This window comes from Helcococcus sp. KG196, assembly GCF_046035495.1.
GTDB lineage: Bacteria > Bacillota > Clostridia > Tissierellales > Peptoniphilaceae > Helcococcus > Helcococcus ovis.
Map to the genome: position 1 here is coordinate 1 of NZ_JBFNFI010000015.1, position 50,986 is coordinate 50,986.

Annotated in this window: 46 protein-coding genes, 1 tRNA gene and 1 other RNA gene; 13 read left to right on the plus strand and 35 right to left on the minus strand. The window is 27.7% G+C overall.

Translation table 11 applies throughout. The features are described from left to right. From whiA to ABGF45_RS06580, 8 genes are all read right to left on the minus strand, one after another. Window positions 1–936: a DNA-binding protein WhiA gene (gene whiA, locus ABGF45_RS06545; RefSeq protein ID WP_134744106.1), complete on the minus strand. Its 936-nt coding sequence runs from the start codon at window positions 934–936 to the stop codon at window positions 1–3. Continuing rightward, window positions 936–1,349: an NUDIX hydrolase gene (locus ABGF45_RS06550; RefSeq protein WP_134711211.1), complete on the minus strand. Its 414-nt coding sequence runs from the start codon at window positions 1,347–1,349 to the stop codon at window positions 936–938. The genes whiA and ABGF45_RS06550 overlap by 1 nt, the downstream gene beginning before the upstream one ends. A gap of 15 nt (window positions 1,350–1,364) precedes the next feature. After that, entirely contained in the window at window positions 1,365–2,207 is an 843-nt protein-coding gene (gene rapZ, locus ABGF45_RS06555; RefSeq protein WP_134711213.1) for an RNase adapter RapZ, read from the minus strand. A 15-nt stretch (window positions 2,208–2,222) separates the two neighbouring features. Next, window positions 2,223–3,131 (minus strand): UDP-N-acetylmuramate dehydrogenase, encoded by a 909-nt coding sequence (murB, locus tag ABGF45_RS06560; RefSeq protein ID WP_134711215.1) that lies wholly within the window; start codon window positions 3,129–3,131, stop codon window positions 2,223–2,225. A 14-nt stretch (window positions 3,132–3,145) separates the two neighbouring features. Continuing rightward, entirely contained in the window at window positions 3,146–4,045 is a 900-nt protein-coding gene (locus ABGF45_RS06565; protein ID WP_134711217.1) for a D-alanyl-D-alanine carboxypeptidase family protein, read from the minus strand. Window positions 4,046–4,144: 99 nt separating this feature from the next. Beyond that, window positions 4,145–4,942, minus strand: coding sequence for a glutamate racemase (gene murI, locus ABGF45_RS06570; RefSeq protein WP_134744107.1), 798 nt, complete (start codon window positions 4,940–4,942; stop codon window positions 4,145–4,147). 62 nt (window positions 4,943–5,004) lie between these two features. After that, on the minus strand, window positions 5,005–5,247 hold the full coding sequence (locus ABGF45_RS06575; RefSeq protein ID WP_134711221.1) for a Veg family protein: 243 nt from the start codon (window positions 5,245–5,247) through the stop codon (window positions 5,005–5,007). A gap of 118 nt (window positions 5,248–5,365) precedes the next feature. Further along, window positions 5,366–6,967, minus strand: a complete 1,602-nt coding sequence (locus tag ABGF45_RS06580; RefSeq protein WP_408112662.1) for an alpha-amylase family glycosyl hydrolase — start codon at window positions 6,965–6,967, stop codon at window positions 5,366–5,368. A gap of 104 nt (window positions 6,968–7,071) precedes the next feature. Here ABGF45_RS06580 and ABGF45_RS06585 point away from each other — a divergent pair, with 104 nt between their 5' ends. Beyond that, the gene (locus tag ABGF45_RS06585) at window positions 7,072–7,275 is read left to right on the plus strand and encodes a DUF1858 domain-containing protein (protein WP_134711225.1); all 204 of its coding nucleotides are present in this window, start codon (window positions 7,072–7,074) and stop codon (window positions 7,273–7,275) included. 523 nt (window positions 7,276–7,798) lie between these two features. After that, window positions 7,799–7,969 carry a hypothetical protein gene (locus ABGF45_RS06590; protein ID WP_167554106.1) on the plus strand — a complete coding sequence of 57 codons (171 nt, stop codon included), beginning with the start codon at window positions 7,799–7,801 and terminating at the stop codon, window positions 7,967–7,969. A gap of 567 nt (window positions 7,970–8,536) precedes the next feature. Here ABGF45_RS06590 and ABGF45_RS06595 read toward each other — a convergent pair. The 7 genes from ABGF45_RS06595 to metG all read right to left on the minus strand — a co-directional run bounded on the left by ABGF45_RS06595 (window position 8,537) and on the right by metG (window position 14,321). After that, window positions 8,537–9,541 carry a PTS transporter subunit IIC gene (locus ABGF45_RS06595; RefSeq protein ID WP_134711227.1) on the minus strand — a complete coding sequence of 335 codons (1,005 nt, stop codon included), beginning with the start codon at window positions 9,539–9,541 and terminating at the stop codon, window positions 8,537–8,539. Between the two features lie 33 nt (window positions 9,542–9,574). Then, a complete protein-coding gene (locus tag ABGF45_RS06600) occupies window positions 9,575–9,706 on the minus strand; it encodes a PH domain-containing protein (RefSeq protein WP_134711229.1) in 132 nt (43 codons plus the stop codon). A gap of 139 nt (window positions 9,707–9,845) precedes the next feature. Beyond that, complete coding sequence (locus ABGF45_RS06605; RefSeq protein ID WP_134711231.1) at window positions 9,846–10,076, minus strand: glutaredoxin domain-containing protein; 231 nt, start codon at window positions 10,074–10,076, stop codon at window positions 9,846–9,848. A gap of 90 nt (window positions 10,077–10,166) precedes the next feature. After that, the gene (gene rsmA, locus ABGF45_RS06610; protein WP_134744108.1) at window positions 10,167–11,030 is read right to left on the minus strand and encodes a 16S rRNA (adenine(1518)-N(6)/adenine(1519)-N(6))-dimethyltransferase RsmA; all 864 of its coding nucleotides are present in this window, start codon (window positions 11,028–11,030) and stop codon (window positions 10,167–10,169) included. Continuing rightward, window positions 11,031–11,579 carry a ribonuclease M5 gene (gene rnmV / locus ABGF45_RS06615; protein WP_134711235.1) on the minus strand — a complete coding sequence of 183 codons (549 nt, stop codon included), beginning with the start codon at window positions 11,577–11,579 and terminating at the stop codon, window positions 11,031–11,033. Beyond that, entirely contained in the window at window positions 11,566–12,369 is an 804-nt protein-coding gene (locus tag ABGF45_RS06620; protein ID WP_134711237.1) for a TatD family hydrolase, read from the minus strand. The genes rnmV and ABGF45_RS06620 overlap by 14 nt, the downstream gene beginning before the upstream one ends. After that, window positions 12,369–14,321: a methionine--tRNA ligase gene (gene metG, locus ABGF45_RS06625; RefSeq protein WP_134744109.1), complete on the minus strand. Its 1,953-nt coding sequence runs from the start codon at window positions 14,319–14,321 to the stop codon at window positions 12,369–12,371. Before metG ends, ABGF45_RS06620 begins: the two co-directional genes overlap by 1 nt. A gap of 277 nt (window positions 14,322–14,598) precedes the next feature. On the opposite strand from metG, the gene ABGF45_RS06630 reads away from it, so the two are divergent. Beyond that, the gene (locus ABGF45_RS06630) at window positions 14,599–14,823 is read left to right on the plus strand and encodes a hypothetical protein (protein ID WP_134711241.1); all 225 of its coding nucleotides are present in this window, start codon (window positions 14,599–14,601) and stop codon (window positions 14,821–14,823) included. Window positions 14,824–15,064: 241 nt separating this feature from the next. Here the strand turns inward: ABGF45_RS06630 and ABGF45_RS06635 are convergent, their stop codons facing one another. Further along, window positions 15,065–16,060: an LEM-3-like GIY-YIG domain-containing protein gene (locus ABGF45_RS06635; RefSeq protein WP_408112663.1), complete on the minus strand. Its 996-nt coding sequence runs from the start codon at window positions 16,058–16,060 to the stop codon at window positions 15,065–15,067. 146 nt (window positions 16,061–16,206) lie between these two features. On the opposite strand from ABGF45_RS06635, the gene tyrS reads away from it, so the two are divergent. Then, window positions 16,207–17,448, plus strand: a complete 1,242-nt coding sequence (gene tyrS, locus ABGF45_RS06640; protein WP_134744110.1) for a tyrosine--tRNA ligase — start codon at window positions 16,207–16,209, stop codon at window positions 17,446–17,448. Window positions 17,449–17,458: 10 nt separating this feature from the next. Beyond that, complete coding sequence (locus tag ABGF45_RS06645; RefSeq protein WP_134744111.1) at window positions 17,459–18,682, plus strand: AI-2E family transporter; 1,224 nt, start codon at window positions 17,459–17,461, stop codon at window positions 18,680–18,682. A 107-nt stretch (window positions 18,683–18,789) separates the two neighbouring features. Here the strand turns inward: ABGF45_RS06645 and ABGF45_RS06650 are convergent, their stop codons facing one another. Together ABGF45_RS06650 and ABGF45_RS06655 are read right to left on the minus strand one after the other, a co-directional pair. Further along, complete coding sequence (locus ABGF45_RS06650; RefSeq protein WP_134744112.1) at window positions 18,790–19,395, minus strand: superoxide dismutase; 606 nt, start codon at window positions 19,393–19,395, stop codon at window positions 18,790–18,792. 99 nt (window positions 19,396–19,494) lie between these two features. Beyond that, complete coding sequence (locus ABGF45_RS06655) at window positions 19,495–24,066, minus strand: S8 family serine peptidase (protein WP_134744113.1); 4,572 nt, start codon at window positions 24,064–24,066, stop codon at window positions 19,495–19,497. Between the two features lie 231 nt (window positions 24,067–24,297). Here ABGF45_RS06655 and ABGF45_RS06660 point away from each other — a divergent pair. Continuing rightward, window positions 24,298–24,390, plus strand: a tRNA-Ser gene (locus tag ABGF45_RS06660). After that, window positions 24,389–24,656: signal recognition particle sRNA large type (gene ffs, locus ABGF45_RS06665), an RNA gene on the plus strand. The genes ABGF45_RS06660 and ffs overlap by 2 nt, the downstream gene beginning before the upstream one ends. A 512-nt stretch (window positions 24,657–25,168) precedes the next feature. Here ffs and ABGF45_RS06670 read toward each other — a convergent pair. After that, window positions 25,169–26,095 (minus strand): DNA methyltransferase, encoded by a 927-nt coding sequence (locus tag ABGF45_RS06670; protein ID WP_134744114.1) that lies wholly within the window; start codon window positions 26,093–26,095, stop codon window positions 25,169–25,171. A 200-nt stretch (window positions 26,096–26,295) separates the two neighbouring features. Here ABGF45_RS06670 and ABGF45_RS06675 point away from each other — a divergent pair, with 200 nt between their 5' ends. Genes ABGF45_RS06675 through phnE (ABGF45_RS06690) form a run of 4 tightly spaced genes read left to right on the plus strand, consistent with a single transcriptional unit; the run spans window position 26,296 to window position 29,807 of the window. Continuing rightward, window positions 26,296–27,345: a phosphate/phosphite/phosphonate ABC transporter substrate-binding protein gene (locus ABGF45_RS06675; RefSeq protein ID WP_134711253.1), complete on the plus strand. Its 1,050-nt coding sequence runs from the start codon at window positions 26,296–26,298 to the stop codon at window positions 27,343–27,345. A 55-nt stretch (window positions 27,346–27,400) separates the two neighbouring features. Further along, on the plus strand, window positions 27,401–28,168 hold the full coding sequence (phnC, locus tag ABGF45_RS06680; protein WP_134711255.1) for a phosphonate ABC transporter ATP-binding protein: 768 nt from the start codon (window positions 27,401–27,403) through the stop codon (window positions 28,166–28,168). Next, window positions 28,168–28,989 (plus strand): phosphonate ABC transporter, permease protein PhnE, encoded by an 822-nt coding sequence (phnE, locus tag ABGF45_RS06685; protein WP_134711257.1) that lies wholly within the window; start codon window positions 28,168–28,170, stop codon window positions 28,987–28,989. Before phnC ends, phnE (ABGF45_RS06685) begins: the two co-directional genes overlap by 1 nt. An 8-nt stretch (window positions 28,990–28,997) precedes the next feature. Continuing rightward, window positions 28,998–29,807 carry a phosphonate ABC transporter, permease protein PhnE gene (gene phnE, locus ABGF45_RS06690; protein ID WP_134711259.1) on the plus strand — a complete coding sequence of 270 codons (810 nt, stop codon included), beginning with the start codon at window positions 28,998–29,000 and terminating at the stop codon, window positions 29,805–29,807. A 293-nt stretch (window positions 29,808–30,100) separates the two neighbouring features. Here the strand turns inward: phnE (ABGF45_RS06690) and ABGF45_RS06695 are convergent, their stop codons facing one another. From ABGF45_RS06695 to ABGF45_RS06705, 3 genes are all read right to left on the minus strand, one after another. Continuing rightward, the gene (locus ABGF45_RS06695) at window positions 30,101–30,853 is read right to left on the minus strand and encodes a copper homeostasis protein CutC (RefSeq protein WP_134744115.1); all 753 of its coding nucleotides are present in this window, start codon (window positions 30,851–30,853) and stop codon (window positions 30,101–30,103) included. Window positions 30,854–31,150: 297 nt separating this feature from the next. Then, entirely contained in the window at window positions 31,151–33,715 is a 2,565-nt protein-coding gene (gene clpB / locus ABGF45_RS06700; protein WP_134711261.1) for an ATP-dependent chaperone ClpB, read from the minus strand. A 1-nt stretch (window position 33,716) separates the two neighbouring features. Then, on the minus strand, window positions 33,717–34,604 hold the full coding sequence (locus ABGF45_RS06705; protein ID WP_134744116.1) for a DnaJ C-terminal domain-containing protein: 888 nt from the start codon (window positions 34,602–34,604) through the stop codon (window positions 33,717–33,719). A 175-nt stretch (window positions 34,605–34,779) separates the two neighbouring features. Here ABGF45_RS06705 and ABGF45_RS06710 point away from each other — a divergent pair, with 175 nt between their 5' ends. Both ABGF45_RS06710 and ABGF45_RS06715 read left to right on the plus strand, forming a co-directional pair. After that, window positions 34,780–36,336: a glucosyltransferase domain-containing protein gene (locus tag ABGF45_RS06710; RefSeq protein WP_134711263.1), complete on the plus strand. Its 1,557-nt coding sequence runs from the start codon at window positions 34,780–34,782 to the stop codon at window positions 36,334–36,336. A gap of 8 nt (window positions 36,337–36,344) precedes the next feature. Continuing rightward, window positions 36,345–37,274 carry a glycosyltransferase family 2 protein gene (locus ABGF45_RS06715; protein ID WP_134711264.1) on the plus strand — a complete coding sequence of 310 codons (930 nt, stop codon included), beginning with the start codon at window positions 36,345–36,347 and terminating at the stop codon, window positions 37,272–37,274. A 211-nt stretch (window positions 37,275–37,485) separates the two neighbouring features. Here ABGF45_RS06715 and ABGF45_RS06720 read toward each other — a convergent pair whose 3' ends face one another. The 13 genes from ABGF45_RS06720 to ABGF45_RS06780 all read right to left on the minus strand — a co-directional run bounded on the left by ABGF45_RS06720 (window position 37,486) and on the right by ABGF45_RS06780 (window position 50,653). Then, the gene (locus ABGF45_RS06720) at window positions 37,486–37,911 is read right to left on the minus strand and encodes a GtrA family protein (RefSeq protein ID WP_134711265.1); all 426 of its coding nucleotides are present in this window, start codon (window positions 37,909–37,911) and stop codon (window positions 37,486–37,488) included. Further along, the gene (locus ABGF45_RS06725; RefSeq protein ID WP_280633465.1) at window positions 37,901–38,086 is read right to left on the minus strand and encodes a helix-turn-helix transcriptional regulator; all 186 of its coding nucleotides are present in this window, start codon (window positions 38,084–38,086) and stop codon (window positions 37,901–37,903) included. Before ABGF45_RS06725 ends, ABGF45_RS06720 begins: the two co-directional genes overlap by 11 nt. A 20-nt stretch (window positions 38,087–38,106) precedes the next feature. Beyond that, entirely contained in the window at window positions 38,107–38,616 is a 510-nt protein-coding gene (locus tag ABGF45_RS06730; protein WP_134711267.1) for a DUF2975 domain-containing protein, read from the minus strand. A gap of 55 nt (window positions 38,617–38,671) precedes the next feature. Then, window positions 38,672–40,219 (minus strand): glucosyltransferase domain-containing protein, encoded by a 1,548-nt coding sequence (locus ABGF45_RS06735; protein ID WP_134744117.1) that lies wholly within the window; start codon window positions 40,217–40,219, stop codon window positions 38,672–38,674. A 256-nt stretch (window positions 40,220–40,475) separates the two neighbouring features. Then, complete coding sequence (locus tag ABGF45_RS06740; protein ID WP_134744118.1) at window positions 40,476–41,798, minus strand: pyrimidine-nucleoside phosphorylase; 1,323 nt, start codon at window positions 41,796–41,798, stop codon at window positions 40,476–40,478. Window positions 41,799–41,802: 4 nt separating this feature from the next. Then, entirely contained in the window at window positions 41,803–42,213 is a 411-nt protein-coding gene (locus ABGF45_RS06745) for a cytidine deaminase (RefSeq protein ID WP_134711270.1), read from the minus strand. Then, complete coding sequence (gene deoC / locus ABGF45_RS06750) at window positions 42,213–42,878, minus strand: deoxyribose-phosphate aldolase (protein ID WP_134744119.1); 666 nt, start codon at window positions 42,876–42,878, stop codon at window positions 42,213–42,215. Before deoC ends, ABGF45_RS06745 begins: the two co-directional genes overlap by 1 nt. Continuing rightward, window positions 42,878–43,750, minus strand: coding sequence for an ABC transporter permease (locus ABGF45_RS06755; protein ID WP_134744120.1), 873 nt, complete (start codon window positions 43,748–43,750; stop codon window positions 42,878–42,880). Before ABGF45_RS06755 ends, deoC begins: the two co-directional genes overlap by 1 nt. An 11-nt stretch (window positions 43,751–43,761) precedes the next feature. Further along, the gene (locus tag ABGF45_RS06760) at window positions 43,762–44,907 is read right to left on the minus strand and encodes an ABC transporter permease (protein WP_134711273.1); all 1,146 of its coding nucleotides are present in this window, start codon (window positions 44,905–44,907) and stop codon (window positions 43,762–43,764) included. After that, window positions 44,894–46,426: an ABC transporter ATP-binding protein gene (locus ABGF45_RS06765; protein WP_134711274.1), complete on the minus strand. Its 1,533-nt coding sequence runs from the start codon at window positions 46,424–46,426 to the stop codon at window positions 44,894–44,896. Before ABGF45_RS06765 ends, ABGF45_RS06760 begins: the two co-directional genes overlap by 14 nt. Window positions 46,427–46,473: 47 nt before the next feature. After that, window positions 46,474–47,574 carry a BMP family ABC transporter substrate-binding protein gene (locus ABGF45_RS06770; RefSeq protein ID WP_134711275.1) on the minus strand — a complete coding sequence of 367 codons (1,101 nt, stop codon included), beginning with the start codon at window positions 47,572–47,574 and terminating at the stop codon, window positions 46,474–46,476. Between the two features lie 135 nt (window positions 47,575–47,709). Continuing rightward, window positions 47,710–48,723, minus strand: coding sequence for a BMP family protein (locus tag ABGF45_RS06775; protein WP_134711276.1), 1,014 nt, complete (start codon window positions 48,721–48,723; stop codon window positions 47,710–47,712). A 1-nt stretch (window position 48,724) separates the two neighbouring features. Continuing rightward, on the minus strand, window positions 48,725–50,653 hold the full coding sequence (locus ABGF45_RS06780; protein ID WP_134744121.1) for an ABC-F family ATP-binding cassette domain-containing protein: 1,929 nt from the start codon (window positions 50,651–50,653) through the stop codon (window positions 48,725–48,727). Window positions 50,654–50,986 lie beyond the last annotated feature (333 nt).

Here is a 50,986-nt window from a genome sequence, read left to right on the forward strand (position 1 = left end):
TTATTTTTTTTCTTCTTTTTCAGCTAATGATTTCAACATATTCATTTTATATGATACGCTCGATTTTGATATTGGTGGATCAAATTTTTCAGCAAGTTGTTTTAAGGAATCCGCAGGATATTTTTTTCTTAATTTTACTAACTCTTTTAGATTTTCCGGTACTTTATTTTTCATTTCCAAAATTTCTATATATTTTAATTGTTTTTGCGCTGTATTAACTGTTTTATTTATATTAGCCATATCAAAATTTATCCTTCTATTAGTATCATTTCTTATTTCTTTTTCTATTTTAATATTTTCAAGCTCCAATAAAGCTCTATTGGCTTTTATAATATTTAAAAAATTAGAAATAATTTCTGAATTTTTTATATAAATTAAATATTTTCCTTTTCTTTCACCTTTTAATACATCTATTTTAGCATACTCTAGCACTTTACAAGCTAGGTCCAAATCATCTTTAGTAGTAAAGATAACTTCTAAATGATAATTCTTATTTGGATCAACCATACTGCCTGAGCCTATAAATAATCCTCTCAAATATGATGATATTCCCTTTGCTTCTAAACTTTTTATTCTTGAAAATATTACTTCTATTTTAGTAGTATAGTTTCCATAAAAATCAAATCCTGAATCTGATAAAATTTTATTTACTATGTTTTCATCTTCAACAGATATATTATATATACCTTTCTTCATAATTGAATTATTTTCAAATCTACTTATTACAGATTCATAATCATATATATAATCAATAAGTTTATATATTCTTTTTACAACGTACTCACTTTCCGTAGAAAAGTTTATATTAATAAAAGCATTTCTTATTGAAATGCTTGCATTTGATTTTAATATAGAAGACAATTCTATTAAGGCTTCCAGTTTGCTATTAATTTTTACTATGGATAATTCTTTTTTTATTTTATTTGAGAAAGACATTATTTTCCCCTAAAACTTTCATATATTTTTATCGCATTTTTTACCATTCTTTTTTCAGAATCATGTTTTAGTAATTCCACAGCCATTTTATAATCAACAAAGTCAGCAAAAGAAAAACCTTCTTCTTTTTGAGGAATTAGATCACCGCCAATTTGTTTCATTATATAGTAATCAACTCTTTTAGAAACATCTTTATCTTCTTGATTTAAATAATGATATCTTGCATATCCTATTTTTTTTATTATTTCAGCTTTTATACCGGTTTCTTCTTCAACTTCCCTAACAGCTGTAATGTCCGTGGTTTCATTATTTTCCATTTTACCTTTAGGTAGTACCCAATCCCCATAATATTTCTTCAATATTAAAACTTTACCATTATTAATGACTACGCCGCCGGCGCTATGTTCCTTCACAAAACCACCTCCCTTTCACCATTTATTTTGTTCTCTATGATATACATTAACGTCATATTTTTCTCTTAAAATATCATTTAATTTTTCAGAAATAACTACTGACCTATGTTTGCCTCCTGTACATCCAATACCTATAACTAAATTGCTTTTTGATTGCTTAAGAAAATTAGGTACTAAAAAATCTACAAGATCTTCTATCTTATTTATAAATTCTTTTGACGCTTCAAAGCCTAAAACAAAATTTCTAACCTCTTCTTCTTTACCACTTTTTTCCTTTAAAGTTTGAATATAAAAAGGATTTGTTATAAACCTTACGTCAAACAATAAATCAGCTTCTTTTAATATTCCATATTTAAAACCAAAACTTATTATATGAATTGTAGCTTTTTCTTTAACTTCTAAAATTTCTAATAATTTATTTTTTAATGAAGAACTATTAAATCCTGTAGTGTTTAAATAATAATCAGATAACTCTCTGATTTTCAACATTTCTTCTCTTTCTTTTTTTATCGCATTTCCAAGACTTAAATTCTTATATGGATGCGGTCTTCTCTTCTCTTGATATCTTCTAATTAATTCGTCATCATCAGCATCCAAATAAATGATTTTTACATCATGTCCTTGTTTTCTTAATTTTATTATTTCATTTTCAAAATCATTTAAGAAATGTCCAGATCTTATATCTATAACAAAAACAAATTTATTATACTCCATATTTTCACTATCAATTAATTGGAAGTATTCAGAAATTAACTTAGGAGGAATATTATCTATCCCATAGTAATCATTATCTTGACATATATTTAATACTGAAGTTTTACCGGCTCCGCTCATTCCAGTTATTATTACTACTTCCATAGAATTCTCCTAATTTTATTCTTCACCTATAAGCTTTACTTCTCTTTCAAGTCTTACATTATATTTTTCATAAACTTTTTCTTGTACTTGACGAATAAGTTCCAACATATTTTCACAAGATGAATTTTCAATATTAATTAAAAACCCACAATGTTTTTCTGAAACCTGAGCTTCGCCTACAGTAAATCCTCTTAACCCTGTATCATCTATCAATTTAGAAGCGAAATGTCCTTGAGGTCTCTTAAATGTTGAACCGGCTGAATTTTTTTCCAAAGGTTGTTTAGAACTTCTTTTATAATCATATTCCTTAAATTTTTGTTGAATTTCATCATGTTCGCCTTTTTCTAATTTAAATGTGGCGGATATAACTAACAAGCCTTTTTCAGATGCTAAAGAATGTCTATAAGAAAAATCCATTTCTTCATTTGTATATTCTCTTATTTCTCCATTTTGTTCCATACATCTTACTGATTTAACAATATTTGACATTTCAGTTCCATAAGCTCCGGCATTCATAATAATAGCTCCGCCGACACTTCCGGGAATACCGCTTACAGGTTCCAATCCTGTTAAATCCTTAGAAAATGATACTATCGCTACATCTCTCAATAAAGCTCCTGCTTGAGCAGTAACTTGTAACCCATCAATTTTTATTTCATTAAAGTTATCTCTTAAAACTATAACTACCCCTCTTACGCCTTTATCTCTTATAAGCAGATTAGATCCTTTACCTATTATAGTTAAAGGTATATCATTTAACTTACAAAATTTTACCAATTCTGAAAGTTGATACTCTGAATTAGGTTTAACAAGTATATCAGCCGGTCCACCTATTTTAAATGTTGTATACTCTCTTAATATTTCATTTTCTTTAGAGTCGCCAAATTTTCCTGATAGCAGTTCATTTTTTATATTTTCTAACATTTATCCCTCCTAATCTATTTAAAATACTCTTCGATAGTTAAATCGGAATCATGCATTTCTTTAGCAACTTCCGACCCTACATATCTATAAATATATTGATTAGAAATAAATCCCGTTATGTCTTGTTTATTAGCAGGATATCTTAATATAAATCCAAATTTATAAGCATTTTCAGCTAACCATTTACCTTCTTTAGTTTCAGAAAAATCAACTCTAGTTGCACCATTTGGAATATTAACTTCTATAGCTTTTCCCGTTCGTAATTCATTTTGTTCAATTAATGGAAGAACGTATTTTTGTTTTTCAACTTTTGGTGTTTCTTCATCTGAACTTATATATTTTTTAGAAACTCCTAATTCTAAACCTTCTCTTTTCATAGCTTCAAACATTACAAGCATTGCATTTTCAGTTTCAACATCAAATGTAGTTTCAAAATCATTTGGAATTACATAATCCTTTGTTACTATAAGCTGACCTTTAATAATTTTAAGTTCATTATCTTTAGTTGAATTTAGATTCGAATTTTCAACATATCCAACTTGACCTTTATGTTTTATTTTACTCCAACCTTTTTCAGAACCTAAAAATTCAACATATTCACCTTCATTTAAGGTTAATAAATTTTTAGGATTATCCTCTGTAGAACTAAATACAAATGCAGTTTTATTAACTTTTTTATAACCTATAGGTATATCCGAAAATGCATTTTCCTTACTTTCATTAATATCACTTGATATTTTGGCTGTATTAGCATTTACATTATGATTTTTAGATAATGAAAAATAAGCAATTGATACACTTATAGATACTACCAAAACTGTTCCTATCAATAAATTTCTCATTTGCTTTCTTTTTTTATCTTTTTTAATTCTTCTATTTTCTTGTCTATTTTTCAATCTATCATCTAATCTCATTTTTCATCCCTAAACCTTATATAAAACTCTTTATCTGTCTTTTTAATTATACAATATATAGTCATTTAATTAAAGATTAATTTTGAGATTTTTTTAAAATTATAATTCAATTTTTTCAACTTTTTCAATAAATTTTTCCCCAATAAATTTTTTTGATTTTTCAAAAAATATATCTTTGTTTTTAGTTACACAAAACTTAATTTTTGAATTTTCATCATTATTTAACATTCTATTTATATTCAAATAATTATATACATCTAGTGCTAATTTATGTGCAGGATCAAATATTTCTACATCCTTATTTACTGAATTTTCAAAATATTTTTTCCAAATAGGATAGTGTGTGCATCCCAAAATCAATTTATCAATTTTTTCTTTAGAATATTTTTTTATATACTTATCAACTATTACTTGAATTTCATCATCAACCAAATTTTTATTTTCAATTGATGGTACTATGTCTATACAAGCCTCTTTATATAAGTTTACAATTTCAAAATTTATTTTTAAAAGTTTATCAAAATAACCAGAATTACAAGTAGCTTTGGTTGCAGCCAATAAAATATTCTTATCCTCTTTATTTATACCGCTTATGGCAGACTCTAAAACTGTTATTATAGGAACATTATAAATTTCTCTAATTTTTTCAATATTGTATGATGAGGCAGTATTACATGCTACAACTACAAGTTTTACACCATTTTTCAGAAAAAATTCTATATTTTTTTTAGTAAAAGATGTTATCTCATCACCACTTTTGTCTCCATATGGACTATTTTTCAAATCTCCTAAATAAATATAATTTTCATTTGGTAAAATTTTCTTTAATTCTTTTAAAACAGTTAATCCCCCAAGTCCTGAATCAAAAACTCCTATCGGTCTATTACTAATATTCATAATTTCCTCTTTAATTTCATTTTTTCAATAAAAAAAGCACCGATTAAACGATGCTTGTAAAATTAACTCACAACTTTAATTTTAACCGTTGATGTTAATACGTCTGAATAAGTGTATGAAAGCGTAACACTTTCATCAAAATCATTATTTACTTTTACCGTGAATAAATTAGGAAATGCATTCTCAATATATCCAACTCTGGTGACAATTTTCTTTCTACCTCTATCAGCCTTAAGTTGTACCTTTTTGCCGATGTTCTCTTCTACTTCACTTCTAATAGCTGCTAATGCTTCTGATCTTTTCATTCGATATCACATCCTTTTCTGTTTTTGGATAGTAATATATTAACACAACCAATAACAATTGTCAAATTAATTAAATATTATATCTAAAAAATATTTGATTGTCAATAAAATTTTACAATCAATTTTTATTCTTTTTTTTAATAATTAAAAATATTATGAAAGAAATTAATAAAATATTAAAAACAAAAAATATATATATAATAGAACTATAATGTTTTTTTACTTTAAAATCTTTAGGAACATAATTCTTGTCAATTAAAACTACAGTTCCTCCAGCTTCATTCTTAGGGACGTTCACTTTGATTGTTTTTCCAGCTTTTATTTCTTCACGTGAATATAAATTCACCAAATTCATAGAATTAAATTTATTATCTATTTCAATATTTTGGTTTTCATTACTTTTATTTAAAAATGTAATTATAGATTTATCTCCAAATTTTCTTTCAAATACATATACATTTTTATCAGAATAAACCATTTCTCTACCACCCTTAGAAAATACATCTTTTTGCATTTTTCTAATTTCAATCATTTTCTTATAGTGATCAGTAAGTTTATTATCCTTAACCTTATCCCATTTAAAAGATTCCCTATTTTCACTGTAAACACCATTTGTAAAGTCATCTTTTTTTCCGGACATTCCTATTTCTTCCCCATAATAAATAACAGGTTGTCCTTTAGTTGTTAATTGTAAAGAAACAACAGGCTTAAACAGGTTGACATCATTATTTAATTTCATTTTTAAAAATCCGTTTTCATCATGGGATGATAAAAATTGCCCCATAGTAATATTCTCATTTATTTTAGAGTTTCTAAATTTTAATTTCCTATTTACATCCTCAAAATTACCTTTAGAAAAAGAATATGCAACATTTTTAAAATCAAAATCTAAAAGAGAATCCATCATGGAATCGTCTAAATATCCCCCAGTCTTTGTTATATTTGCATCAAAAACTTCTCCTATCATCTTGAAGTTCGGATTTAATTCTATTATTTTTGATTTAAAATCTTTCCATGTATCTTTATCTACATGTTTTACGGTATCTACTCTGAAATACGCAATTTTATTTCCTTTCGGGGAGATTTTGTTAGCCCAATAAGATTGCCATTTAATAAGTTTATCTCTAACTTCCCTTTCTTCAGTCTTAAAATCCGGTAATCCCGCTAATTCTCCTTTAACTTCACTTTTATCCGGATTTTTTCTAAACATATCATTAAATTGTTTCTCATTATTCATACCATATCCAGCATGATTTAAAACAACATCTACCATTAGTTTTATTCCATTATCAGCTAAAACATCTACCAATTCCATTAATTTTTCTTCGTTTCCAAGATGAGGATCAATTTTAGTAAAATCTTCAGCCCAATATCCGTGATATCCGTATTGCTTGTCATTTATATCTTTTCTCATATTAGTTTCAATATTTTTAACTACAGGAGTAATCCAAAGTGTTGTAATTCCTAATTCTCTTAAATAAGAAACCTTGTCAATTATTCCCTGAAAATCTCCACCATGATATGCTTCTAAATGATTTAAATCATATGAATCTTTTCCATATAGTTCATTATTAGACTTATCTCCGTCAAAAAATCTATCTGTAAGTATGAAATAAATTATTTCTTCATCCCATTTAATTTTAGATTCGGCAAAAGAAATATTTGTAAATATTAAAACAAATACAAAAGTTATAGCTATATTTTTTTTTATTCTATTCATTATTCCTCCAAATATATTATTTAATATAATTATATTATAAATTTTGGTAAATATTTTAAATGTATTGATATTTATAATATAATATTTTCAAATAGGAGGAAATTATGACAGATAAAAATGAAATAGTTATAACCGGTGATATGATATTGGGTGATGTTATTAAACTGAAACCTAAAACTTTAAGCATTCTTATGATGTATGGTTTAGGTTGTATCGGATGTCCTATAAGCCAATTAGAAACAGTAGAAGAAGCTGCCATGGTTCATGGTATTGAACCAGATTTATTGATAGAGGAATTAAATAAATAGTAAAGTCATCATTTGATTACTTTTTTTATAGGTAGAAGAATCTGGTTACGAAAATGCATATGTTGAAAAATCGAATTTAACTAATTCTGGTGATTTATCAGAAAACTATTCTATTAATAATAAAATCACAGCCATTTCTCAAGAATATAGAGGTGAAAATGCAGAAGAAGAATCTGATTATTTAGGATCTTATATATATTTAGGATTTTATATAAGTATAGATAATAATCTAGGAAGAATTATAGATAACTTAGATAAAATATGAGAATTAGATAACACTGTTATAATATTCATTTCAGATCATTGATCACATTTTTACACAAACAATCACATCAATAACAGGGAATAATGCTGATGAATTAATAGTAGAAGGCTTATCTATTTTCAGAAAAGAATATGAATAAAAAATTAAAAGCGATAATACCACATTAATTCAAATAAGCGAAGGCAAAGAGGATAGAGCTATAAAAACACCTAAATTTTTATATTAAATAAAATCTCTAACACAAATTTTCAAGATAATATGGATAGTGATATTTATGTAGATGATTTTTTACATGATTTGAGATTAGGTACTTTTGAATTAAATAACATCGTTTTTGAGCCTAAATATGAAAAGTATAAATTAAATTTAAGAAAAATAATTACTAAAGAAATAGAAAACGTCGAAAACAACACGCCTAAAATATATTAAATTAGATAAAATAATAAACAAATTTTATATTATAAAATTTTAAAAATAGATAAGCCCTAAATTTCAATATCCAGGGCTTATTTATAGAATAACATTAATATCCAACAAAATGTATATCTTATTTAACTCTTAATCCATATATACTATATTATCTCAATTTTTAACATATATATTTTGCGGGTATTGTTTTTCACTAAAAAATATCGCAATTTTTATGATTTAAATTTTGTGGGTACTTTTTCAGCACTGATTTTTATCGCATTTTCAATGTTTTTTAATTTGTGGGTATTTTTCATTAATGAATTTTGATTTTTTCGACTCATTTTATTATCGCAATTTTTATAATCTAATTTTTGCGATACTTTTGATGCCAATTTTCATTATCTCATTTTGCCAAATCTAATTTTTGCGATACTTTTGATGCCAATTTTCATTATCTCATTTTGCCAAATCTAATTTTTGCGATGATATAATACCTTTGATTGAAATAATTTAAAATTAATGTTTTATCTAAATTTACTAATATCATTAAAAATTTTATTTTTCAATAAAACACCTTTTAATTTTCTATTTACCATTACTCAATTTCATATCACCCATTTTTATATATCCTTTTTTATACATAAACGAAGAAACAAGGTACGAAATTATTCCGGGTAGTATGAAATGTAATAGCAACACTCCTAAAAAAGCATTTTTACCCATAGCTGAATATGTGGAAAATTGTCCAACTAATCCACTTGTTCCCATTCCTGAACCTGCTGGAGTTGCTTGCATCTTAAAAATTACAGTTGAAATTGGTCCTAAAATTATTGAGCTGATTATTGCAGGTAACATAATAATTGGTTTTTTTACTATATTTCCTATTTGTAACATTGAAGTACCTAACCCTTGCGATATTAATCCACCAAATCCATTCTCTCTATATGAAGCAATTGCAAATCCAACCATATGAGATGCTCCACCAACAATCGCAGCTCCAGCTGCCAATCCGTTTAATCCTAAACTTATTCCTATAGCAGCAGAACTTATTGGTAAAGTTAAAATTATTCCCATAATTAAAGAAATTAATAAACCCATTAAAAATGGTTGTTGATGGGTTGCGAAATTGATAATTTCTCCTATGTAATTCATTCCCTTTGAAATATATGGACTTAAATAAAATCCTACTAAACCTCCAATTATTATTACACTAGCTGGCACTAATATAATATCAACCTTAGTTTTACCATAAATTCTTTTTCCAAATTCGGATGCTACCAACGAAGAAATAAATGCACCTACAGGTTCTCCTATACTTATTAATGTTTTACCGTCAACAGTATTAACAGAACCTCCACCAATTGCACCTGCAATCATAGCAGAAAATATAACCAATCCGGGAGCATTAATTGCATACGCAACACCCGCCCCTATAGCAGGTGCCATTAATTTTTGAGCCATATCTCCAAATTGAATTAGCAAGTCAAATTTAACAAGCATGCCTACTTGCTTAAGTATCAAACCTATTAAAAGTGAAGAGAATAAGCCTAAAGCCATACCATTCAGTACTTTTATAAAATAATTTTTCATAATTACCTCCAATCACTTTTAATATAACATAAATTAAATAAAATTTTTCATTTTTTCTAAAATTCCAATATTTACATTAAGCTTTTCAATTTCTCTATATTCAATGATTTGAACATCAGTTCCTATAATTCCCAAAATCAAGTAAACTCTTTTATTTGTAACCATATATCCCACTTTTTTTAAAGCTACATATCTATATAAAGGTAAAATTATTAAAATAAATATTGAAGCTAAAAGAAATAGTTTAGGTATTAATTTAAAAAATAAAAACCAGTACACATTAAATGCACTGGCTCTACTCGAATTATAATCCTAATAAACTTGATAATCTGTTTTTATCAAATCCTACAATTTCTTCTTCACCTACTACTATAACAGGAACTCCTCTATAACCCTTTTCGATTAATTCATTTCTTGCTGTTTCGTCCGATGTTACATTTTTTTCTGTATATTCTACATTATTTTCTTTTAAGAATTCCTTTGCTGCTACACAGTAAGGGCATGTTTCTGATGTGTATACTACAACTTTTTGCATATTATTTCTCCTTAATTTTTATTGTTATTTTAATTATATAACAAAGTCATATAATTTCAACTATATTAGTCGCAACTTGTTTATACCCTGTTACATTTTTTCTAAACACTTTGTAATATTTAAATAATCTTCAAGTGATAAATCTTCTGCTCTATAGTTTTCAGGAATATTTAATTTCGCTAATATTTCCTTCATCTTAGCTCTATCAACACCTAAAGATAAATCTGTAGTCAATGAATTTAATATGTTTTTTCTTCTTTTTGTAAATCCACCTCTCATAAGCTTAAAAAATATTTTTTTATTTACATTCGGTAATTTATCTTTCAATCTCAAATTTATAACTACACTATCAACTTTTGGTTGCGGCATAAATACTGTTTTCGGAACTTTTACAACCATTGATGCTTCTGCATAAAAACTTGTAAATACAGTCAATGAACCATACACCTTATTTCCCGGTTTAGCTAAAATCCTATCTCCCACTTCTTTTTGAACCATAAATGTAAGTGATTTTACATTTAGATTACTTTCTAAAAATAATTCGATTATTGGGGTAGTAATGTAATAAGGCAAATTTGCAACCACTTTAAATGGCTCATCTCCAAATTGATCTGAAACTAATTTATTCAAATCAGCTTTAAGAATATCAGCATTCACAAGGACAAAATTATCAAACTCTCCTAATGTCTGCATTAAAACAGGATTTAATCTCTCATCCAATTCCACAGATACTACCTTCTTAGCATTAATCAAAAGTTCTTCTGTTAAAGTTCCAAATCCTGGTCCTACTTCTAAAACATTATCATCTTTTGTGATTTTTGCCCCCTCGGATATTGCTCTAACAACATTTCCATCCGTAAGAAAATTTTGTCCCAATCCTTTTGAAAAATTAAATCCAAAAAAATTTTTAATTTCTTTTATAACTTTTGGTGAGTATAGTCTATCTCTTCCCATTTAATCTCCTAATTGTTTAACTGCTTTTTCAAATTCTTCTCTAGTAATTCCAAAAGCATTTAATCTTGTTAATAATTGTTTTGCGTTACAATAAGTTATTCCTACTATTTTACAGAACTTAATTCTTCGTTCTTTTGAATTTTGTAATCCTGAAAATCCATTATCTATAATATCTTCCATAGAAAATATTTCTTTTGATTCTTCGTAAATTGGTCTAGCCTTATCTATAGCTTTGATAATTGCTTCATCAGAAGCATTTTCAACTCCTATATTATCCCCCTTTGTAGCATCATTTCTAGATATGCTTGCGAATTTTGCATTTGGAACATATTCTCTAATCATGTTAGATATTCTTTTTCCTGCATAATCGGGGTCTGTTAAAACTATTATACCTTTAGTTTCATTTAATTTTGCTAATTCTTCTAAAAGGTTTTTCTTTATTCCAAGGCCATGAGTTGCCACAACATCAATATTTCCTTTAAATGCCCTTTTAACCGCAATAATATCGTCTTTTCCTTCAACTACAATAATTTCTTTAATTTTTTCCATCTGTATTTAACCCATGATTAATTAAATCAAAAAATTCTATACTATTTTGATTTGTTTTTTCTTTTATATATGAAACATCTTCAACCCTCATCTCTGCAATTCTATTAGCAACAACATGAGTATAAAGTGGTTCATTTCTTTTTCCTCTATGTGGAACCGGTGTTAAATAAGGAGAATCAGTTTCTAAAAGTAATCTATCTATCGGCATGTTTTCAACAACTTTTATTAAATTTTTAGAATTCTTAAATGTAAGCATTCCGCCTAAAGAAATATAAAATCCTAAATCAAGATATTTTTCACAATCATCCCAAGTTTCATTGAATGAATGTAATAAAACCTTCATACCTACAGCATACTTTTTGAGAATGTTGTAAGTATCATCAAAAGCTTCTCTTGAATGAATAATAATAGGCAAATCCAGTTCTTTCGCCAATTTTATCTGATCTATAAAAACTTCCTTTTGTTTTTCGATAGGACTAAATTCATAATGATAGTCCAAACCAATCTCTCCAATCCCTACAACTTTATCATTATTTACAGCTAATTTTCTATATTTTTCTCTTAAATTATCATCATAAAATTTCGCCTCGTGAGGATGAGTACCCACTAAAGCAAATACTCTTTTATGTTTATTCGCCAGTTCAACAGCTTGAATACTCGATTCTTCATCTACACCGGGATTTATCATAGCCAAAACTTTTTCTTTTTCAAAGTTTTCAATAATTAAATCTCTATCTTCAAATTTTTCATCTGTCAAATGTGCATGAGAATCAATAATATATTCACTCATTAAGCAACTCCTGATCCATCTTCAACATCGTTTAGCACTGAAAGTAATGAAAGTTCGCCGTCTTTTTCAGCTGATAAAAGCATACCTTGTGATTCAATACCTCTGATTTTTCTAGGTTTTAAATTCATCAAAACTACAACTTTTTTACCTATAAGTTGTTCCGGTTCATACCATTTTTTGATACCTGAAACTATTTGTCTGGTTTCATCTCCAATTTTCACCTTAAAAACAAGTAATTTATCAGCATCTGGATGTTTTTCACACTCTAAAATCTTTCCAACTTTCATGTCGATTTTTTCAAAATCTTCAAATTCAATTGCCGGCTTTATCCCCTCTTTCGATTCTTCTTTTTTTACAGATCCAACTCTTTGTTGGAATAATTCATCATTTGCTTTTTGAATTTTTTCTAATTCTTTTTTTATATCTAATCTCGGGAATAAATTTTCCCCTTTTGTAACTTTATTTCCAACAGGATATAATCCAAATTCTCTTGCAGAATCCCATCCCATACTCTCAATGCCTAATTGTTCAAAAATTAATTTTGATGTATGAGGTAGGAATGGTTCTATTAATTGAGCTATTATTCTTACACTTTCAATTAGATTGTATAAAACTGTATCTAATCTATCTTTATCTTCTTTTATTAACACCCATGGGCTTGTTTCGTCAATATATTTGTTTGTACGTCTTATAAGTGTCCAAATATCTTCTAAAGCATATGAAAATGCTAATTCTTCCATATGTCTTTCAACATTTACTATTGCATTTTTTGCAATGTTTTGTAGGTCTTCGTCAAATTCTCCTTTTGTTTTTGACTCAACAACGATTGCTTCATTGTATTTTTCAACCATAGCAATTGTTCTGGAAACTAAATTTCCCAAATCATTTACCAAATCAGAATTTACCCTATTTAAAAATTTTTCATTTGTAAATGACCCGTCTTGTCCAAATGTAAACTCTCTTAATACAAAATATTTCAATGCATCGATTCCATATAGGTCGATGAATGGCTCTGGATAAACCACATTTCCTAGTGATTTACTCATTTTGGTATCATCAAATAGTATCCATCCATGAGCAAATACTCTATTTGGTAAATCATAACCTAAAGCCATCAATAGAGCTGGCCAAATTATAGTATGGAATCTTACAATTTCCTTGCTCATCAGATGTATTCCTGCTGGCCAATAATGATTGAATTTTTCTTCGTCTTGACCATAACCTATTCCTGTTAAATAGCATGTTAGAGCATCAATCCAAACGTAAATTACGTGTTTATCATCAAACGGAACTTCTACTCCCCATTTCAATGATTCTTTAGTTCTTGTAACCGACAAATCATCAAGCCCTTTATTTAAGAAGTTATTAATCATTTCTTTTTTACTTCTTTCAGGAAGAATGAACTCCGGAACATCTTCATATAACTTGATTAATTTATCTGTATATTTTGAAAGTCTAAAGAAGTATGATTCTTCTGTCTTTTTAATTACTGGACGATGACATTCTGGGCAGTGTCCATTTTCATCTAATTGAGATTCTGTCCAAAAAGATTCATCGGGAGTACAGTAGTATCCTTCATAAACCCCTTTATATATCTCACCTTTTTCATATAATTTTTGGAATATATCTTGTGCATTTTTTTCGTGTTCCGAGTCTGTTGATCTAACAAATTGATCGTAATCTATTTCTAATTTTTCCCACAACTCTTTTACAGTCTTTACTATTCCTGTTGTAAATTCTAGAGGGGTAACTCCTCTTTTATCTGCTTCTTCTTGAATTTTTTGTCCATGTTCATCTGTACCGGTTACTAAATAAGCATCATATCCTTGTATTTTTTTATATCTTTTCAACGCATCTGCAGCTATTGTTGTGTATGTATGTCCAATGTGTAAATTTCCACTTGGATAATAAATTGGCGTTGTAATATAATATGGCTTTTTATTTTTATCCATTCCTGCCTCCGAATTTTAATCATTATTTAAATATATTCTTTAACTATATTATCAATTAATTATATCAAATATACATAACAAAAAAAAGTTGTGAAGAATTTGTTTTTCGTGTATTTAAATTTACAATGAAAAACGATTTTTATTAAATTTGATTGTAAATTATGGTATAATTTACAAAAGGATTTTGTTATTTAGAAATTTGATTCTAAAAAGAGGTGTATTATGAAATTAAAAAAAGAATTTTACAAACTAAATAAATATGATTTGGAGGATAAGTGTGAATAAAAATAAAAAGATAGCATTTAGATTTTTGTTAGGTTCAATATTCTTTATTATCGCTGGAATTATAGTTCTTTATAATAAAGATTTAAGAAATAGTAATACTCTTGGTATACTTCTAATAACTATAGGCTCATCATGGTCAGCAATAGGTTCAGCTATTGCATATAAATATCAAAAATTAGAGAATAATTCTTCAAATAATCAAAATAAACTTCATTAAGAGATGGTAGAAATACCGTCTTTTTTTTAATCAAAAAAGAAATAGTTTCAAAGCAAAAATAAATTGTCCGGATGCAAAAATTAAAGTTTTTTTATATTCAAGACAGTATAAAACTAGAACTGCCTGAAAGCAGCGGAAATTTTTAACTGAAATATATAATTCCGAAAATTAAAATATAAGAATAAAAAAAACTATTTTAATAGTTATAATATATCAAAATAGTTTCTTTTAATTTACATTTTTAAAAATTGTACAATATCCTACTTCTAGAATTTATATCTTTATATCCTCCTTCTTTTTTAGGAATGTTAATAATCCTTTTATTTATAGCTTTTTTTAAATCTTTAGGAATACTTTTATTAGGATCACTGTAAAAATAGTATTTGTTTCTCCAAATTGTTAGTGTTTTTTGAGGATCTTGTTTCGTCGAGAAAATTTCTTCAAATATATCAGGTCTATCTCTTTTAAGTTCTTCTATATCACTATATCTTACTAACACAGATTCCACATTATCTTTTTCCCTAGGGAATGGGTACTCTTCAGATTGATCATAAGCTTTTTTCCAACCACTTATTGGATATACGCCTACACATATTCCCCTATACAATGCGACAGCATATTCAACATTTTCCATTTTTGATTTTGATAAATTCCAGACCCCTCTTACATTTTCATATGTCTTTTCTTTAGTATCTTCACTTTTATATGAACTATTAATCTTTATAAAAACACACTTATGCTTTATCTTAGAAAAATCAAAATCTCTTATTTCATAATTATAGATGAAATTTTCTACTGTACGGCATTTTATTAAATTATCTTTTGAATACACTCTTTTTTCTCTATTAGAACCATGGCCTCTTACAATATTTGTAAGCTTCTCACTTAAATCTAATTCAGAAATATAATCTAACAAACTTATTAATGCTGCCTCTGTTGCAAAGGCTTCTTCGTTTGTTAAACCAAATTTTACAATTACAGGTTCGATTTCTCCATTATTATCAATTATTTTTTTTATTTTTAATGACATTTTCTCTTCATCAAATAGACCATTTTCTATCAATTTTTTAATATTTTTTGCGTCTTGTGAATGTTGAAAAATTCTACTATTTTGACCTTTACCTATATAAAAAGGTTTTCTTTTACCTTTTTCAAAAAGTGCGTAAACATAGTATTTATCTTTCTCACCTTTAGTAGCACCAGTAACATCTCTAATTATTTGATTAATATTTATCATACTATATCTCCTAAATTTTATTTTTGAAATTCTTTTAATTTTTTATATTATCTAACTTATTAATACTATAGTAAATAATCCTTTAATTGACTATATTTCAATATTGCTATAAAATATAAAATATATACAATTTTGCGGAGGAAAAGATGAAATACGAGATTAAACATAAAAGTGTATATGATGAACTAGTTGAAAGAGGTTACTTAGATCATTGTACACATGAAGAAGACTTGAAGAAATTATTAATTGAAGAAAAAGTTCCTTTTTATATCGGATTTGATGCTACTGCTGACTCATTGACTCTTGGTCACTGGATTCAGGTAATGGTAATGATGAGAATGCAAGCTCACGGACACATTCCTGTTGCTCTACTTGGCGGTGGTACTACTATGATTGGGGATCCATCAGGAAGATCTGATATGAGAATGGTTATGACAAAAGAAAAAATTGATTACAACGCTCAAAGATTCTATAATCAATTCCAAAAATACATTAATTTTTCAGATGGAAAAGCAATCATTGATAATAACGCAAATTGGCTATTAGATTTAAATTTTTTAAACTTTATGAGAGAAATCGGTGTGCATTTCAACGTTAATGAAATGTTGAAAAAAGATGCATACAAAAATCGTATGGAAAAAGGCTTAACATTTTTTGAATTTTCATATATGCTAATGCAATCATATGACTTTTTAGTTTTGAATAGAAAATATGGTTGTATGATTCAAATGGGTGGTTCTGACCAATGGTCAAACATTCTTGGTGGTGCTGAACTTGTAAAGAAACATGAAGATAAACAAGTTTATGCTATGACATTTAAACTATTAACAAGAGCTGATGGTGTAAAAATGGGTAAATCCATGAAGGGTGCTATTTGGTTAGACGAAGAAAAAACTTCTCCATATGAATTATTCCAATACATGAGAAATTCAGATGACAGAGACGTTAAGAAATTCTTGATGTTATTAACATTCGTACCAACAGAAGAAATTGAAGAATTAACAAAATACAATGATGAAAGAATGAATAAGGCTAAAGAAGTTTTGGCATACGAAATTGTAAAATTGATTCACGGTGAAGAAAAGGCTAAAGAGGCTCTTGAAACATCTAAAGCATTATTTACAAAGGGTGCTATCGATGAAAATATGCCAACTACAGAAATTTCAAAAGAGGATTTTGAAAACAATAAAGGATTATTGAGTATGTTGACATTTGTTGGATTGACAAAATCAAATGGTGAAGCCAGAAGATTAATTCAACAAGGTGGAATCAAACTAAATGAATCTAAAGTTGAAGATATAGCTTATGAATTATCAGAAAAGGATTTTAAAAACAATTTAATCATTCAAAAAGGTAAAAAAGTATTTCATAGAATCGTTTTAGCATAATGGAGGTATTATGTTTTTAAAAAACAGTACAATAGCACCATTTTTACAATATGTATTATTTCTATTGATAATAGTTTTTGTTGGACTTAGTTCATATTATTTAATTTATATAGGAAATAAAAATGTTGAAGAACAAAGAAAAATTAATATAAACTGGAAAAATATACTTAAAATTATTTTAATAGGTATTCTTATAGTTTTTATAAAAGCTATGTATAAAGAATACCCTATATTAGGAAGCACCACTTTCGCCGTATTCATATCTGTATTATTAGCTTACTTACTAAATCCTATAGTTAATTATCTAGAACAAAAAGGAATTAAAAGAGGTCTGGGCACAATAATTACCTATATTTCCATCCTGTTAATTTTTGTATTTCTAGGAATAGCAATAATTCCTGATTTGATTAAACAATCTACCAACTTTATCGTATCTCTTCCAAGTTCGATAAATAAGGCATTGATATCAATAAATGACACACTTCAAAATTGGAACATTAATCCTAAAGTTTTAGAATCACTTAGAACAAATGTAAATGACTATCTTTTACGTACAAGTAATTCTATTCCTACATGGATTTCTACATTAATTACAACTTTACAGGGAAGTATCGAAGCAATAATCATAGGTGTTCTTATTCCTATTATTACCTATTATTTTATAGTAGATAAAGATAAAATTATAAAATCAGTGTATTCGTTAATCCCGCCAAAAATTAGACCGGATGCAAAATATTTATATAAAGAAATCAATTTTGCGATGTTTGAGTTTATAAAAAGTAGAGCGTTGATGTCTGTATTTATAGGTGTGGCCACCTGGATAATGTTAGAAATATTCGGCATACCCTTCGCCTTGATAATCGGATTAATTACTATGTTTGTTGATATTATTCCATATGTTGGACCAATACTTGCAACAGTTCCAGCTCTTGCATTTGCACTTATAAAATCTCCAATACTATTCTTATGGATCGGATTTTTATCATTTGTACTTCAATGGATAGAACAAAATATAGTGGGTGCAAAATTGATGAGTGTATCTTCAGGTATACATGAAGTCGTAATTTTAATATCAATAATAATTGGAGGTGGTATATTTGGTGTCTGGGGAATGATACTATCTGTACCTTTTGTTATTATTGTAAATATTCTAATTAACTTTACTTGTATGAAAATTAACGGTGTAACGCCCAAATTTAATCAAAATTCAAAAAAATATTCAAATAAAAAATAAAACAATAATATATTATTGAGGCTGTTGCAAAATAACCAAAAATGTTATTTTGCAACAGCCTCAATTTGTTTATAAATAAATGTTTTTTCGTTTTATCATAAAACTTGTTACATAGACTGATTATATATATCTTCAGCTTTTTTCCAGTTAACTACATAAAAAAATGCATCAATATATTCCGGTCTTCTATTTTGATACTTTAAGTAATAAGCATGTTCCCAAAGATCCAACCCTATTATTGGAGTTTTCCCTTCCATTAATGGAGAATCTTGATTTGCGGTTGACATAACTTCTAATTCACCGTTATCTATTACTAACCACGCCCATCCTGAACCAAATCTTCCTACTGCAGCCTTTGAAAACTCATCCTTAAAATTATCAACTGAACCAAATTTCTTCTCAATAGCTTTTTTTAGATTACCATGTGGCTTACAACCATCATTACTTAATATTTCCCAGAAAAATGAATGATTTATATGTCCTCCACCATTATTTCTAACTGCCGTTTGTATATCAGATGGAAGTTTATCAATACCACTAATTAATTCTTCTAATGTCATTTCTTGTAAATCTTCATAATTTTCAATAGATTTATTAAGATTATTTACATAAGCAGCATGATGCTTACCATGATGTATTTCCATTGTTTTTGCGTCTATATATGGTTCCAATGCATCATATGCATATAGTAATTTTGGTAATTCAAATTTCATAAATCCCTCCCTTAGAATTTAATCTTAAATATTTTATATAAAATATATACCCTTTTTAAATATAATAACACAAAATATTAATTACTAGTAAATTTAAAATCATAAATTTTCCTTAATGTTTTTTATACTTTTAATGCCGAATAATCCTAACACAATTATTAAAACAGGAAAATATAATATAAAATCATCTGAAGTTTTTGGATTTTCACCTACATTATAATTATTTATTTTTTGGCTGAAATTATAATTTTTCAGTATTTGAATTATATTATCATCCTTACCTTTATTGAAATCTTCTTTTATCATTTTTTTAATAGTGTTATTATTTAAATCTTTATCAGAATCTATCTCTGATAAATTTACTCTAATCATATAGCTTCCTACTTCACTCGGTTCATTCCATGCATTATTAATCATTTTATAATAATTTCCCAATCCTTTAGTATCTTCATCAATACCAAGTACAGGACCATTTGAAGTATCATCTTTCTGACTATATGCTACAAAAAATTCATCATCAACTTGAATACTTTCAGGTAAAATAACTTCTTGCCATTCTTCTACTTTATCGACTTTAACATCGAAATTTTTTAACAAAACTCTACCAGGAAGAAGATCTATATTGTTTTTACCATAAACACTTATATTAAAAATCTTACCAATAGATTTATTGTTATTAGATTTAAACATCAACTTTACAGAATTAATTTGACTAAGCTTATTTACAACAAATCTTGCAGCTACCTTTTGATCCGGTTTTATATTTAGCAATCCTTTTTCAGCTATTCCATCATCATAGTATTTTTCATAAGATTCATTTAATTTTATTTTTTTCAATACAAAATCTCTATTTAAATTTCCTCTTATAAATACTTCTCGATCCAACTCACTCTTATAGCCTTTAGCTGTAACTAGTATTTTATATAATCCTTCTTCAATAGCCACATTATTTATAGAATTGGATATATATTTTTGTATAGGTTCAAATCTATATTCATCATATATTTGTATAACAGGATTTTCTATTTTTTTACCTTTATCATCTTTAACGGAAAGATTTAATAAAAATTTTTCTGCTTTATTAAGTAAAATGTCTTTTTCTTGATCCAGGCCTTCCTTAAATAATACTTTTTCTCTATGTGTTTTATATCCTTTAGCTTTAACAACAAGTGTATATTCTCCTTCAGGGTGAATTATTTCATATTCTCCGCTTCCCTTTTCACTATTTACATAAACACCTGTTTCTTCTATCATTATAGTTGCAGATTCTCCAAATGATATTTGATTAGTATCTTTATTACTTTCTTTTACATTTTCTACTGATAAATTATTTAGATTGTATATTATGTCTTTATTTTGTTCTATATTAACAGGAGATATATCATTTATTGATACATCATCTATATACCAACCCCCACTATTATTATCATTCATGTCAGAATTTGTTTTTAATACAAACTGAATTTTAACATTATCAGTTAAATATTCTTTAGGTATATCAAAACCATCAGTAAACCAATTTGATTTATTTCGATTTACCCCATGAATATTTTTTTTATCTATATTTTCTTCCTTTAATTCAAACAAATTATGCCACTTATTTCCATTGTCTTTTGATATTTTTATATATCCTATGTCATTATTATATTTTCCATAATCATCAGAGCCTGATTTTCCGGAAGTATTAAACCACATTTGCAAATATAGTCTTGCTTTTTTCAACTTAGACAAATCCATAATAGGAGACTCTAAGATATACTCTGAATTTTCCTTTCTAAAGTCATTTAATTCAGTTCCCCAAACATTGGGACTTCCTTCATTTTTACCTTTAGTTTGAGAAGGTGTGGGTCTTTTGCCTACTTCATTTTCGCTTAATTCTTTTTCATCAATTTTACCTCTAGTCCATTTAATTCCTTTATCCGATTTAGAAATCCATCCTTGATCATCTTTTTCAAAATCGTAACTAAAAATTTCTTTTCCTTCAGTAAATGTATGTGAAAATACCTTAGATGGCAAACTTTCTTTTTCTCCAATTGAAGAAGTAACATAATAATAGTATGTCCCTTTTTTTATTTTAGGATTATCTGTTAATGTTATATAATTTTTACTTTCACTTATATCAAAATAAGATACTTTTTCAAATTTACCGTCTTTTAAACCGGATCTGTAAAGATTATATCTTGTAATTTTATTATTAGATACAGCTTTAAAATTAAATATTATCTGTTGATTTCTATAATCTAAGCTTATATCTTGTGTTGGATAACTTGGAGTTTCAATCAAAGATTCAACTATTTCTATATCATCAATAAACCACCCCAATTTATTTTTTTTACTATATTCTCCAATTCTCAAACCAAACATTATAGAAATTTTCTTTCCTTTATATGAAGATAAATCAATATGTTCTTCTATCCATTTTTTTGAAGAATTAGTATAAGATTTAATTCTTTTGTAGTCTATCTTTTCATTATCTGTCAAATTTTTAGGAACTTCTCCTATCCAAACTTCTACAGTATCATAAAATGCGTATTCTCCATTATCTAAATCATAAAAATGCTTAAATTTAAGTGCTGCTTGTTTTTCCAATTCTTTTGTTAAATCAACAGTAGGTAAGACAAATACAGGATTATTAAGCCTTTTATAGTTTCCATCTAAACCTGTAGATAAAACCTTACTTTTTGCTTTTACAGTTTTATTAACTTCGTCTTTAACATTACCCCAATCCCAAAAAGGAGTTTTCCCTCCATATTCAATTCCATCAAGATTTTCTTCAAAATTTTGCTTATATCCTATACTTATCCCATCTTTTACTTCTACTGTATATTCAGGAGTTTTTGTTAATTTTCCTTCTCCGTCAATAGCTTCTATATAATATTTTATTTTTTCGGTATCTAAAAATTCAGGTAATATTTTCACTGAATATTTGCCTTCTTTTTTATTTCCATTATATAAACTAAAATCCTTTATTTCCCATTTTCCTTTTTTATTTATATAAAGTTTAACTCCTTTTAGATATGTATCATCGCTTACTTTAGCAATAATATCAAAAGGTCTTCCCTTATACATTGTCTTCATGGGCGTATGATTTATTTTTACATCATTTATATCTTTTCCTTTAACAATTATTTTTCCTTTTAATTTAGAAAATTTATATCTTTCATCTTTTTTTATTTTTTCAGCCATCTTAACAGCTTTATATGCATTTACTTTACCGTATCCATATCCATGATTAGGACTCGAAACATAATCATCATCAGTCAGTGCAGTTGCACTTTCTCTTAATATCTTTTCAACTTCTTCCGGCTTAAAATCATTTTTTATACTATATATAAGTGTTGCAACTCCTGTTACATGAGGACTAGCCATAGATGTCCCCGTTCTTATTTCATATTTATTTCCTTTTATTGAAGATTTAATATTTACTCCAGGAGCAACTATATCAGGTTTAAATCCATCAGCATATTTACTTGGCCCTCTTAAAGAAAATTTTGCAACTTTATCATCCATTCTTATAGCTCCAACAGAAAAAGCCTCAGGATAACTTGCAGGTGTCCCTATAGAACCATCCCCTCCTTCATTAAAAGCATTTGCATTCCCTGCTGAAAATACAGGAAGTATCCCAGCTTTACGCCAAGCCTGTAAAATTGCTCTAAAAAATTCATCCTCTGAATTACCACCCCACGAAGCATTTATAATCTTTGGTGCCATTTCTGGATGTGCATTTCCAAATTTATCAGTAGGCGCAAGCATCCATTGACCTGCATCAAGCAATTGTTTTGGAGTTGTTTCGCCATCTTTATCAAAAACTTTGGCCGCAATCCATTTTGCTTCCGGTGCTATTCCAAGAAGTGAATTTCCTTTAGGATCATTTCCCAATATCGTACCGGCAACATGAGTTCCATGCCCTGTAGCATCAGTTGGTTCTCCACCTTTTATTCCGGTTGTAGCATCAAAAAAACTGTAATATCTCTTATCTTCATCATTTCCTCTATATGATGACTTTAATGCAGGATGATTTACATCAACCCCTGAGTCAATTATACCAACAACTATACCTTTTCCTTTATAACCTTCTGAAAAAGTTTTATGAACAGATATACTTTTTAGGTTCCATGGAATATGTTTTTTTGAAATATCATTATTTTCAACATAATCACTTTTGAAATATTTTCCCTCAAAATTGTTTTTAGTATAATTTTGTTCTATATTTATTTTTTTATTTAAAACAACTTTTTCTACATCATTTCTTTTAGATAACAGTTGAAACGAATTTTTATTACCAATTATAAAAATACTATTTACTATAAAAAAAGATTCATAATTTTTTATATTACCATTTTTGACTTCCTTTTTTATTGCCTCTATAATATCTTCCTGATCTTCTAATGCAGTATCTAAAAGTTTTTGTACAACTTCATGAGATTTAGAATCATTTTTTATTTCAGGTTTTTTCTTCATAGTTATAATATATTCTACATAATCAGTTTTATTAAAAGCGTCCTCAAACTCTTTTTCTATAATATTATTAAAAAATTTACCGCTAACCTTATTATTTTCTGGGGACCTAAATAATTTTTTTGCATAAATTTGCCCCAACCCAGTAAAAATAATAAACAACGCAAGTAAAAAACTAATTAGCCTTATATAAATTTTCTTCGTTTTATTCATTATACCTCCTCGTTTTCATATAAAACATTATAAAATAAGTGTTCACCTTTGTAAACTTTTATTTTAGGTTAAACTAAATTAAAAGTAAAGTGCAGCTTAATTTTATAATCGATTTATATATAACATATATCAAATTTAATAATTATACTCTCATTTAAATTAATAATTCTTCACAAAATATTGACTTATTTATTTTATTCTTATATAATTAATAAGTAAATTTGAATATTTGGAGAGTTGTCCGAGTGGCTTAAGGTGCATGATTGGAAATCATGTGTACGATAATTAGTCGTACCGAGGGTTCAAATCCCTCACTCTCCGCCAGCACTAAACGGGGTGGTAGCGGTACCCTGTCACCCGCAATCCGCTATAGCGGGGTTGAATTCCCAGATTGAGACTTGATAATTTGTTGATATGCGCTTAAAAAGTGGTGTTGACAGGATGGTCTCATGCAACAAGAATCTATGAACCATGTCAGGTCCGGAAGGAAGCAGCATTAAGTAGTCCCTCTTGTGTGCCGTGAGGTAGCCTTTCTCGAGCTAACTAGTCTGAAAGCAGCAGCGGGTTTTAAGCCGATACTGGGTGTGCATACATATAAAAAAAAAGATAGTACAGTCTCCCTTTTTATGTACTATCTTTTTTATTTTTAAATTAGAAAGCCCGTTTAAAAAGCACGTAAATAAAAATTACTCAATGTTGCAAAATAAATAATAGATTGTAATTTGTAAAAATTTAATTCATATAGACAGTATTATCTCAAGTTTTAAATCTTAAATTTTGTGGGGATTTTTTTAATGAATAAATCTTGATGATTTTAATCAATTTTACATCTCATTTTTGCATTTTTTGATTTTTGAGAGGTATTTTAATTAAGTTGTAAATTTTAAACTACTACCCATATCAAGGACATTATGTCATTTTTGAGATGATTTTGATAATATTGTTAAAAATAATCCAATATTAATATTTTTTTTATTTAGTAATACAATTAAATATTCACTAAAAAACTAATTAATTTGAGTATTAATTTTATTATTAGAAGAACTATTAAAAAATAAATAAAAAATTTATTTTTGCAACAACCTCTATTTATCATAAATTATTATTTTAAATTAAAATTTCTTTCATAAAAAATTCCATCTTTAATCCCTTGTATTTCTATATTATCTTCAGCATCTAATAATCTTTTTTCAGCCCAAGAAACATATAACTCATTTTGCTCTATTCCTATAAATTTGCGATTTAATTTTTTACATACAACCGAAGTAGTACCTGATCCCATAAATGGATCTAATATTAAATCCCCCTCATTTGAACTAGCTAAGACCAATTTAGCAATTAGTTTTTCCGGTTTTTGAGTTGGATGTGCTGTATTTTCCGGCATTGACCAAAATGGAATAGTTATATCATCCCAAAAATTTGATGGATGAGTGTCCCTGTATTTTACATTTTTATCATCCTTCCAATCTTTTGGTTTCCCTTCTTCTTTATAAGGAGCTATAACCTTTTTTCTTTTCTTTACAGCATCAATATTAAATGTATATTCTTCAGAATTCGTTGCAAACCAAATATCCTCCAAAGAATTTTTCCAATTTGACTTTGCTCCCCTTCCTTTTTCTCTTTCCCAAGTTATCCTACTTTTAATATTAAAATATTTTAATAAAACCGGTCCTATAATCATTGAAGATTTCCAATCACAACATACATATATGCTACCTTTATCTTTTAATTTAGGTTTTATTTTAGATATCCATTTTTCTGTATAATCAGCATACTCTTTTGTGTTTTTTTCGTTAAAAATATTACCGTGGTAATTTTTTCTTAGATTATATGGAGGGTCTACAATTAAAAGGTCTATTGAATTATTTTCTATATGATCTAAAACGTTAAATGTATCTCCTATAATATTTTTATTTATTAAATCAGTGAATTTAAGTGAATTATCAAAATAAACAGCATTTTTAAGATACTTCTCTCCTACATTCAAATCAAAATCTATTGTCTTATTCTTTAATGATTTTTTTTTCATAATATTTTCCCTCTATCTATCAATTATGTTTAGTATATTTATAAAATATTTTTATGTCAAGAATATATTAAAAAAGATAACTTTTTTGTAACAATTAAAATACTGATTTAATCACATTAAACATAAAAATTATAATTTTATTCTGAATTATTTTATTATTTTTGATATAATTTAATTATAGTAAAATTTTAGGAGGAAAAATGAAAAAAATCATTTCTTTATTACTTGTTATGGTAATGGTGCTATCAGCATGTCAACCATCAACAACAAAAAAAGCAAAAGATAAGGGAACTAACAGTAAGACTATTGAAAAATTGACAGTACAATTTGTACCTTCAAGAGATCCTAAAGACATTATAAGTCAAACAAAGCCACTTGAAGGATTATTACAAAAACACTTAAAAAAACAAGGTTATAATGTAAAAAAAGTTGAAATTTCTGTTGGTACATCATATGAAGCAACTGGTGAAGCATTATCTGCAGGTTCTATTGATGTTGGTCTAATTCCTGGTGGAACATATGTATTATATGATGATGGTGCTGAAGTTCTATTAACAGCTACAAGAAAAGGTTACAATAACGATTCTGAAAAAGCTAAAGATTGGAATGCAAATAAACCTACAAAACTTGTAAACGAGGAAGTAACATATTATAGATCGATGATTTTAGCAGGTCCTTCTGAAAAAGGAAAAGAATTAGCTAAAAAAGTTAATGCAGGCGAAAAACTAACATGGGAAGATTTAAACTCTGCAAAATGGGGCGTTAGAGGTGTTTCATCTTCTGCAGGTTACATTTATCCATATTTATGGTTAAAAGATAATTATGGAAAAGGAATTACTGATTTAAGCACTGTTGTTGAACAAGATTCATACAATACAGCTTTAGCTCAATTAGCAACCGGTCAACTTGATGTCATCGTTGCATTTACAGATGCAAGAATTGATAACGCTAATAAATGGGTAAAACAATACAATGGTCCAAAAGATATTTGGGAAGATACAAATATTATAGGTGTTTCAGATAAAATTTATAACGATACAGTTTCTGTATCAAAAAATGCTCAATCAGGTAATATGACTCCTGAATTCAAAGAAGCATTAGCAAATGCATTTATTAACTTAGCTAAAACTGAAGAAGGTAAGAAAGTTATAAGCATCTATAACCACTTCGGATACAAAAAAGCAAAATCTGAAGATTACAATAAAGAAAGAGATGCTCAAAAATTAATGAAAAAATTGACTAAACACTAAAATTATGTTTTATAAGGGCTAAGTTCGCTTAGCCCATTTTTTATGAGAGGAAAAAATGATTAAATTTGAAAATGTTAGTAAAATATATCCAAATGGATTCAAGGCATTAAAAAATATAAATCTTACTATTGAAGCGGGAGAGATGATTGCCATAATAGGACGTTCCGGTGCCGGTAAATCCACTTTAATAAGAACTATTAATAAAATGATTCCTATTGAAGAAGGTAGACTTACAGTAAATGATCAAAATGTTTCAGAATTGAAAGGTAAAGATTTAAGAACATTTAGAAGAAACATAGGTATGATATTTCAACAATTTAACTTAGTTGACAGAACAACAGTTATCAATAATGTTTTAGCCGGATTTGTTCCTGATTTAGATCCTATTAGATCCATGTTTGGATTTTTCCCAAAATCAATGAAAATTCAAGCTTTAGATGCATTAAGACAAGTGGATATTTTAGATAAAGCATATGTAAGAGCTGATCATCTTTCAGGTGGACAACAACAAAGAGTTGCTTTAGCTAGGACTCTAGCTCAAAAACCTGAGATAATATTAGCTGATGAGCCGGTTGCCAGCCTAGATCCTGTAACAGCTAAACAGGTTATGGACTATCTTCTAAAAATCAATCAAAGAAATAACATAGCAATTTTAATTAATATTCATCATGTTGATTTAGCATTAGAATATGCTTCAAGAGTAATCGGTATAAAAGATGGAGAAATTGTTTATGATGGACCGGCTAAAAACGTTAATGATGATGTTTTAAAAACTATTTATGGTGAAAAAGCTGATGAAATAGAAATGTCTGGAGCTTTATAATGAACTTATACGATAAAATTTTAAAACCCAAAATTTATACCTTGCCAAATGGTACAATTGTAAAAGAAAAAAGAAGCAGAGCTATAATTATAGCTCCATTAATTTTAATTCTGTTAATACTATCTGCTCATTTTACACAATTTTCATTTGAAAGAATTATAAAACAATTTCATCAAATGAGTTTAATACTTAAAGATTTATTTAATCCGGATTTTAGATATTTACCAAAAGTAGTAGATCCCCTAATTGAAACAATTAAAATGTCTCTTTTAGGTTCATTTTTAGGAGCTGTAACTTCAATACCTTTTGCATATATTGCTTCATCAAATATGATGAATAATAAATTTGCAAATTGGATTATGAGAACAATTTTTTCCATAATGAGAACAATCCCTACTATTGTAAATGCTCTAATTGCAACATTTATATTTGGAATAGGATCAAAAGCGGGGACGGTAGCTATATTTATTTATTCATTTTCATATGTAGGAAAAATAATTTACGAACAAATAGAAAATGTAGATATGGGAGCTTTTGAGGCATTAATATCTATGGGCTATAGAAGATATATGGCATTTATAAAAGCTGTATTACCTCAAGTATTACCTACATTTTTCGCAACCGCATTATATAACTTTGAAGGCAATGTAAGATATGCTGCAATTTTAGGATATGTTGGTGCCGGAGGTGTAGGTATATTAATTAAACACAATATCGGTCTTAGAGAATATAGCAACCTGGGAGCTATACTTCTCCTTGTTTTAATAACAATAGTAATAATAGAAGGTATAAGCTTATTTTTACGTAAAAAATTTGTGTGAGGTAGATTATGAATGAAGAAATATTAAAAAAATTAGAACAAGAACCAAACACGAGAATTAAAACAATTATTAATATTTTAATAATTACAGGACTTTTAGTTTGGTCATTTTTAGGATTACAATCTGCCGGTGCAACAAAAGAAAGCATGGGAATTGTAGGCAACATATTTAAAGGAATATTAACTCCTGATTTAAACTTAATAAACTTAACAAAACAAGGAATTCCTTATTTACTTGTTGAGACAATGGCTATAGCTTTTTTAGGTACAGTTTTAGGGGCAATTTTAGCAATACCATTCTCATTTTTAACTTCAGTAAATATTGTACCAAAATATGTTGCTTACGCTATAAGATTATTCTTAATATTAATAAGAACAATCCCTGCACTAGTTTATGGTCTCTTATTTATAAGAATGGTTGGCCCTGGACCTTTCGCTGGAGTATTGACTATGGCTGTAACATCTATAGGTATGATAAGTAAATTATTTGCTGAATCAATAATGGATATAAACGAAAATATATTAGAATCTCTATCAGCAATGGGATTAACAACATTCCAAAAAATAAGATATGGAATATTTCCTCAACTTTATGCAATGTTTATGTCAACAATCATTTACAGATTTGATATAAACCTTAGAGATGCAACCGTTTTAGGCCTTGTAGGGGCAGGTGGTATCGGTGCACCATTAATATTTGCAATAAACGCATATAAATGGAATCAAGCAGGGTCAATTCTAATTTGCCTTGTTGCTTTAGTTTTAATAATTGAATTCTTCTCAGTAAGAATTAGAGCTAGATTAATTAAAGGATTTTAAAATTAAAGAAGTTGTTTCAAATGATATTTTGAACCGACACCCTCTAAGTTGAATTTTAATTCCAACTTTTTGGCGTCCTCTTAATTTTTCATTTTGAAACAACTTTTTTATTTTTTTATTTTCGATTTTTATGATGATACTTAAACTACTACCTATAAGCTGGACACATAAAATTACATTTTGACAGTATATATTAAATGGCGATACCAAAATTTATACAATCAAATGTAATAAATTTTATAAGAAATTATTGGTAATTCCTTTTTATAACAGTTTTTATTTAAAAATATTTTTTAAATGTTATGTGATTTTACAATTTTAATTAATTTTTCAGCAATTTCCACGTCAATATCTATATATGTATTTCCAAAATTACCAAAAATTGTATAATCTATATTATTTTTAGTAGTAATATCTTCATAATTCTTTTTGCATGAGCTATGAATGTATCTTGCATTGGTAGTTTTAATCAAATCAATTGCATTATCCGGATTAATTCCAGAACCTAAAATTATCTCAATTTTATCATCATATTTTTGGATAAGCTCTTTAATTAAGCTCATATTGTCCAATGCACTCGGAGTCTGTCCACTTGTTAATACCCTATCTACATTTAATTCTATCAAATTTTCAATTGATCGGAATGGATTATTTGTATTATCAAAAGCTCTATGAAAGATTGCTATTTTCCCTGCATCATGAATTTTTTCAACAAATGCTTTTGTTTTTTCCTTATCTATTTCAAAGTCAAATGTTAAAAATCCAAATACTATTCCATCTATTTTTTCATTTAATAAAATATCCAATTCTTCTAGCATTGCTCTAAACTGATTATCAGTGTAACAAAATCCTGCAGCTCTATTTCTAATCATACAATTTTTCTTTATATTAATATTTTCAGCAATCTTTCTAACTACACCAGCACTTGGAGTTAATCCGCCAAGACACAAAGCAGAATTTATTTCAACACTATCGTATCCAAGTTTTTCTGCAAATTTTGCCGCTTCATAGTTTTCAACGCATAGTTCGACTTTAACTTGATTCATATTTTTATCCTATTTACATTTTCTTACTTCCATTATACAACAATACTTACATCTTCAACCTGTTACAAAATTTTCAAAATATTTAACTTGTAAATCATTAGAGAATTTATTGAAATTTTAAATAAATATGAAACTTGATAAAATTTGTTATTATACTATTAGATAAAATAAGATTCCCATGTAGCCACCTCCGCAACTCCTTTAGGTGAACTGCCCATAGAGTTGTATTTTTACATTACAACTTTTTTGGGGGCAATTCACGGAGTGAGGACTAGTGGCGTTAATGGGAATTTTATTTTACTTTATCATCAATCCATCTTCTCCTGCAAGGATACTTATCTCTTGCTTATCTGTTATTTCTCCGGAGATTAACTTTTTACCGATTTCTGTTTCAATATTTTTTTGTAAAAATCTCTTAATCGGTCTTGCTCCATAAATTGGTGAATATGCATTTTCTATAATATATTCTTTCGCAGAATCATGCATCTTAATAGTAATTTTTCTATGTGAAAGTCTATTTGTGATTTTTGTCAATTCCAAATCTATAATCTTTGAAATTTCTTCTTTTGATAAAGGCTTAAACATAACTATTTCATCAACTCTATTTAAAAATTCCGGTCTAAAATTATGTCTTAGTTCGTTTGTTACTTTATCTTTTGCTTCCTGTTTAATTTCTCCATTTTTATCAATTCCTTCAAGTAAGTATTGTGAACCGATATTTGAAGTCATTATTATAATTGTATTTTTGAAATTTACTGTACGTCCTTGATTATCTGTAAGTCTACCGTCATCAAGTACTTGAAGTAAAATATTAAATACATCCGGATGAGCTTTTTCAATTTCATCAAATAATACAACAGCATAAGGTTTTCTTCTTACAGCTTCTGTAAGTTGTCCCCCTTCTTCATATCCAACATATCCTGGAGCAGCACCTATTAATCTTGATACAGAATATTTTTCCATATATTCTGACATATCTATTCTTACAATATTTCTTTCATCATCAAACATTAATTGAGTAAGAGCTTTCGCAAGTTCTGTTTTACCTACCCCCGTTGGTCCTAAAAATATAAAGGAACCTATAGGCTTGTTTTCATCTTTAAGCCCTGATCTGGCACGGATGATTGATTCTGAAACTGATGTAACTGCTTCATCTTGTCCTATTACTCTTAAGTGAAGTTCATCATCTAAATGAAGTAATTTATCTCTTTCGGATTCTACAAGTTTTGTAACCGGTACTCCAGTCCATTTTGATACTACCTCTGCGATTTCTTCATCAGTTACTTCTTCTTTTAACTCTGATTCATTTTTAGATTTTTCTTGAGCTTCTTCTAATTGTTTTTGTAATTCCGGTAATTTTCCATATTTTAATCTTGATAATTTATCAAAATCATAATTTCTTTCCGCTTCATCAATTTCAATTTTAATCTTATCAATTTCGGTTTTCACAGTATTAACTTTTTCCAATACTTTTTTAGAATCTTGCCATTTAGCAAATTTTTCATTATATACAGAGTCTTTTTCTGCCAATTCTTTTTCTAATAATTCTAATCTTTCCTTTGATAACTCATCTGTTTCTCTCTTTAGAGCGGTTATCTCAATTTGTAATTGTAAAATGTCTCTTCTCAAATCATCAATATCTTGAGGCATAGAATCTATTTCAGTCTTTACCATAGCTGCAGCTTCATCCATTAAATCAATTGCCTTATCTGGTAAAAATCTATCTGTAATATATCTATCTGATAAAACTGCTGCTGAAATTACCGCCGAGTCAGAAATTCTTAATCCATGGTGAATCTCATATTTTTCTTTGATACCTCTTAAAATTGAAATAGTATCCTCAACTGAAGGTTGGTCAACCAAAACTTTCTGGAATCTTCTTTCTAAAGCACCGTCTTTCTCAATATATTGTCTATATTCATTTAATGTTGTAGCTCCTATTACTTTTATCAATCCCCTTGATAATGCCGGTTTCATTATGTTCCCGGCATCCATTGCACCATCAGTTTTACCTGCACCAACTATCATATGAATTTCATCTATAAATAAAATGATTTCTCCATCTGAGTTTTCAACATCATTTATAACTTCTTTCAATCTTTCTTCAAATTCTCCTCTATATTTAGCTCCGGCAATTAAAGCAGCTAAATCAAGAGTTAAAAGTTTTACATTTTTTAAATTTTCAGGCACATCATTATTTGTAATTCTTTGAGCGATTCCTTCTACAACCGCAGTTTTACCCACGCCGGGTTCACCTATTAATACCGGATTATTTTTAGTTCTTCTAGATAATATTCTTATTGCAGATCTTATCTCTTCATCACGTCCGATTATCGGGTCAATTTTACCTTCTCTGGCACTTTGAGTTAAATCAATTGTATATTTTGAAAGGCTACTTTTTTCCGCTTGTCCCGCTGAATTTTGTTTATCTTTTTTGAATTCTACTAATTTAGTCTTAAATACTTTATAAGTAATACCATATTTATTTAATAAATCTACTACCTCATTATTTTTTTCTTTTAACAATGCTAAAAATATATGCTCTACTCCTATATAACTATCTTGTATTTCATCCGCTTCATCTTCAGCTTTTAATAATACCCTTTGATACACAGTATTAGCACTTAAATTTCCACCTGATTGTTGTGGCATTTTATCTACTAAATCTTTTAATTCATTTCGTATCTTATCGCTTTTTTCCGTAATTAAATTTACTAATCTATAGATTAAGCTATCCGAATCAAGAAACATTGATAAAACTAAATGTTTTTCATTAACTTCCGGATTTGAATTTTTAATTGCTATATTTTGTGATTTTTCAATGTATTCTAATGTCTTTTTTGAAAATTTGTTCATATCCATATTATCCCTCCATTAATTGTCTATATATTTCTTCCTTTTCTTTATCTAAATTTATTGGATTTACTATTTTTATTCTCAAATATAAATCTCCTATATTTGATTTCATGTCCTTAAATCCTTTTTTTGCTATTTTTATTTTTTTGTCAGTTTGAATATTTTTTGGAATATTAACTTTAATTTTACCTTCCAATGTTTCAATTGTCTTCTTTGTGCCAAAGTACGCTTCCCAAGGGTAAACTTCAACATCTTTTATAATATCTATACCTTCTAATTCATCTTTCGATTCAATATTTATTTTTACATAAATATCTCCATCTATTCCAAATCTGTCTCCTTTAACTTTAATTTTTTTACCACCGGTTATACCTGCCGGCCATTTTATCTCTATTTTTCTATTTTGTCCTTGTAATGATACATAAACTTCTCTATTTCCACCTTTATATGCATCTTCAAGGCTAATGAACTGTTCTAAATCATATCGGTTCCTTTGTTTCCTACTACTTCCTCCAAAACCACCAAATATATCAGATGATGAAAATCCTCCTCTGAAATTTTTCGCTCCTGAAAAACCTCCATTTCCAAATAACGTTTCAAAAAAATCTGAGAATCCACCTGTTCCACTTGTATATGTGTATCCATATTGTGATGGATCAAAATTCATTCCATCATGATATGCTGATCCAAATTGATCATATTTTTGTTTTTTACTTTCATCTGAAAGCACATCATATGCTTCATTTACTTCTTTTAATTTTTCTGCAGCTTCTTCACTCCCTCCATTTAAATCTGGATGGTACTTTTTTGCTAATTTTCTATATGCTTTTTTTATCTCTTGAGGTGTAGCACTTTTTGACACTCCCAAAATTTCATAGTAATCTCTGTACTTCATATTTTCTCCTTCATCTCTTTAACTTTTCTTTTATTATAAATCTTAGAATTGTTTGACTATCTTTGACTTTAATTATATTATACCCAAATCTACTAATAATTACAATAAAAAATAATAAACAATAGCAAATTAAAGTAAAATTCTATATAATTATATTTATAAATAAGGAGTTATCATGTTTATACATCAAAAATTAAAAAATTGGTATGAAGGATTGTCAAAAAATATAAAAATAGCATTTATTTCTACTATAATAATTGGACTAATATGTCATATATATATGATGACAAATAAATGGGTAAATTTAGATGATATAGTTCAATTAGTAGATAATATGGACAGAACAACATCCGGTCGATGGTTTTTACAATTTCCGGCAGCAATAAGCAGCGAATTTAGTATACCCTGGTTAAATGGATTTTTAACTATTGTATATACTGCTGTTATGTCATGTCTTGTAATATCAATGTTTGAAATTAAATCCAAAATTAATACAATATTGATTTCAGGCATATTAGTAACATTTCCTACTCTTGGCTCATTAATGCCTTTTATGAATAGTCAAGATGCTTATCAATTTGGTGCAATGCTTGCGGGATTAGCAGCGTTTTTTATTATAAAATATAAAAATGGATTTATATTTTCAAGTATTTTATTGACATTATCACTTGGAATTTACCAAACTTACCTTGGATATGCAGGAGGTCTTATAGTTTTATATGTAATCGTAGAATTATTTAAAGAAAATAATAATTTCAAAAAAATGATAATTTTGCTTTGTAAAACAGCTATTAGTTTTACCGTTGCATTGGCTATATATTTAATTATTTCAAGAGGAATCTTTGGACATTTACTTGTGGACTACAAAGGGCTTGATACAATGGGCTCACTCCCACTTAATAAAATTCATACAATTATATTTAGTGCCTACAAAGGTATGTTCAATTTCTTTATAGGTAAAGAATTTAATTATCATTTTATATTTATGCCATATTTATTTATATTTGCATTTATACTAACAATTTATTTATTAATTTATATTGTAAAAAAATCAAAAATGTGCAAAGAAAAACTTTTTTTACTAGTATTTTTAATTTTAGTATTTCCTATTGCAATAAATATAATTTACATCATGTCTTGGCAAGCAGGCGTAATGTTAAGAATGCTCTACGGATACACAGTCGTATTTATATTTCCTTTGGTGTTAATTGATTATGTATTAAAGATTGGTGACAAATTTGAAATTTCTAATAAAATACCAAAATTACTTTATTATACTATTGCAATATTGACATTAACATCATTCTTATCAGTTTATAACAATATATATGTGACAAATAAAGCTTATTTTAAGGTAGGACTTACAAACGAAAATTCAAATGCTTATGGAAATAGGATAATTTCAAGAATAGAATCTGTTGAGGGTTATACAGAAAAAACTCAAATAGTGTTTTGGGGTAATCCGGACTCAAGAACATGGTTCACAGAAAAAATTGATACTAAAGATATTGAACCATTTATAATCGCAAATCACTTAACTAGACTTTATTCATTTATTTATTATCCTGTAAGATTTTTAGGTTTCCAAAATCCAATAAAGGATTATGATGAAATAAATGAAGAAAATAAACATCTTAAAGATATGATAAATGCTTTACCCAATTATCCTGACAAAAATTCTATTCAAATGATTAATGGTACAATTTATATTAAATTTAAAAACCTAGATTAGGAGGTCGCATGAAAAAAATTTCTTTAATAATTCCTTGTTTTAATGAAGAAAAAAATATTTTTCCCTTTTATGAATTATGCAAAAATACTCTTAATCCTTCTTTTAAATATGAATTTATATATATAAATGACGGAAGCAGAGATAAAACTTTTGAGAAAATAAAATCATTAATTGATTATTCTAACGATGAAATTATAGCTATAAATTTTTCTAGAAATTTTGGAAAAGAATCAGCTATTTTAGCCGGATTAAAAAATTCAACTGGTGATTATATTTCTCTAATTGACGCTGATTTACAACAACATCCCAAATACGTTAATGAAATGATAGAATTATTGGAAAATAATGAAGATTTGGATTTAGTTGCAGCTTATCAAAAAAAGAGAAAAGAAAGTAAAGTCCTAACAGGATTTAAAAGTTTATTTTATTCATTAATTAATAAAATAAGTGACACAAAATTTGAAAAAAATGCTTCAGATTTTAGAACATTTAGAAAAAATGTAGCCAAGTCAATTATGGAATTAGATGAATATCATAGATTTTCAAAAGGTCTATTTTCATGGGTTGGATTTAACACTCATTTTATTCCATATGACGTTGAGAAAAGAAAATTCGGAGAGACTACATGGTCTTTTAGAAGTTTAATAAAATATGCAATTGAAGGATTTGTAGGATATAGTACAGCACCTCTAAAATTTGCCACTTTCTTAGGAATGATAACGTCTTTTATCTCTCTAATTTATATGTTTTGGACAATTATTCAAAAATTATTTATAGGTATAAAAGTAGAAGGTTATGCAACAATAGTTAGTTTAATATTACTATTATCAGGAATACAACTTATATGTATAGGGATACTTGGAGAATATCTTGCTAAAACATATATGGAGGTGAAAAAAAGACCTCATTATATTATTAAAAATATTGTAAAAAAATAAAAATAAAAAATACCCACAAATTTGAAATTATCAAAAATGCGATAAAAATTAGCACTAAAAAAGAGTAGATTTGTAAATATTAAGTAAATTAGTCTGGAAAGTGTGCTTTAACAAAATAATTATCTTTGATTTAATACTATAAAAGCAGTTGCAAATAACTATAAACATTATCTGTAACTGCTCTTTTTATATATTTTATTGCAAAAGCATCTTATTTTTTCTTGAAAATAAACAACTTAGATCCTATATAATTTGAAATCAAAACAATTAAATTAGAAACTATTTTCATTATCAAACTATTAAATTTAAATACATCTACACCTAAATACATAACTACAGTATCAAAAACTCCTGTAAGTAATCTTACTGAAATAAAAGATACTAGCTCTTTGATAGTTATTTTTATTTCCCAAGATTTACTATTAAACACCCATATTTTATTAGTTACAAATGCAAATATAACTGATAAAAACCAAGCTATTATATTGCTTATTACATTTGATACATTTAATATATTATAAAATAAATAATAAGAAACAATATTTATAAAAGTAGTAATTCCTCCAAAAAAAATATAAAGAATAATTTCTTTATACTTTTGATATATTTTAATTAAAATTTCTTTGCTAATCCTCATCAGGTATGTACTCCATGATATCTCCCGGTTGACATTTTAATGCTTCACAAATAGCATTTAATGTTTCAAATCTTATAGCTTTAGCTTTATTATTCTTTAGAATTGAAATATTTGAAATTGTAATACCTACTTTTTCTGAAAGCTCTGTTACGGACATTTTTCTTTTTGCCAACATTACATCAATATTTATCATTATCATATTGTTAAGTCCATTTCCAGCTGTAAATCCGCACTTTTTTCTACTAACAAAGCCAAAGGATTAACTAAAATATGCCCTGCTAATAGGAAAAATATAAATAGTATCCAAATAATTAAAAATTGAAAATTATGCATCTCAGCTAATGTCATTACAATATTTACAATTACTGAAAATAACAATGTAAATAATATTTTTTTATCAATAATTCTTATAATTTTAGCATTTTCATGAGTAAATACATTACCTTTTTGTAAGTTATCCAACATTTTAAGCACGTCTTTTATGCCTATAATAACCATAAATGAAACAAAATATATAATTGCCAACCATATAATTATCATACTTTGATTACTCTTATCTCTTAAAATACTGTTATAACCAAAATAAGTTGATATACCAACTCCCGAAAATAATACTAAAATTATAAACAAATATGCCAAATACTTAATATTAAGCAAACTTTTTTTCATCTTATAATCTATAAATGTTTTACCTTGTATATCCATAACAACTCTCCTTTACTGAATTATATCAAAGCACTTATTGATTTACAATATATTTTTATTGTCTTGTATACTCCTTAAACTTTATATAAATACTTCCATTATACTCTGTAATAGATCCTTTTTTAGGGTAGATTGGAATATTATAAATTATATCTTTTAATTTTTCATCTTCTATTTTCACTAAGTCTTTATTCCAAATTTCTTTTACAGGATTTGTAAATCCAGCATATCTTTCAGGATATAAATACCAGAAATAGTGCATAGTTATTTTTTCATCTAAAAGTGTTGATTTCAATACATCCTTAGTAGTATATTTACTTGTAAATTCATTAGTAATATTTGGATTTCCTATAAAGTAAACCGGCTTATTTTTTCCATAAAAAGGCTGTTCTTCAATTCTTGATAACACTCTCGTTGTATATGATGCAAGATTCTTGCCGTCAACGTCCAAAGTCATATATACCTTATTGCTTACTATCATAAAATTTCCAATTGTCAGTATAAATGCTAATGCCGAAGCAAATAATGTAATTTTAATTAAGTTTAATTTTTTTTTTACCTTTAATTTAGAATAACTTTCAAATATCATTACAAATAATATATATATGGATATATATCCTTGTAACATCCTTAAGCCTATTGCTGAATTTGGTGCTAAAATAAATATACTATTTACTGAAATTGGAAGCACTAAAATTAAAAAAAATATTAATAATTTATTCCTAATTTCCAATTTCTTAATCAAATTAAATAATAAAAACAACATTCCTAAAAATATCACTACATTTACAATTGTATAAAAACCAAATTGATCATAACTATCTTTAAAGAAAAATTTAAAAAATTCATAGAAAGTACTTAATATCGAAATCGGTAAATCTTTAATATTTAATGCTCCCATCTTATCTATCCCTTGATAATCCGAAAGTTTAATATTAAAAATATATTTTACGCTTATTAAATATAACGATAGTGACGCTATATACGATGCAAATGATATAAATAACTTTTTTAGGACTAAATTGTAATCTACATTTTTATTTATCAATTCAAATATATAATAAATTATGACTATTGAAGCTGCTAAACCTAAATATGTTTGATAAGTCGCTAATGATAATACTGTTAATATTATTGTTCCAATAAATCCATATTCGTATTTAATCATTAAATATGCCCCTATAATTATAAATAACTCTCCTAGAGCATAAGCATCAGCACTATTCATATATGGAAAAAGAGCTGCATTTGTTGGAAAACAAATCATAATCGCAGACAAAAAAATTAAATGTAAATCTTTTTTTATCTTAAATAAATGTGATATCAACGCACTTGATATTGATGTATATAATATTATAAGTCCTCCATTAACCCAAGGCATACTAAAATTAGAACTAATCGAGGCAGCATAACGTAAAAACCATCTTCCAGACGTACTAAAATCCATATTATGAACTAATTGATCTATATCATCATGATTTATTAACTTATTTGTTAAAGCATAAAAATGACATAATATTCCAAATATTATGGTATATACAAATGCTTTTTTTACATTTTTAGGAATTTTTTTATTTAACTCTTCAAAAAAATTACTTGGCATAAATTTCTCCTTATTTACATTAATTCTATTTTACTACAAAAATATTACAGGTAAAACATTTTTGAAAAATTCATGCATTTTTTATACAAATAAATATTACAGATAAAAAATAATAAAATTATAAATTTTAATTGATTTTTTTACCTGTAATATTTTAAATTAATTATAATACATGAAAATATAAAAAATTTTTACCTGTAACTATAATTTTTTGTTAAAATACATGAATTTAACAAAATAAAATTTAGAGTAAATTTTAATATCTTTCAATGCCATCTTTACTTACTCTTGCAAGTATTAATGGTTTTAATTCCGGTTTATTATCACTTAAAGTATATCCTTCTAAAACTAATGTTTCAGCATCTTTTACAGATGATTCATCATTTGTATAAAGAATTGCTAATGTATCCCCTTGCTTTACTTCATCTCCTGTTTTTTTAGCAAGTTTAATTCCTGAAGCAAAGTCTATTACATCTTCCTTAGTTTTTCTGCCGGCACCTAAAATTACAGATGCTATACCTATTTTTTCTGTATCCATTTCATAAACATATCCTGAAGTTTTACATTTTACTTCATAAGAAATTTTTGCCTTTTCAAATTTATCTAAGTTTTCGACATATGAAGCATCTCCACCTTGAGCCTTTACAAAATCTACAAATTTGTTGAATGCTGTTCCATCACGGATAACTTTTCTAACTTTTTCCCTACAATTTTCTAGAGTATCTAATTCCGCCATATATAATAAATTTGAGGCAAGCTCGATACACACATTTGTTAAATCTTCTGGGCCATGACCTTGTAAAGTTTGTGCAGCTTCAATAACTTCTAATGAATTTCCAATATTATAGCCTAAAGGAATATCCATTTCTGTAATTAAACCAATAGTTCTCTTTCCTGCATTTTCACCTATTGAAACCATTTTGCTTGCAAGCTCTATTGCAGAGTCTAATGTTTTCATAAATGCACCTGAACCTGTTTTAACATCTAATACTATAGCATCATTTCCCGCTGCTAATTTCTTAGACATTATTGATGCAGCAATAAGCGGTATACTATCAACTGTTGATGTAACGTCTCTTAATGCATAAAGTTTTTTATCTGCCGGAGCCAAATTACCGGTTTGCCCAATTACAGAAACTCCTATTTCATTAACTATATCAATAAATTTTTGTGTTTCTAAGGATGTATTCATACCCGGTATAGATTCCATTTTATCTACAGTACCACCTGTATGTCCTAATCCTCTACCGGACATTTTAGCCATTTTTGCTCCAAATGATGCAACTATAGGAGCAATAACTAATGTTGTCTTATCACCTACACCACCTGTTGAATGTTTATCTACTTTGATTCCCTTAATTGAAGAAAGATCTACAACATCCCCACTATCTCTAACTCCAAGAGTAAATTCTAACATCTCATTATCTGTCATTCCATTGAAATATATTGCCATCAGCATTGCTGATACCTGATAATCAGGAATTTCTCCCTTTACGAATCCATCTAAGAAAAACTTAATTTCTTCTTTAGTTAATTCTTGACCATGTTTTTTCTTTTCAATCAGATCTATCATTCTCATAAATTTATCCTTCCAAATTCTTAGCTCCAAATCCTAATGGCAGTAGTTGTTCTAAAGTATATTCTTGATAATTATCTTCATCAATTGCAATAATTATCTTAAAAGTTTTAGGATCACAATAATCCATCATTACTTGTCTACATACTCCACATGGAGGAGTTAAGTTAGTTACTTTTCCATTTTTTCCACCAACTATAACTATACTCTCAAATTCTAACACGCCTTCTGAAACTGCCTTAAAAAAGGCTGTTCTTTCAGCACATATCGTCGGTGTATATGAGGCAGATTCAATATTTACACCCGTATACTTTTTTCCATTTTTAGCAGTTAAAACTGATGAAACCTTAAAATTTGAATAAATAGCTCTGGAAAACTTTAAATTGTCCAGAGCAAGTCTAATATCTTCTTTTATCATTAATAACCTTGTGCCTCTTCATTTCTAGCTAATTTTACCAATCTACTTGTTCCAAGTCTATCAGCACCTAATTCTATGAATTTTTGTGCATCATCTAATGATGAAATTCCACCTGCTGCTTTAATCTTAACATGAGATGCAACATGTTTTTTGAATAATGCAATATCCTCAAATGTAGCTCCTCCTGTTGAAAATCCTGTTGATGTTTTAATAAAATCAGCTCCCGACTCAGAAACTATTTCACACATTTTAATTTTTTCTTCTTCTGTCAATAAAGCTGTTTCTATAATAACTTTTAAGATATAATCTCCACAAACTGATTTAATTTCTTTTATTTCATTTAATACAAATTCATAATTTTTATTTTTTAATTCAGCAATATTTATTACCATATCAATTTCTGTTGCACCATTTTCAATAGCATCTTTTGTTTCAAAAACTTTTGTTGCTGTTGTTGAATATCCATTTGGAAAGCCTATGACTGTACATAACACCATTTTTCCTTCTGAATATTCCTTAGCTTTTTTTATATATGATGCCGGAATACATACAGAAGCTGTTTTATATTCTATAGCTTCATCTATTAATTTTTTAATATCTTCCCATGTTGCTGCTTGTCCTAATTGTGTGTGATCTGCTTTACTTAAAATATTTTTAATATCCATTATCTAACTCCCTTTATATATGGTACACCATCAGCTTTTGGAGCTTCAGATTTACCTACAAATACTAATATTACCAATGTCATTACAAATGGTATCATTGCTACAAATTCTGATGGTATAAATGTTGAGCCACCTAAATATACTGAAATTGCTTGAGCAAGTCCAAATATCAAAGCTGCACCATAAGCTCCATGTGGTGTCCATTTACCAAAAATTACAGCTGCCAGTGCTATAAATCCTTGTCCAGCTATAGATGTTGTATTGAAATTTGAAAGTAACGATAAGGTTACCGTTCCTCCACCTAATCCTGAAAAGAATCCAGACATTATAACCGCTAAATATCTTACTCTATATACATTTATTCCTAATGTATCTGCCGCTGCCGGATGCTCTCCTACTGACAACAATCTTAATCCCCATTTTGTTCTATATAGGAATATCCACAGTAAGATTACTATTGCAAATGCAACGATCGAAGTTGCTTCTATCCCAAAAACCTTTGGCAATTTATGCATCATAGTTGGAGTATTTGCAGAATCAAATAATACTTTAGAAATAAAAAATGCCATTCCCGTACCTATCATATTAATAGCTATACCTGAAACTGTTTGATCTGCTCTAAATGAAACTGATGCTACTGCGTGAATTAATCCAAACACAGCTCCTGCAAATCCCGCTGCTATAAATCCAATCCATGGACTTGCTGTATAATATGAAACAGCCGCACCTGTAAACCCTCCTATTGCCATCATTCCTTCTATACCAATATTTACTACTCCTGATTTCTCAGATATTACTCCGCCCATTGCTCCAAAAACTAGTGGAGTTGAGTACATCAATGTTATTATAAATATTGTAAATATACTATTCATTTTTTCTCCTCCTAGCTATCTGATTTATTATATTTTTTCTTTAATTTCCTACTTGCTATTTTATCTGCTAAGTAAGGTAAAATATTTGCCAATGCAATAAAGAATATAATACCACCAATTAAAATTGAAATAATTTCTGTTGGTGCATTATACTGCAATTGAATAATATTTCCACCAATTTTTAATACCGAGTATAAAATCGCAGCTAAAATTGTCCCCAAAATATTAGATCCTGCTATTAATGCAACAGATAATCCATCAAACCCATAATTTTCAAAAGCAGCTAAACTTGTAATTTTATGTGGTGAAAGAGCCATGATATTTACAGCACCTGCTAAACCGGCAATAGCACCGGATATTGCCATAGATATAATTATATTTTTATTTACATTAATTCCTGCAAATTCTGCTGCGTGTTTGTTAAACCCTACAGCCCTTAATTGATATCCCAATGTAGATTTTTTAATAATATAATGCAAAACAATAGCCGCTATAACTGCAATTATAATTCCGTAGTTTATATCACTTCTACTTAAAATTTTTCCGATAACAGGGACATTTAATATACTTTGATAATCTCCAGCTGCTTTTTCCGCAGCAAATAATTTTATCTGTCCGGATAAATTTATAGGTCCCGTGCCTGATGTGTTTTGAATAAACAAAGGTGATGACAATGCAACATAATTATGAAAATGAAGTGCTATCCAATTTAACATTATCCCTGAAATAACTTCATGAACTCCAAATTTTGCTTTTAAAAAGCCCGATATACCACCAAAAATAATTCCTGCCAACATACCGACTATTATAAGTAAAGGTATTTGTAAAAACCAAGGTAAATTTAACAAAATCCCTACAACTCCGGCTAATACATACCCAAAAATATATTGTCCTTCTGCACCTATATTAAATAATCCTGTCTTAAATGCAAACGCAACAGACGCTCCTGTTAATATTATGGGTGTAGCTTTTATAATTACTTCAAATATATTTCTTTGACTACCAAATACACCTACTATCATTTGTTTATAGGCTTCGATAGGATTTATTTTTGTTATTAACAATAAAACAGCACCTAATATCAATCCCAAAAATATAGCTAAAAGTGTTGTAAACAACTGATTAGTAAAAAGTTTATTTAATTTATTTTCTTTCATTTTTACCTCCAGCCATTAGTAATCCTATTTCTTTTTCCGTTTTTTCTCCTTGTAAAAATTCTTCTTGAATTTTCCCTTTGTATATTACACCTATTTTATCTGATACATTCATAACTTCATCTAATTCAAAAGAAATCAATAAAATAGCTTTTCCTTCATCTCTTTGGGAAATTAAAGCTTTATGAACATATTCTATCGCTCCTACATCAAGCCCCCTTGTAGGCTGAACAGCTATTAACAAATCCGGATTTGATGAAATTTCTCTGGCAATAATTAATTTTTGTTGATTCCCACCTGAAAGTGATCTTGCTTTTAATCCCTTACCATCGGCAGGTCTAACATCATAAGCAGTTATAAGTTCATCTGCAAATTTATTTATTTCTGTAAAGTTCAAAATCCCATTATTTGAAAATGGTCTTTGTGCATAATTTTCTATTACAGAATTTTCTGCGACTGTAAAATTCGGAACCAATCCTCTTTTTAGTCTATCCTCGTGAATTGTCGAAATCTTATTTTCAATAGTATTTTTAGGGCTTGTATTTTGAATTTGTACACCATTAATTAAGATATTTCCTGATTTAACTCTAGTTAAATTAGTTATCGCTTCGACTAATTCTTTTTGACCATTACCGTCAATACCTGCAATTCCATAAATTTCACCTTTTCTGATTTTAAGATTTAAGCCGTTTACAGTAGAAATTTTCCTATCATCTTCAACTACTAAATTATTAATTTCAAAAATCACATCCTTAGGATTTGCTTTTTCTTTATCAACTTTTAATTTAACAGCATGCCCAACCATCTTTGTGGCTAACTCATTTGTACTTACTTCCGAAACATTAACCATATCAATATATTTACCACGTCTAATTATCGTACATTCACTTGCAGATTTTTTTATTTCATCTAATTTATGAGTAATGATTATTATGGTTTTACCATCTTTAGTTAAATTATTCATAATTTGTATTAGTTCAATAATTTCTTGCGGTGTCAAAACCGCTGTCGGTTCATCTAATATAAGTATATCCGCTTGTCTATACAAAGCCTTTAAAATTTCAACTCTTTGTTGCATCCCTACAGAAATATTTTCTATTTTTGCATCTAAATCAACATTTAAGCTATATTTATCTACTAACTCTTGAACTTTTTGTCTGCTTTTTTTATAGTCTAAGAAAATTCCTCCTTTTGTAATTTCCTTTCCTAATAAAATATTTTGAACAACTGTAAAATTATGTACCAACATAAAATGTTGATGAACCATTCCTATACCGTTTTTTATAGCAACCCCTGGATCTTTTATATTTTTTACTTCACCATTAATCTTAATTTCTCCTTCTTCAGCTTGATATAAGCCATAAAGAACGTTCATCAATGTAGATTTACCAGCTCCGTTTTCACCTAAAATTGCGTGAATAGTCCCCTTTTTCACATTTAAATTTACGTTATCAAGAGCAGTAAATGCACCAAATCTTTTAACAATACCATTCATTTGTACTGCATATTTATTTTCAGACATTTTTACTCCTTTGTTATAAAAAAAGGGGTATGTCATACCCCTTCAAATTAGTTCGCTTTATATTTTTTCCATGTTTCTTCATTAAATGGAGGTACTATCTTTCCATCCATTATTTCTTTTTGCTTTTGCATAGCTTTTTCATGTAATTCTTTTGGATACAATGATTTATCTGTGTGATCCGGAATACCTACTGCTGCTTCTTTTGAAGAATAGACTAGAGTTTTCCCACCAATCTTTTCACCTGATAAAATTTTATTTGTTACGTCATATATTGCAACATCTACTCTCTTTAATGCTGAAGTCAAAACATTTTTTGGAGCTAATCTTGATTGATCTTGGTCTACCCCAATTGCAAACTTATTAACTTCTTTAGCTGCTTCTATAACACCTTTACCTGCACCCCCTGCTGCGTGGAACACAACATCAGCTCCACCATTAAACATCTTTGTTGCTATTGATTTACCTTTTGCTTCATCACTGAAACTATCAGCATATTGTACAACTACTTCAATTTCTTTTCCTAACTCTTTAGCAGCATCTTTTACACCTGCTCTGAACCCATAATCGAATTGGTCAATAATAACACCCTTTTTACCTCCAACAAATCCTACTTTATTTGTCTTGGTTGTATTAGCAGCGATATAACCTACTAAATATGAAGGTTCTTGTGCTTTAAACACTACACCTGTTAAATTTGGTTGAGTTTTTTCATATGCAAAATCAATTATTGCAAAATTTTTATCAGGGGATTGTTGTGCAGCCATTTCTACCTGATTAGCTAATAAAAACCCAATTCCCCATGCTACATCAACATTTTTATCTACTAATCGATTTAAATTTGGTAAATAATCAGAATCTTGATCGGATTGAATATATGTTACTTCTGCTCCGGTATCTTTTTTTAACTTTTGTAAACCTTTCCATGCTGATTGGTTAAATGATTCATCATCAACTCCACCTGTGTCTGTAACCATCCCTGCTAATTTACCTTTAAAATCTTTATCAGATTTCTTAGGATCTATCTTAGTAGTCACTTTCTTTTCTTCTTTTTTAGTTTCCTTCTTTGTTTCATTTTGCTTCTTTTGTCCACAAGCAACTAATGAAAATACAAGCACGAATGCTAACAAAACTGATAATAATTTTTTCATTTTCTCCTCCATAATATTTATACTTTATTGTATAAATTTATTGTACCACATTTAAAATATTTTGCTAGTACTTTTTGAAAAAGTATTCACAAATATTCACTTTTTATATTCCAAATATGAAAATGCGTTCATAAATTAATATTTATTATAGCTTCCAAAATCAAATGGAACTTTTATTTCTCCTTTTTTAATTTTTTCAATCAAAGAAAACATCTTATCATAAGTTTTTTTATCATAAAAATCATTTTGCTTATATTCTGAAACCCCTACAGCATTTTCTTTAAGGCCTAACACTTTTTTTATACCATCAATTTTCTTTGTTTTTAAGTAAGTTTCTAATTCTGTTTTGATTACATTATCATATCTTTTTAATGTTGAAATTAAATGATAATTAGGTGCAATACTTGATTGATCTTGGTCAAAACCGATATAGTACTTACCATGTTTACTTGCACTATCAATAATCCCTAATCCCGTATTCCAAACAGTTTGATAGATTATATCAACACCGTCTTCATACATTTTATTAGCTATATCTCTACCTAATTTTTCATTATTAAAATCTTCAATATTCTGTACATAAAAATCTATAGCCTTATTTAACTCCTTTGAAGCTTGTAATATTCCGGCCTTAAATCCATATTCATATGGATCGTTTATCAGTCCCTTTGTTGGACCAACATAGCCTATTTTATTTGTTTTTGTAACTAATCCTGCTAAATATCCCGCTAAATATGAAGATTCTTCTGTTTTAAATGCTATTGAATTAATATTTTTTTTGACAGGGTCTATAACAGTATCTAGAGCTATAAATTTTGAATTTTGATTTGACTCTGCAACAAATTCTAATTCATTATTAACTAAAAAACTATCCACCACTATTAAATTATTCTTTTTATTACTTAGAATATTTTTCAATCTATTACTAAAACCTTGATTACTATTTTCAATATAATAATTAAAATTAGAGTCTTTTTTATTATTTTTAATAGAATCGTAAATTTGCTTTGCCCTTCCTTCATTTTCGATATTTTCATTTAATAATACCAATGAAATGTTTGTATTATTTTCCCCATTTTTCTTACAAGATGTTATCAAAATTATAAATATTGAAATAATAAATAATTTAATTACTTTTTTATTGCTCATATTAATTTTCCATTTCTTCTAGTTGTTGATTTAATTTAAACCAATCTTCATCAATTTTTAATTTTTCTTCATTAAGCATTTTTAATTTTTCATTTAATTTACTTATTTTTTCAAAGTTTTCATACACCTCTTTTTTAGTAAATTCAATGTTAATTTCTTCTATATTTTTATCAATTTCTTCTATTCTTTTTTCTAATTTTTTTATAGCGATTTTGATTTGCTTAATCTTTTTATTAAAATCTTTTTCACGTCGCATCTCTTTTTTTCTCTGTGTTTTATTTACAGTTTCATTCGGTTCAAAATCAACATCAAGTTCTTGCTTGGATAAGTAATAATCATAATTTCCATCATAGATATTTAATTTTCCATCTTTAATTTCAAAAATAATATCACAAACCTTATTTAAAAAATATCTATCATGACTAATCATAAAGGCTGTCGCTTCATAATCATTTAAAGCATCTTCTAAAACCTCTTTTGAATCAATATCAAGGTGGTTTGTAGGCTCATCCATAAGCAAAAAATTAGAATCAGATAACATAAGTTCTAATAAAGTAATTCTGGATCTTTCACCACCACTTAAATCTCCAATAATCTTGAAAATATCATCTCCAATAAACATAAAACGTGCTAAATATGATCTCAAATCATAATGCGTTAAACTAGGATATTTATCCCATACTTCATCAATAATAGTTTTATCTAAATCCAAATTTTTTTGTTCTTGATCAAAGTACTCAGGAAATACGCTTTCCCCCAATCTAACCTCACCTGTATCCGGCTTCAACTTATGAAGTATCATCTTAAATAAAGTTGTCTTACCGGTGCCATTCCCTCCAATTAGCCCAACTTTTTGACCTCTATAAATATTAAATGAAATATCTTGATAAAGAATTTTTTCATCAAACGACTTTGAAACATTTGAGAAACTCAACACATCCTGCCCACTTACTCTTGCCGGTGTAAATTTTAACCTCATCTTTTCATCAAAAACTTCCGGCCTATCCATTAATTTCATTTTATCCAACAATTTTTGTCTAGATCTTGACTGAGAAATACCTCGTTTTCTCATAGAACCCCCAAGATTAGCAAATCTTTCAATTATCTCCTCTTGTCTTTCAACCTCTTTTTGTTGATTTTCATAAGCCCTTTGTGCAACCTCAATTTCCTTTTTTCTTCTTTCAATAAAATTTGTATAATTAGTGTTATATGTATTTAACTTTCCATTTTCAAGTAAGAATATTCTATTTGCAACTTTATCAAGAAAATATCTATCATGAGATATGAACACAACTAATTTTTTAGTTTCTTTAATTATGCTCTCTACAAATTCAATAGTTTGCATATCCAAATGGTTTGTAGGTTCATCTAAAAATAGTATATCAGCATCAGAAATTAATAATTTTGCAAGTTCTAATCTTGATTTTTCTCCACCACTCAAATTAACAATATCATCATTAAATCTTTCTCTTCCAAATCCCATCCCTACAAGCACAGCTTCAATTTTATTTTCAAAATATGCTCCACCCAATTCAGAATATTGTTCAATAAGCTCTGTATATTTAATTGTATTTTTCTCTAATTCATCTAAGTCATCGTGATTTTCTAATTTTTTTTCAAATTCTTTAAGTCTTCTTTCAATATCATGAATGTAATCAAAAACTTCAAGCATCTCCTCATAAATAGTTTTTTCACTATTTAAACTAATATTTTGATGCATGTATCCTATTTTCACATTATTTTTCAAATAAACATTCCCCTCGAATTCTTTATCTTTTCCAGTAAGAATGTTAAACAAAGTAGTCTTCCCAGCCCCATTAGGTCCAACAATACCTACCTTGTCACCAATATTTAAATTAAAACTTATATCTGAAAAAATTTCCTTAATTCCAAATGATTTAGCTAATTTACTAACTGTAATTTCTGCCATATTTACCTCAAAAAATATTATATCATTTATAAAAGATCAATACAAAAAATCCAATTACAGAACAAGTCTTTCACTCTATATATTGTAACAAGTTTTTATGTTTATTTGATAAAAACTCAAAATGAAACCATTAATTGCTTTTTAAGCCTTTTAGTTCTATTTCTACTCAAATATATTAAAAAATTCGAACTATTTATCTCCTCACCAGTATTTTGGTTCTATTTTCCATCAATTTCACTGCTGAATATTTGCAAAATTTAAAACCATTTATCTCCTTACCAGTATTTTAGTTCTATTTCTACTCAAATATATTAAAAAAATTCGAACTATTTA

Bases quoted from the DNA above. Each gene is read 5' to 3' on its own strand.
- whiA (WP_134744106.1), bottom strand. From the start codon at position 936: ATGTCTTTCTCAAATAAAATAAAAAAAGAATTATCCATAGTAAAAATT.
- rapZ (WP_134711213.1), bottom strand. From the start codon at position 2,207: ATGGAAGTAGTAATAATAACTGGAATGAGCGGAGCCGGTAAAACTTCA.
- murB (WP_134711215.1), bottom strand. From the start codon at position 3,131: ATGTTAGAAAATATAAAAAATGAACTGCTATCAGGAAAATTTGGCGAC.
- ABGF45_RS06565 (WP_134711217.1), bottom strand. From the start codon at position 4,045: ATGAGATTAGATGATAGATTGAAAAATAGACAAGAAAATAGAAGAATT.
- murI (WP_134744107.1), bottom strand. From the start codon at position 4,942: ATGAATATTAGTAATAGACCGATAGGAGTTTTTGATTCAGGACTTGGG.
- ABGF45_RS06575 (WP_134711221.1), bottom strand. From the start codon at position 5,247: ATGAAAAGATCAGAAGCATTAGCAGCTATTAGAAGTGAAGTAGAAGAG.
- ABGF45_RS06580 (WP_408112662.1), bottom strand. From the start codon at position 6,967: ATGAATAGAATAAAAAAAAATATAGCTATAACTTTTGTATTTGTTTTA.
- ABGF45_RS06585 (WP_134711225.1), top strand. From the start codon at position 7,072: ATGACAGATAAAAATGAAATAGTTATAACCGGTGATATGATATTGGGT.
- ABGF45_RS06590 (WP_167554106.1), top strand. From the start codon at position 7,799: ATGGATAGTGATATTTATGTAGATGATTTTTTACATGATTTGAGATTA.
- ABGF45_RS06595 (WP_134711227.1), bottom strand. From the start codon at position 9,541: ATGAAAAATTATTTTATAAAAGTACTGAATGGTATGGCTTTAGGCTTA.
- ABGF45_RS06600 (WP_134711229.1), bottom strand. From the start codon at position 9,706: ATGGTTACAAATAAAAGAGTTTACTTGATTTTGGGAATTATAGGAACT.
- ABGF45_RS06605 (WP_134711231.1), bottom strand. From the start codon at position 10,076: ATGCAAAAAGTTGTAGTATACACATCAGAAACATGCCCTTACTGTGTA.
- rsmA (WP_134744108.1), bottom strand. From the start codon at position 11,030: ATGGGAAGAGATAGACTATACTCACCAAAAGTTATAAAAGAAATTAAA.
- rnmV (WP_134711235.1), bottom strand. From the start codon at position 11,579: ATGGAAAAAATTAAAGAAATTATTGTAGTTGAAGGAAAAGACGATATT.
- ABGF45_RS06620 (WP_134711237.1), bottom strand. From the start codon at position 12,369: ATGAGTGAATATATTATTGATTCTCATGCACATTTGACAGATGAAAAA.
- metG (WP_134744109.1), bottom strand. From the start codon at position 14,321: ATGGATAAAAATAAAAAGCCATATTATATTACAACGCCAATTTATTAT.
- ABGF45_RS06635 (WP_408112663.1), bottom strand. From the start codon at position 16,060: ATGATAAATATTAATCAAATAATTAGAGATGTTACTGGTGCTACTAAA.
- tyrS (WP_134744110.1), top strand. From the start codon at position 16,207: ATGAAATACGAGATTAAACATAAAAGTGTATATGATGAACTAGTTGAA.
- ABGF45_RS06645 (WP_134744111.1), top strand. From the start codon at position 17,459: ATGTTTTTAAAAAACAGTACAATAGCACCATTTTTACAATATGTATTA.
- ABGF45_RS06650 (WP_134744112.1), bottom strand. From the start codon at position 19,395: ATGAAATTTGAATTACCAAAATTACTATATGCATATGATGCATTGGAA.
- ABGF45_RS06655 (WP_134744113.1), bottom strand. From the start codon at position 24,066: ATGAATAAAACGAAGAAAATTTATATAAGGCTAATTAGTTTTTTACTT.
- ABGF45_RS06670 (WP_134744114.1), bottom strand. From the start codon at position 26,095: ATGAAAAAAAAATCATTAAAGAATAAGACAATAGATTTTGATTTGAAT.
- ABGF45_RS06675 (WP_134711253.1), top strand. From the start codon at position 26,296: ATGAAAAAAATCATTTCTTTATTACTTGTTATGGTAATGGTGCTATCA.
- phnC (WP_134711255.1), top strand. From the start codon at position 27,401: ATGATTAAATTTGAAAATGTTAGTAAAATATATCCAAATGGATTCAAG.
- phnE (WP_134711257.1), top strand. From the start codon at position 28,168: ATGAACTTATACGATAAAATTTTAAAACCCAAAATTTATACCTTGCCA.
- phnE (WP_134711259.1), top strand. From the start codon at position 28,998: ATGAATGAAGAAATATTAAAAAAATTAGAACAAGAACCAAACACGAGA.
- ABGF45_RS06695 (WP_134744115.1), bottom strand. From the start codon at position 30,853: ATGAATCAAGTTAAAGTCGAACTATGCGTTGAAAACTATGAAGCGGCA.
- clpB (WP_134711261.1), bottom strand. From the start codon at position 33,715: ATGGATATGAACAAATTTTCAAAAAAGACATTAGAATACATTGAAAAA.
- ABGF45_RS06705 (WP_134744116.1), bottom strand. From the start codon at position 34,604: ATGAAGTACAGAGATTACTATGAAATTTTGGGAGTGTCAAAAAGTGCT.
- ABGF45_RS06710 (WP_134711263.1), top strand. From the start codon at position 34,780: ATGTTTATACATCAAAAATTAAAAAATTGGTATGAAGGATTGTCAAAA.
- ABGF45_RS06715 (WP_134711264.1), top strand. From the start codon at position 36,345: ATGAAAAAAATTTCTTTAATAATTCCTTGTTTTAATGAAGAAAAAAAT.
- ABGF45_RS06720 (WP_134711265.1), bottom strand. From the start codon at position 37,911: ATGAGGATTAGCAAAGAAATTTTAATTAAAATATATCAAAAGTATAAA.
- ABGF45_RS06725 (WP_280633465.1), bottom strand. From the start codon at position 38,086: ATGTTGGCAAAAAGAAAAATGTCCGTAACAGAGCTTTCAGAAAAAGTA.
- ABGF45_RS06730 (WP_134711267.1), bottom strand. From the start codon at position 38,616: ATGGATATACAAGGTAAAACATTTATAGATTATAAGATGAAAAAAAGT.
- ABGF45_RS06735 (WP_134744117.1), bottom strand. From the start codon at position 40,219: ATGCCAAGTAATTTTTTTGAAGAGTTAAATAAAAAAATTCCTAAAAAT.
- ABGF45_RS06740 (WP_134744118.1), bottom strand. From the start codon at position 41,798: ATGAGAATGATAGATCTGATTGAAAAGAAAAAACATGGTCAAGAATTA.
- ABGF45_RS06745 (WP_134711270.1), bottom strand. From the start codon at position 42,213: ATGATAAAAGAAGATATTAGACTTGCTCTGGACAATTTAAAGTTTTCC.
- deoC (WP_134744119.1), bottom strand. From the start codon at position 42,878: ATGGATATTAAAAATATTTTAAGTAAAGCAGATCACACACAATTAGGA.
- ABGF45_RS06755 (WP_134744120.1), bottom strand. From the start codon at position 43,750: ATGAATAGTATATTTACAATATTTATAATAACATTGATGTACTCAACT.
- ABGF45_RS06760 (WP_134711273.1), bottom strand. From the start codon at position 44,907: ATGAAAGAAAATAAATTAAATAAACTTTTTACTAATCAGTTGTTTACA.
- ABGF45_RS06765 (WP_134711274.1), bottom strand. From the start codon at position 46,426: ATGTCTGAAAATAAATATGCAGTACAAATGAATGGTATTGTTAAAAGA.
- ABGF45_RS06770 (WP_134711275.1), bottom strand. From the start codon at position 47,574: ATGAAAAAATTATTATCAGTTTTGTTAGCATTCGTGCTTGTATTTTCA.
- ABGF45_RS06775 (WP_134711276.1), bottom strand. From the start codon at position 48,723: ATGAGCAATAAAAAAGTAATTAAATTATTTATTATTTCAATATTTATA.
- ABGF45_RS06780 (WP_134744121.1), bottom strand. From the start codon at position 50,653: ATGGCAGAAATTACAGTTAGTAAATTAGCTAAATCATTTGGAATTAAG.